Source organism: Streptomyces capparidis (assembly GCF_054782095.1).
In genome coordinates, this window is sequence record NZ_BAAGTD010000004.1 from 1 (window position 1) to 57,348 (window position 57,348).

A 57,348-nucleotide genomic window follows, 5' to 3' on the forward strand; every position below is an offset into this window, starting at 1 on the left:
GACCCCGCCGGACGGCGGCGCGCCGCGGCCCGCCGCGGGGCTCGGCGCCGCCCGGGCCCCCGGGAGCGGGGCTCCCGGGGGTCCCGGCCGCCCGGTCCCGGGCGCCGCCGGTGAGCCCGGCCGCGAACTCGGCCACGGTGGGGCGGGCGAACACCTCCACCAGGCGGACCGGCCGGCCCAGACGCCGGGTCAGCTCCAGTTGGAGCCGCGCGGCGAGCAGCGAGTCGCCGCCCGCCTCGAAGAAGTTGGTGTGCCGGCCGACGGGCCGGCCGCCCAGCAGATGCCGCCAGGCGTCGGCGACGATCTGCTCCACGCCCTCGCGCGGCGCGGCGTCGACCGGCGCCCCGGGCACCGGCAGGCGGGCCCGGTCCCGCTTGTTGGTGCGGGTGCGGGGCAGCGCGTCCAGCAGCACCACCGTGTCCGGCACCGCCGGCGCGGGCAGGTGCCGGGCCAGGTGGGCGCGCAGCTCGGCGCCGGTCACCGCGCCGTCCGCGACCGCGTAGCCGACCAGCCGCAGGGCCGTGCCGGTCCCGTGCGCCGCCGCTGCCGCCTCACGGACCCGCGGATGGGCCTCGAGCAGCGCCTCGATGCCCTCCAGCTCCACCCGGTTGCCGCGGATCTTCACCTGGCCGCCGGTCCGCCCGAGGAACGCCAGCTCGCCGTCGGGACGCCAGTACCCCAGGTCGCCGGTGCGGTACAGCCGCCCGCCGGGCCGCCACGGGTCGGGCACGTACGCCGCGGCCGTCTCCGCGGGCCGCCGGTGGTAGCCGTCGGCCAGGAAGTCGCTGCGCAGATGGATCTCGCCGGTCACGCCGACCGGGCACGGCCGCCCCCGGTGGTCGAGCACCAGCGCCTGACGGCCCGGGATGGGCGCCCCGATCGGAACGGACCCGGGGAACCGCTCGCCGGGGGCCAGCTCCCGGTGGGTGGCGAGCACGCACTCGGTGGGCCCGTACAGGTTGTGCAGGCGGGGCCGGTCGGGGCGGTCCGCCCACGCCTCGGCCAGCGCCACCGGCAGCACCTCCCCGGCGAGCAGCACGTGCTCCAGGTCGGGCAGGGACCGGCCGGCCGCGTCCAGGGCCTCGGTGACGAGCTGGAAGAATGCGGGCACGGTCTGGATCTGGGTGACCCGCTCGGCGCCCAGCCACTCGGCCAGCGCCACGGGGTCGCCGCGCACCTCGTCCCGCGGCACGCACAGCCGCGCGCCCGAGCACAGCGCGGCGAACACCTCCGTGTAGGCGGCGTCGTAGGTGAACGGCGCCCACTGGGCGATCCGGCTGTCCGGCCGGATCGCGAACCGCTCGCGCTGCCAGTGGGCGAACTGGGCGAGCGTCGCGTGGGACAGGACGATGCCCTTGGGCGCGCCCGTGGAGCCGGAGGTGTGCACCAGGCACAGCGGGTCGTCGCCGCGCACGGCCACCTCGGGCGGCGCCGCGGGCAGCGGCCGCTCCGGGGGCCGGGTGCCGAGCGCCACCACCGGCACCCCGTCCAGGCGCTCCCCGGCCGGGTCGCACAGCCCGCCACGCGCCGCCAGGGGCGCCTCCGCCGCGAGCACGCACACCGGGTCGGCGTCGCGCAGCACGGCCCGCAGCCGCTGGTCGGGGTCGGCCGGGTCCAGGACGGCGAAGGCCGCGCCGGCCTTGGCCACCCCCAGCACGGCCGCGGCCTGTGCCGGGCCGGTGGGCGCCAGCACCGCGACGAAGCGCCCGGGGGCGGCCCCGGCGTCGCGCAGCCGTGCGGCGAGCAGGTCGCTCCAGGCGTCCAGTCGCCGGTAGCCGACGTCGGCCCCGGCGTGGCTGACCGCGACCGCGTCGGGGGTAGCGGCGGCCCGGCGGCGGAACAGCTCGTGGACCGGCACCGCGTGCCGCCCGCGCGCCGCCCCGGGCTCCTCGGCCGGCTCCGGCGCGGGCACGGGGCGGTCGGCCAGCGACACGGCGTCCAGCGGGGCGCCGGGGTCCGCGAGCGCGGCCCGCAGCAGCGTCAGCAGGTGCCCGGCGACGCGCTCGGCGAAGGCGGGGCCGAACCGGGTGCCGGCGTACTCCAGGTGCCCGTCGAACCGGTCGGCGTGCTCGTCCAGGGCGAGGGTGAGGGCGTACTTGGCGGTTCCGGTCGGCACCGGCGTCAGCCGGCCGCCGACGTCGCCGAGCCGCAGATGCCGGGGCGGCGCCTCCTGGACCACCAGGGCGGCCTGCACCAGCGCGGGCCGGTCGGGGTCCCGGGCCAGGCCGAGCGCGGACACCAGCCGGTCGAACGGCACCAGGGGCCGGTCCAGGTCGGCGGCCAGCGTCCGCCCGGTGCGCGCGGCCAGCTCGGCGAAGGCCGGCGTGCCGGACAGGTCCACGCGCACGGGCAGGGTGTTCACCAGCGACCCGACCACCGTGTCCAGCTCGGGCCGCTCCCGGTTGGCGGTCGGCACGCCCACCACCACGTCGTCGCTGCCGGCGTAGCGGCCGAGCAGCGCGGCGAAGACGGTGAGCAGCACCGTGAACGGTGTCGTGCGCAGGTGCGCGGCCGTGCGCCGCAGCAGCGCGGTGAGGTCGGGCGGCAGCGCGACGGGCACGGTGCCGCCCGCGTCGCGGCGCGCGGCCGGCAGCCCGGGCTCCGCGGGCAGGTCGAGCACACCGGGGTGGCCGCGCAGGCGCTCGGTCCAGTGGGCGAGCTGCTCCGCGGCGGCGGCCTCGGCCGCGGGGCCGGTGCGGGCCGCGGCGTACGCGGCGAAGCCGGTCCCGGGCGCGGGCGGCGGGTCGGCCGCGCCGGTCCTGGCCGCGTACAGCGCGGCCAGGTCGCGCACCACGACGCCGATGGACCAGCCGTCCACGGCGAGGTGGTGGGCGGTCACCAGCAGGGTGGGCGCCGCATCGGGCGCGCGGACCAGGGTGGCGCGCAGCAGCGGCCCGGTGGCGAGGTCGAACGGGCGCGTGGCCTCGGCCGTGGCCAGGGCGTCGAGCCGCGGGCCGCCCGCCGCTTCCGCCGCGTCCACCACCGCCAGCCGCACCGGCGCCGCGGGGCGCAGCACGAGGACGGGCGTGCCGTCCCTGAGCTCGCAGCGGGCGCCCAGGGTCTCGTGCCGGGCCGCCAGGTCGGTGACGGCCAGGTCCAGGGCGCGGACGTCCACCGGGCCGTCGAGCCGGACGGCCGCGGCGAGGTGGTAGGCGGCCGAGTCGGGGTCGAGCCGGTGCGCCAGCCACAGTTGCCGCTGCTGGTCGGTGAGCGGTACCGCGTCGGCGGGGGCCGCCGCCAAGGGCGGCGCGGGCGCGTCCGCGGCGTGTTCGGCGGCGGCGCGGGCGAGGCCGGCCACGGTGGGGTCGGTGTAGAACCGGGCGAGGGAGGGGGCCCCGCCGAGCACCGCGCGGACCCGGGTGAGCAGCCGGGTGGCGGCGATCGAGTTGCCGCCCGCGGCGAGGAAGTCGTCGGTCCTGCCGACCCGTTCCGCGGTGCCGCCCAGGGCCTCGGCCCACAGCGGGGCCAGCGCCCGCTCGGCCGCGGTGGCCAGGGGCACCCGTTCCCGGTCCGCGGGCAGCTCGCGGGCCATGCGGGCCACGGCGGGCCGGTCCACCTTGCCGCTGGTGTTCAGCGGCAGCTCGGGGACCGCGGTGAGGGTGACGGGCGCTCCCGCGGGCAGCCGCCGGCGCAGCAGGCCCAGCAGCTCCGGCACCGGGTCCCGGTCGGCCGCGCCGTCCCGGAGCGCGGCGAAGGCGGCCAGCCGGGGCCCGCCGGGCTGCTCGCGGGACAGCACGACGGCGGCGGCCCGCACCTCGGGGTGGGCGCCGAGCACCGCCTCCAGCTCGCCCAGCTCCAGGCGGTGGCCGAGCAGTTTGACCTGCTGGTCGGCCCGGCCGAGGACCACGAGCCGCCCGTCGGGCAGGTGCCGGGCCAGGTCGCCGGTCAGGTACACCACGCCGCCCTCGGGGTCCACCGGGTCGTCGACGAACGAGGCCGCGGTCAGCTCCGCGCGCCGCCAGTACCCCGCGCTGACCCCGGCGCCGCCGATGACGAGCTGCCCGACGGCGCCGGGCGGCACCGGGCGGTGGTGCCGGTCGAGGACGTAGGCCGTGGTGCGGGCCACCGGCCGGCCGACGGTGACCGGCTCGCCGCGCCTGACCCGGCCGGCCGTGGACCAGATCGTGGTCTCGGTCGGGCCGTAGAGGTTCCACAGCTCGTCGCACCGGTCGAGCAGGCGCGCGGCCAGGTCCGGGTCGAGCGCCTCGCCGCCGCTGAACGCCCGCAGCCCGCGCCGCCCCGGCCAGTGGCCGTCCAGCAGGCCCCGCCACAGCGAGGGCGTGGCCTGGAGCACGGTGGCGCCGCTGTCCTCCAGCAGCGCGCCCAGCGCCGCGGCGTCCCGCACGGTCTCGCGCTCCGCCACCACCACCCGCCCGCCCGCGACCAGGGGGGCGAACAGCTCAAGCACGGAGATGTCGAACGTGGGGGAGGTGACCGCGACCAGGACGTCCGCGGGGCCGAGGCCGGGCTCGCGGACCACGCTGTGCAGCAGGTTGGCGACGCAGCCGTGGGGCACCGCCACGCCCTTGGACACCCCGGTGGAGCCGGAGGTGTACATCAGGTAGGCCAGCTCGCGCGGCCCGGGCCCGTCCGGGAAGGGGACGGGGCCGGCCGGGCCCGCGGCCAGCAGCCCGGCCGGGTCCGCCACGGGCAGGCCGGCCGGCCAGGACAGGTCGGCGGCGGCCCGCGGCCGGTCGGTGACCAGCAGCCGGGCGCCGCTGTCCCGCACCGCGTGCGCGGCGCGCTCGGGGGGCAGGGCCTCGTCCGACGGCACCAGGACCGCCCCGGCCCGCCACAGCCCGAGGATCAGCGGGACCAGTGCGGCGCCGCGCGCCACGTCCAGGACCACCCGGTCGCCGGGGGCCGTGCGGTGCACCGCCGCGAGCCTGGCGGCGACCCGGTCCGCCGCGGCGTCCACCTCGGCCCGGCTGAGCGTCCGGCCGGAGCAGGTCACGGCGGGCGCGGCGGCGTCCTCGCGGGCCAGGGCCCGCAGCACCGCGGGGACGGCGGGCGGCGGCGCGGTGTCCGCGGCGGCCCCCGCGGTGGCGAACCGGGTGACGACCCGCCGGTGCTCGGCGGCGCTCATCACCGGCAGCTCGGCCAGCGGCCGGTCCGGGTCCGCCACCGCCGCCCCCAGCAGGCACAGCAGGGCGTCCGCGAAGCCGGACACCGTGCGGGCGGACAGCGACGCGGTGCGGTACTCCACGGTGGCGTCCAGCTCGCCGCCCGGCCTCGGCCGCAGGAACAGCGACAGTTGGTACTTGGCCGTGCCGCTGTGCGACGGCTCCGGCACCGCCCGCACGCCCGGCAGGCGCGGGGTGGTGGCCGGGCCGTTGTGGAAGGCGTACATCAGCCGGAACAGGGGGGTGCCGTCGGCGCCCGCCGCGGCCCCCAGGTCCTCCACGATCAGGTCGAACGGCGTGTCCCGGTGCCGCAGGTCGGCCTTGAGCGCCCGCCGTGTCCTGGCCAGCGCCTCACGGAACGTCGGCTGACCGGTGAGGTCGGCGCGGTACGGCATGACGTTCAGCAGCGGGCCCATCATCCCGGTGAGGGCGGACCCGCCCCTGGTGGCCACGGGCATGCCGACGACCAGGTCGTCCTGGCCGGTGTAGCGCTGCACCACGGCGCAGAACGCGGTGAGCACCACGGCCGGCAGGCTGGCCACCTCGGCGCGGGCGAACGCGCTCAGGCGGCCGGTGAGCCCGGCGGGCACGGTGAAGTGGTGCAGGGCGCCGGCGACCGGTGCCGGCTCGTCGGCGCCGGGGGCGGGCACGGGCCGCGGCTCGGCGGCCAGCTCCGCGGCGGCCGGCTCGCCGTGCAGGCGGGTGCGCCAGTAGTCGAGATGGCGGCCGGGGTCGGGGTCGGAGCGCTGCCAGGCCGCGTAGTCGCCGAAGTCCACCCGCGGGGCGCCGGACGGCCGGTCCCCGGCGGCGGGCGCGGGTTCGGCGCCGCCGGTCAGCGCCGCGTACGCCCGCCCCATCGCCTCGAGGAACACCCCGAGCGTCCACGCGTCCGCGACCAGGTGGTGGGCGGTGAGCAGCAGCACGTGCCGCTGGTCGCCGAGCCGGAACAGGTGCGCGCGCATCAGCGGCGCCCGGGCCAGGTCGAAGGGGGTGGCGGCGACCTCGGCGAGCAGCTCGGCGAGGCGGGCCTCCCGCGCGTGCTCCGGCAGCGCGGACAGGTCGGCCCGCTCCAGGGGCGGGCGCAGACCCTCGGAGAACACCTGGCACGGCTCGCCGTCGGGCCGGTCGGCCACGGCGCAGCGCAGCACCTCGTGCCGGGCCACGACCTGAGCCACGGCCCGCTCCAGGGCGGCGGCGTCCACGGGGCCGGTCAGCCGGAACGCCGCGGTCTCGGTGTGCAGCGCGGTGCCCGGGGTGACCTGCTCGGCGCGCCAGATGGCGCGCTGGGCGTAGGACAGGGGAGCCCGGGCGCGGTTGCGCCGCGGGGAGGGGTTGCCGCTCACCGGTCACCGCCTTCCGCGCCGGCGGCCGTCGCGGTGCGCGCCGCGACGGCCGCCGCGAGCCCGGCGACGGTGGGCTCCGCCGCGAAGACGCGGACGGGCACGTCCACGCCGAACCGCACCCGCAGCCGGTCCAGCAGCCGCGCCACGGCCAGCGAGTCGCCGCCGAGCAGCGAGAAGTCGTCCCTGCGGCCCACGGCGGGCAGTCGCAGCAGTTCGCTCCACACGGCCGCGATCTCCGTCTCCAGACCCTCCCCGGGGGCCTCCCGGCCGGCCGAGGCGGCGGCGGACGGCGCGGGCAGGGCCCGCCGGTCCACCTTGCCGCTGAGCGTGCGCGGCACGGCGACGAGCCGCACGTACACGGCGGGGCGCGCGCCCGGGGCGAGGTGGGCCTCGGCGTGCGCGCGCAGCGCGTCGTCCGGCACCTCGTCGGCCACCACGTAGGCGCACAGCACCGGGTCGCCCTCGCCTTCGGCGACCGCCGCCGCGCAGGCGTCCGTCACGCCGGGGTGGCGGCGCAGCACGTCCTCCACCTCCGCCGGCTCCACGCGCACGCCGTTGACCTTCACCTGCCGGTCGCGGCGGCCCAGCACCTCCAGGGCGCCGTCGGGGCGCAGCCGGCCCAGGTCCCCGGTCCGGTACCGGTGGGTGCCGGTGAAGCCGCCGGTGCGGCCGTCGAGGTAGCCGGCCAGCGGGAACGGCGTCTCGATCTCGATCTCCCCGATCGCGTCGTCCTCGGCGGGGCGCCCGGCGACCAGGACCCGCACCGCGACGCCGGGCATGGGCCGGCCCGCGGGCACCGTCCCGGTCCCGGCGTCGGCGGCGGTGGTCCGGTGGAACACCTTGGTCATGGTGGTCTCCGACGGCCCGTAGAGGTTGACCAGCTCGATGCCGTCGCCGAACAGGCCGCGCCACCAGGCGACGTCGGCGGACCTGAGGGGTTCGCCGGCCAGGAGCACCGCCCGCAGGTCGGGCAGGGAACCGGCGGTCAGCCCGGCGGTGCGCAGGGTGCGGAAGACCGTGGGCACGCTGTGCAGCACCTCGACGCGCTCCTCGCGCAGCCAGCGGGCCAGGCCCGCTCCGACGGGGACGGCTCCCGCGTCCGCGGCCCGGCCCGGCGCGTGCATGGTGCCGCCGGCGCACAGCGGGACCAGCGCGTCCCGCAGGAAGGCGTCGAAGCCGGGGGAGGTGAGCTGGGAGACCCGGGTGCCCGGACGGATGCCGAACTCGGCGATCTCCCAGTCCACGAAGTGGGCGACGGCGGCCATGCTGCCCCTGATGCCCTTGGGGCGGCCCGTGGTGCCGGAGGTGAAGTAGACGTAGCCGCCGTCGGGGGCGGCCCCGTCCCGCCACTCCCGCGGCTGCCAGGGGCGGGGCCGCACCGACTCGGCCCCGACGACGGGGACGGCTCCCGCGGGTCCGGCGCCGGCGAGGGCGGCGCGTCCGGCCCGGTCGGCCAGGACCGCGGCGGGGCGCAGGTCCTCCAGCAGCTCCGTCCACCGCGGCGCGGGCTGGCGGACGTCCGCGCAGGCGACGGTGCGGCCGGTGGCGGCGCAGGCCAGGAGGGCCGCGGCCACGGGCACCGGCTCGGCGCAGGCGACCAGGACGGGGCCGCGGTCGCCGCCCGGGAGGCGGGCCCGCAGTCCCGCGGTCCACTCCGCCAGTTCCAGATGGCTCCACCGGCGGTCCGGGGTGACGGCGGCGGGCGCGTCCGGCCGCCGTTCGACCTGGTCCGCCCAGCGGCCGATGATGCCCGGGTGGCTCACGGTACCTCCTGGTTCGCTCGGTGGGTGCGGGGGCGCGGGGAAGGCCCGCGCGGGCGCGGCGGGCCCGCGCGGTGGGGGCGCGGGTGCGCTCACAGCTCTCCGTTCCTGATCCGCCGGGCGACCACGGTCAGCGGGTCCACGGACGGGAACGCGTCCGCCAGCCCCGCGTCCTCGATCGCCCGGACGACGAGGTGCAGCTCGGTGCAGGCCGCGACGAACGAGCGGACGCCGTAGCGCGGCAGGAGGTCGCGGAGGAAGCCGATGGTGCCCGCGGGGTCGCCGCCGCTCTTGACGCGGTAGATCTCCCGGTGGAACGCCTCCTGGTCGTCCGCGGCGAGCCGGACCAGGCGCCCGTGCGGATCGGGCCCGGCGGGGCCGGGGTCGAGGATGCCGGCCCTGGCGGTGCCGGTGGTGCACAGCAGCAGGTGCCGCTCGTCGCCGCCCGCCAGTTCGGCGCGGATCACCTCGATCAGCGAGACGCACCGGCGCGCCAGGTCGGGCGGGAGGTCGCCGAGCACCAGGTGCGCGGTCACGCAGGCGATCACCACCCGCTCGGCCCCGGCCGCCGCCAGGCCGCCGACGGAGCGTTCCAGCGCGCTCCGCAGCGGTCCGAGGTCCCGGTCGTCGATGGCCGCGGTGCGGTCCACCACGGCCGGGTCCGACCACAGCAGGACCCGCGGCGTGTGCTGCTCGACCGCCCACCCCCCGGGGTGGTAGACCGAGCGCAGCAGCTCGGTGGAGGCCAGCGGCCCCATGCCGCCGACGATGCCGACCAGCGGGTGGCGGCGCGGTGCGGGAGCGTCCGGCCGGGGCGTGGCCGCGGCCCGCTGGGTCAGCCGAGGCACGGCAGCTCGAACTCCTCGACGAACAGGGCGAAGGTCGCCACCAGCATCAGGTGGTCGGTGTCCAGGTGGGCGTGCACCTGCGGCCCGCCCTCGCGCTGCCGGCGCGCCAGCTCGGACACCGCGTCCGCGTCGAAGTAGCCCTGCCGGCGCACCACGGCCGGGGAGAGCAGTTCCTCGAACCAGTCGGCCCCGGCCCGCAGCAGATGGCTGCTGGTCTGCCCGCGGAAGCCGAACTTGGGGCGGGCCAGCACCTCGCCGGGCACCGTGTCCCGCGCGGCCCTGCGCAGCACGGCCTTCTCCTCGCCGCGGGCGACCATCAGCTCGGGCGGCATCCGGACCGCCAGTGCGACGACGTCCCGGCCCAGGAAGGGGAACCGCGGCTCGACCCCGTTGGCCAGGGCCATCCGGTCGCCGTGGTCGCCGAGCAGGTGGTCGGCCAGACGCAGGTGGAAGTCCAGGTAGGACCGCTGGTGCAGCGGGTGCCGCCCGGCCACGCGGGCGGGATCGACCAGTTGCCCGCCGGTGACGGAGAAGCCGTCGAGCGCGTCGGCGAGGTCGGCCGCGTACAGCTCGCGGCGGAACTCCAGGGCGGGCAGTTGGTCCTGCTCGTAGGGCAGGTCGGTGCCCCACATGCGGCGCCGGATCTCGTCCTCCAGGCGGGCGTCGGGTCCGTGCAGGCGCCGGCCGCCCAGACCGGCGGCGTCCAGCCGGTAGCCCGGGTAGCCGCCGAACAGCTCGTCGGCGCCCTCGCCGCTGAGCACCGCGGCGACCCCGCGGGCCCGCACGGCCTCGGAGAGCCTGAGCGAGCAGACGTTGTAGGACTCGCGGACCGGCGCCTCCGCGTGGCGCACCATCGCGCCCATGCGGTCGGCGAGGTCGCCGTCGTCCACGGCGACCTCCCGGTGGTCGGTGCCCAACTTGGCGGCGACCAGCCGCTGGTGCGCGCTCTCGTCGAAGTCCCGGCCGGGGAAGGCGACGGAGAAGCTGGGCCAGGCGAGGCCGGGCCGGGCCGCCGCCATCAGCCCGCCGATGAGGCTGGAGTCGAGGCCGCCGCTGAGGTACATCCCCACGGGCACGTCGGCGACGATCCGGTCGGCCACGGCGCCGCGCAGCGCGTCGAGCACCTCCCCGGCCCACCGGTCCAGCTCCCGCTCGACGGCGTGCGGCGGGATCGGGTCGAGGTCGTCGGCCCGCGGGAAGTCGAGGTCCCAGTACCGTTCGGTGCGCACGCCGTCCCGGTCGGCGATCAGCCGCTCGCCGGGCCGCAGGGCGCTGATGCCCGCGAACATGGTCCGCGGGCTGACCAGGCCGGGCAGGGTCAGGGCCTGGTCCAGCCCGGCGAGGTCCACCCGCCGCTCCACCCGCGGGTGCCGCAGGATCGCCTTCACCTCGGAGGCGAACACCAGTTGCCCGTCCGCGACGGTGTAGAACAGCGGGGATATCCCGGCCGGGTCGCGCAGCAGCACGATCCGCCGGGCCCGCGCGTCGTACACGGCGGCGGCGAACTGACCGTCGAGCTCCTCGGCGAGGTCCGCGCCGCGCTCCCGGTAGAGGTGCACGAGCACCTCCGTGTCGCTCGCGCCGCGGAACCGGTGGCCGCGGCGCAGCAGGTCCGCCCGGAGCGCGCGGTGGTTGTAGACCTCCCCGTTGCAGACCGCCACGACGTCGCCGAGCGGGCCGGCCGCGACATGCGGCTGGTTGCCCCGCTCCAGGTCGTTGAGGGCCAGTCTGCGAAAGGCGAGGCCCACGCCTTCACCCAGATATTCGCCCGCGTCGTCGGGCCCGCGATGGGAAAGCCGCGCCCCCATCCGCCGTACCGTTTCGGGCTCCACGAAACGCCCGTGGATGTCGAACACCCCGGCTATGCCGCACACACCTTGCCCCCGTTTAAGCGATTCTTCTCGCTGTCCGGACCGTCGACGGTTCTCAGGTGAAATCACGTCGGAGCCGGCGCCGCGGCCCAGTAGAACACCCGATCGGATGTCCCACAAGGCGGAATCCTTGAATCCACCTGGAGCCGCAGCCGACCGATTCTCGCGAAAACAATTATCGGCAATGCGGTGGCGGAGAATCCAGGGGCAGCCGTCCGAAACGCGGAACGGCGCACGGCGCAGGAACCGGAGGAGAACGATGCCCGAATCCGACACCGCCCGCCCGGGGGGCGGCCGGTGGACGCCCTGGCACGGGTCGCCGCGGCCGTCCGGCGGCGGCACCCGCGTCTACTGCCTGCCGCACGCGGGCGGCGCGGCGAGCTCCTACCTGCCCTGGGCCGAGGCGGCCGGGGAGACGGGCCTCGAGTTCGTCCCGGTGGAGCTGCCCGGCCGGGGGACCCGCTGGTCCGAGGAGCCCTGCACCCGCATGGACGACCTGGTGGACGGCTTCCTGGCGGTCCTGGCGGACGCCCCGCCGGGCGCCCCGTTCATCCTGTTCGGCCACAGCATGGGCGCCCTGGTGGGCTACGAGGCGGCCCGCCGCCTGGCCGGCGCGGGGGCGCCGACGCCGCTGGGCCTGGTCGTCTCGGGACGGCGCCCGCCGCGCGCCCCCGAGGCGGTGCCGATGCACGGCCTGCCGGACGACGACCTGCTGGCGACCCTCGCCGAGCTGGGCGGCACCCCGCCCGAGGTGCTGCGGCACGAGGGGCTGATGCGCATGGCGCTGCCCGCCCTGCGCGCCGACCTGACCCTGCTGGCCGAGCACAACGCGCGGGTGCCGATCACCGCGCTGCCCTGCCCGGTGCTCGCGCTCACCGGCACCGACGACGTGTTCTGCGACCCGCGGTGGGCGGCCGGCTGGCGGGCCGCGACCGGCTCTGACTTCCGCCGGCTCACCTTCCCCGGCGGACACTTCTTCCTGCACGAGCACCGCGCCGCCATCGCGGCCGAGATCGGCCGGATGGCCGGGGCGGCGGCGCGGCGGTCCCGGGGCTGAGCCGCCGGGGCTCGACTGCCGACGACGGGGACCGCGCCGTCCTGACAGCCGGACACGAGATCACTTCTCGCCCGTGGGGCGTGCGTCCTTCATGCGGGGAGGGGCGGCCGGGCTTCCCCATGGGCCACCCTTGTCGCGCCTTGCGTGCGGGGTGGGCGGCCGAGCTCTGCTCATGCCCCGCCGCGCCGACGCGAGGCGCGGCCACGCGCCGGGCCGCCGCCTCCGGCTCTGCCTCGCCGACGCGAGGCCGGGGCCGGGGCCGGGGCGGTTCGGCCGGCGGCGTGCCCCGCCGCCGGTGAAGCCGGTGCGGGCGTACCGCCGGGGTCACCCGCCCGAGGCGGTCGGACCCGATCCCCGAGCGGGACCGGCCGGGTCCGCGAACGGCTCAAGCGTGGCAGTCGCGGCGGCCGGGCCCCAGTCCCCGTCCCCGGACACCCCGGACACCCCGGATTCCCAGCCGGCGCCTCCAGGGCCGCCGCCGTTCACCCTCCGGCTCCACCGGCGCGCCCGGCAGCGCCGAGAGGACTCCCGCCTTCGCGTGCCAATCACGGAACACGCCACCGAGCAGCGGGTGGATCTCGTGCCGGAGAGGGCTCTTCGAGGGGATCACGGCTTCTCCTCACTGGTCCCGTTACCGTTAACGTGACCGCTAACGAGATTGTTGCCCGGGTGGCCGGATTCCGTCAACGCCGGGGCCGGGCGGTCCCCGGCCGACGGCGCCGTGCGGCGCGGACCTCGGTCGCGGAGCGGCGCCGGACGTGCGACCGGAGGCGGGGGCGCGGCGGCGCCTGTGCACCTGGTTGACTGGGGGCGCAGGGCGGCACGAGGGCGGGAGTGAGTGGGCGGCGTGGCCGGACAGCGGGAATCAGGGGAGCAGCGGGGACGGGACTCCCTGGGGGCGCGGACCGTCAAGCGCGTCACGCTGCGCGACGTCGCCCAGGCGGCGGGAGTGTCCCATCAGACCGTCTCCCGGGCGATCAACGGCAAGGGGGAGATCGACCCGGAGACCCAGCGCCGTGTGCTGGATGTCGCCCGGCAGTTGCGGTACCGGCCCAGCCGGTTCGGCCGGGGACTGGTCCGCCCGGACGTCGTGACCGTCGGGCTCATCGTCCCCGACGTGGTCAACCCCTTCTTCCCGGAGTTCGTCGCAGGGGTGATCTCGGCCGCGGACGAGCGGGACTGGCAGGTGCTGGTGGCCAGCACGGAGAACGACCGCTCGCGAGAGCTGTCACTGCTGCGCTCGCTGGGTCGGCAGGTCGACGCGCTCGTCGGCTACCTCGACCATCCCGATCCGCAGCTAGAGCCGTACGTGGGCTCCGTGCCGCTGGTCATCGTCGATCGCGGGCTGGACTCGTCGGACCACGCGCTGGTCCACATCGACATCGCGGCCGGTGTCCGGGCCGGGCTGCGGCACCTCGTCGACCGGGGGCACCGCCGGATCGGCATGCTCGACTGCGAGTGCGTGTGCAACCCGGAGGTCCGGCGCCGCACCTTCCTGGAAGTCGTGGGCGAGCACGGGCTGCCGGTCGACGACGGCTGGATCGTCATGGGCGAGCAGTCCCCGGCCGGGGGCGCCGCCGCGTTCGAGGCGCTGCACGCCAGGCACCCGGGCGTCACCGCCGTCTTCGCCTACAACGACCTGGTCGCGATGGGCGCCCTCCGGGCCGCGCGCCGGCTCGGTGTCCGGGTGCCGGACGACTGCGCGCTGGTCGGCTTCGACGGGCTGAGCATCACCGATCTGCTCGATCCGCCGCTGACCACCCTCCATCTCGACAAGCGGCGGCTGGGCGAACTGGCCGTCCACCAGGTCGAGCGACTCCTCGCCGGGGAACTGCCGCCCCCCGCGGTTCTGACGCCGCAACTGCTCGTCCGCGGCACGGCGTGACCCGCCCCTCGCGTCGCCGGGCCGTCGGCGTTTCCGCAGGTCAGGACGGGTGCGGCCACTGGTAGGCGAGGTCCGGCTCGTTCTCCTCGTTGCCGCTGCCGTCGTCGGCGTCCACCGCCCGGAAGCCGTGCCGCTCGTAGAAGGCGCGGGCCCGGGTGTTGCGCTGGAACACCCGGAGCGCGAGCCGCTCCCACCCGGCGTCCCGCACCGCGCCCAGCAGCGCCGACCCCACGCCCCGCCCCTGGACGTCGGGGCGCACGTACAGGTGGTTGAGCATCTCGCCCTCGACCGCGGCGAAGCCGAGCACGTCACCCGCCCCGGGGCCGACCGCCACCCACACGCGCTGCCCCGGCAGCACCACGTGCCGGAACCAGGCCAGGGTCTCCTCGTCGGTGTGCAGCCGCGGCAGATAGGGCATGGCCTCGGCCCGCGCCGCCAGGAACACCTCGCACACGGCCTCCGCGTCCGCGGCGGCGCCCGCCCTGACCACCGGCCTACCGTCCGCCCGGTCCGCCGACGTCCCACGTCCCCGCATCACGACCCCCGCTCCCGAGTTCCCCGCGCCGGCGCTCCCCGGCCCGCCGCCCGAGCGCCCGAGCGTACCGGCCGGAGGGCTGGAGGGCGCGCACGGACCCCGCCGGGCGCCGCCACGGGGTGAAACGGGGTGAAGAGGATCCGCGGGGGACGCGCCGCCGCACGGGCGCGGTCCCGCGGCCGCCGTTCCGAGCCCCGCCGGAGACAGGAATTCCGCCGGCGTGCCCCACCCCCCCGCCGCCCCCTGCGGATTCTCCCGCGCAGGCCGCGAGGCACACGGTATATCCCCGTTATAGGCCCGGCATGCGCCGGCCGGTGAACCCTGGTGCGCGCTCCCGCGCCGGGATATCGTGCGAATTCATGCGGTGACCCGGGGCCCTTCCACGGCCCCGCGGTGTCCCGCCCGTGGCGACCGGCGCCCGAATTCCCGCCGACCACGGATGCCGAACTGCGCCCGCGGAGGCAAGCGATGACTGGCCCGAAAACCGGCGACGACATATCGGTGCCGGAAGACGTGACGCCTCTGGCGCCGAGCCAGGAAACCCTGTGGGACTTCATGAAGTATTTCGCGCCAAAGGATCCGGGCCGGATGCAGTACAACGTCGCGACGATCCGGAGCATCGAGGGGCCGCTCCGGTCGTCCGCCTTCCACTGCGCGCTGGAGGACGTGACCGCCCGGCACGACGCCCTGCGCGTCGTCTTCGCCGACACGACCCACGACCCGCTGATCCGATTCCTTCCGCACATCGCTCCGCCGGTCTCCCACAGCGACCTCTCGGAGCTGCCCGCCGAGGACCGGGAGAAGCGGGCCAGGGATGTCATCGGCGCCGAGCGCAGCCGCGCCTTCGACCTGCTGCGGGGGCCCCTGTGGCACGTCCACCTGCTGAGGCTGGCCGAGGACCACCACGTCCTCGCGGTGTTCTTCTCCCACATCATCGCCGACGACTGGTCGGTGGACGTCTTCGTCGACGACCTGCTCGCCGCCTACCGGGCACACGCCGAGGGCACCCCCGCCCCGCCGCCCCCCGCCACGACGTTCCGCGAGGTCGCGGCGGCGCGGCCGGAGGCGGGCGCGGCGCAACGGGAGTACTGGCGCGACCACCTGACGCCCCTGTCCCCCGGCGTGCTGTTCCCGGTGCGCCCCGACACGGGGGAGGACCGGAACGCGGCGGCCTGGCATCCGTTCTCCTTCGGTGAGTCCGTCGCCGGGAACCTGACGCGACTGGCGTGGCAGTTGCGCACGACTCCGTTCGTCGTGCTGCTCACGGCCTTCCACGTGCTGCTGGCCCACCGCTCGGGACTGTCCCGCGTGGTGATCGGCACCACGACCCACGGCCGGGAGACCGGCGAGGCCAGGCGGCTCGTCGGCCAGTTCACCACCAACGTCTACGTGGCGACCGCGACCGCGCCGGGCGAGTCGTTCCGGGAGACGGTGGCGCGCACGGACGCCGGGCTGCGCTCGGCCATCGAGCACCGCGGGTCGTTCAAGCAGATGGCCCGCGCGGTCGACCCGGACTTCGCGGGGCGGCGCCCCTGGCCCTTCCTGCGGCTCTACCACGCCTGGTTCCAGTCCGTCCGGCCGCAGCACCCGCCCGCGCAGGAGGCCGCCGGCCTCGTGGTGCGCGACGCGTCGTCGCTGCTGTGGGAGGTTCCCGCCGCGGAGCCGGCACCGCAGGACTCGGGGTCACCGGAGATGTGGATCAAGCGGGGGGCGCCGTCCATCGTGGTGGGCCAGGACCGCAGGCACGGCTGGATGACCTACAACCCGAGCTTCTTCCACCCCGACATGGTGGCGGAGTTCGTCGACTGCTACACGCGCCTGGTGGAACGCGCGGTCGGCCGTCCCGAGCAGGCGGTCGGGGACATCGCCGGAAGGGCCGCCGGAACGCGGCCGGAGTGATCCCCGCGACCGGGGACCGCGCCCCCCGCGAGCCGCCGCGCGCCCCGGCGGCGGGACACCCCTGGCGCTTACGCGGGGCCCGCCGCGCCCACGCGGGGGCCCTCGAACCGAACTTCTGGAGGTATCGATGACATCGGTCGTCGTCACGGGCGGTGCGGGATTCATCGGGTCCCATGTCTGCGAGTTCCTGCTCGGCGCGGGGCACGAGGTCCTCTGCGTGGACAACTTCCTCACGGGTGCCGTGGAGAACATCGAGCACCTCCAGGAACACGAGGGGTTCCGGCTGCTGAACGCCGACGTGTGCGCGGGGCTGACGGTTCCCGGGCCCGTGGGGGCCGTGCTCCACCTCGCGTCCCCCGCGTCGCCCGCGGACTACCTGCGCTTCCCCGTGGAGACCCTCAAGGCGGGCTCGCTGGGCACGCTGCACGCCCTCGACCTGGCCCGCGCCAAGGGCGCCCGCTTCCTGCTGGCCTCCACCTCCGAGGTGTACGGCGACCCGGAGGTGCACCCCCAGCCCGAGCACTACTGGGGGAACGTCAACCCCGTCGGCCCGCGGAGCGTCTACGACGAGGCCAAGCGGTTCGCCGAGGCGGCGACCACCGCCTACCGCGCCCGCCACGGCCTCGACACGGCCATCGTCCGCCTGTTCAACGCCTACGGGCCCCGGATGCGGCGGGACGACGGGCGCGCCGTGCCGACCTTCATCGACCAGGCGCTGCGGGGCGCCCCACTGACGGTGACCGGCGACGGCACCCAGACCAGGTCCGTCTGCTACATCGACGACACCGTCGCGGGCATCGCCCGCCTGCTCGGCAGCGACCACCCCGGCCCGGTGAACGTGGGGCACCCGCAGGAGCTGCCGCTGCTGCGGATCGCCGAGCTGGTCCGCGAGCTCACCGGGTCCTCGTCCCCGATCACCTTCATCCCGCTGCCCCAGGACGATCCCCGGCGCCGCCGCCCCGACATCTCGCTGGCGCGGCGCGTGCTGGACTGGAGCCCCGCGGTCCCGGCGCAGGAGGGCCTCCGGCGCACCATCGAGTGGTACCGGCACGCGGCGGCGCTGGCATGACCGGCGCCGGCACGACCGGCACCGGCCACCGGGCGGCGGACCGGACGACGCCCGTGGGCCCCCTCGCGGAGCTGCCGCTGCGCCCCGGGGCGGCCAAGCGGGCGGCCGAGCTCGCGCTCCGCGCCGCCGCGCCCGACGCGGACACCTCGTCGGGGGTGCTGACGTGGGTGCGCCGCACGGCGGCCGCCCACCCCGACCGGGTGGCGGTCCTCGACGGCGGCACCGTGCTCGGCTACGCCGCGCTCGCGGCGGAGGCGGACCGCATCCGCCGCGTCCTGGCGGCCGGCGACTGCCGGCGCGGCGACGTCGTCGCCACGGTGGGGCCGCGCAGCGCCCGGACCGTCGCGGTGTACCTCGCCCTGGAGGGCGCCGGCGCCGTCTGCCTGCCGCTGGACGCGTCCTGGCCCGCCGCCCGGATCGCCGAGGTGCTGGCGGCCGGCGGCGCGCGGGCCGTGCTCGCCTCCTGCGACCACGCCGACCACGCCGACCACGCCGGCCCCGCCGGCCCCGCCGGCCCCGGCGCCGCGGGCTGCGGCTGCGGCACCGCCGTGCGCGAGGCCGCGGGCCTGGGCCTGCCCGTGCTGCGGGTGCCCGCCGCGGGGGAGCCGTCCTCGGCGCGGCCGCCCGCCCCGCCCGAGGCCGAGCCCCGCGACCAGTCGCGCGAGGCCCGCTACTGCCTGTTCACCTCGGGCAGCACCGGGCGCCCCAAGGGGGTCCTGGTCGAGCACCGGGGCATGATGAACCACCTGTGGGCGAAGGCGCGGGTGCTGTCGCTCACCGCGCGGGACCGCGTGGCGTTCACCGCCCCGCCCGGGTTCGTCGTCTCCATCTGGCAGATGCTGGCCCCCCTGCTGGTGGGCGGCAGCGTGGCGGTCGTCCGCGAGGGCGACTGCCTGGTGCCGCGCCGGCTCCTGGACCGCCTCGAGCGCACCGGCGCGACGGTCACCCAGCACGTGCCCACGGTGCTCAGGTGGCTGACGGACGAGGCGGAGCGCTCCGGCCGGCCCCGCCTCACCGGGGCGCGGTGGCTGATCTCGACCGGGCAGGAGCTGCCGTCCGCGCTGGCCGGGCGGGTCCGCACCGCGTTCCCGCGGGCGCGGCTGCTGAACGCCTACGGCTCCACCGAGTGCTCGGACGACGTGGCGCACCACGAGGTCACCTCGGCGGACCGCGACGGCGAGCGCGTCCCCCTCGGCCGGCCGATCGGCGGCGCGCCCCTGTACGTCCTGGTCGCGGACGCAGACGCAGACGCAGACGCGGAGGCGGGCGCGTGGCGCGCGGCGGAACCGGGCGAGGTCGGCGAGCTGTTCGTCGGAGGCGCGGCGGTGGGCCTCGGCTACGTCCTGGCGGCCGACCCGGGCCGCGCCACCCCGGCGTTCTTCCGGGACCCCCTGGACCCGGCGTCGCCGACCGGGCGGCTCTACCGCACCGGGGACCTGGTGCGCGTCACCCCGGAGGGCGTCCGCTACACGGGCCGGGCGGACCGGCAGGTGAAGGTCGCGGGCGTGCGGATGGAGCTGGAGGACATCGAGGCCGCGGTCCGGCGCCACCCCCTGGTCCTGGAATCCGCCGTCCTGGTGCGGGACGCCGATCCGCCCGGCCTGCTCGCCCTTTTCACCGCCCGCCGGCCGATGGCGCCGCAGGAGGTGCGGGAGCTGCGGACCATGCTGGCCGAGCACCTGCCCGCCGCCATGGTGCCGCGCGAGCTGGTGCAGGTGGCGGCGTTCCCGCTGAACGGCAACGGAAAGATCGACCACGCGGCGCTGCGCGGTTCGGCGCGGGAGCCGCGCCGCGGAGCGGGCGCCGGACACCACACCACTGGAGGTCCCCATGCACGATGAGTCCGGCGCCCGCGGCGTCTCGGTGGTCGTTCCCGTCAAGGGGCGCGTCCTGGAGCTGCGCGACCTCCTGGAGAGCGTGAGCGTCGCCGCCCGGCGGTGCCCCGAGCCCGTGGAGACGATCGTGGTGGACGACTCCCCGGCCCCCGAGGCGGCGCAGCACCAGGTCAACTGCCGCCAGTACGGCGCCCGCTACGTGCGCGGCCCGCGGCACGTCGGGGCGAAGCGCAACGTCGGGATCCGCCTGGCCGCGCACGACCTGGTGTTCTTCACGGACTCCGACTGCCGGCCGGAGCCCGACACCATCGGGCGCCACGTCCGGACGCTGCGCGGCGCGCCGGCGACGACCGCGGGGGTGGCCGGCCCGACCCTGGTCGATGCCAGCGGCACCCTGCTGTTCCGCATCATGAGCAGGTCCGGGCGCCTCAACGGGGACCAGGAGAAGCCGCTGCGGAACCGCCGGCTCACGTTCGCCACCACCAGCAACCTGATGGTGCGCAGGAGCGCGCTGGAGGAGGTGGGCGGGTTCGTGGAGGAGTCCCTCACCGTGGTCGCCGGCGAGGACGTGGACCTGGGGCTGCGCCTGACCGGCCGCGGGTTCGTCATCACCTGCGACCCGGAGGCGAGGATCACCCACAACCGCAGGAGCACCGACTCGCTGTCCACCGTCACCCGCAGGCTGTTCCACTACGGCAGGTCGGAGCAGTGGCTGTGCACCGTGCACCCCGAGTTGCGCAGGGTGCGGCTCAACCCGGTGACCGTGCTGGGCGCCGCCGCGGTGGCCGCGCTCGCCGCCCCGCCCCGGTGGCGCGGGCGCACGCGTGCCTTGGTGCCCGCGGTGGGCGGCCTGCTCGTCGGCCGGGAGGTCGCGCGGCAGCGCAAGCCGGGCGACACGCCGCGGACCACCGCGGAGTCCGTCGTGCGGGTGCTGGTGGACTTCTCGTTCGACCTGGGGGCGGCCGTCGCCGCGGTGCAACTGCGCCGGCCCGCGCTCCTGCTCGGCGGGATGCGGAAGCTGGACGACGCGCCGATGACGCCGGAGGCGCCGGACGGGTCCGCGCCCCGGCCGTGACCGCCGCGGCGACGGCCGGGACGGCACCCCGGGGCCGGCCGGACGCGCCGGCCGGTGCGCCCCGCCGCTCCCCCCGAATCCCGCACCTCTTCCCTGGACTTCCCTGGACTTCCTGGACCGCTGGAGAACACATGCACGACGTGGAATGGCCGGCCGAGTTCGAGACGATCGTCCGCGCCCATCTGCCGCACCTGTCCGGCGGTGAACCGCTCCTGCCGGACGCGTCCCTCGTCGACCTCGGCCTGGACTCGCTGGCCACGGTCACCCTGATCGGCAGACTGGAGGCGGGCTTCGAGGTGACCATCCCGATCGAGGACCTGGTCGCGGAGTCCTTCGCGCGGCCCGGCACGCTGTGGTCGGCCGTCCGGCGCGCCCGGGAGGCCGCCGCCGGGGGCGCGGGCTGACCCCCGGCAGTCGCCCCCGGCGGGAGACCTCAGCGGGCGGGGGTCAGCCGGGTGGTCGGCAGGGTGGTGTGCGCGGGCGCCGCGTGGTGCCTGGCCAGGTGCACCCCCCACTCGCCGATGCGCCACATCATGCCCAGCGGGGAGGTCGTGGGCGGCCATCGCGCGCCGTCCAGCACCCCCCACCGCGCCATGCTGGCCAGCAGCAGCGGGTCCGCGGGCAGCCAGCGCCCGTCCACCTCGAACTCCACCCAGTGGTGCGTCGCGGAGAACGGCACCGTGACGATCAGGCCGAACGCCCGCCGCACCGGCACCCCCGCGGCCTGCGCCTCCCGGTGCAGGTAGTGCGCGGCCAGGCGGCAGTCGGCCAGGCCGGTGCCGCGCAGGAACCCCAGGTCGGTGACGAGCGCGTCCGGCAGCAGGTGCCACTCCAGCGGGTCCGCCAGCCGCAGCACGTCGGCGACGGGCGGGGCGAAGGCGGGGGGCCGCCCCGGCAGCCGCACGACCGCGCGGAGGTCCACCCGCGCGGCCGCGGCCTCGGCCGGGTCGTCGGTGGCGTGGGCGGCGCGCAGCAGCTCCGGCGCGAGGACCACGGGGCAGCCGCCGCCCGCGCCGGCGCACTCGGCGCACCGCGAGCGGACGCCGACCCGGTAGCCGACCTCGTCGTTCTCCCTGCTGGTCGTCAGGGACGACGCCCACCAGCGCATCGACGCGAACCACGGTGTGTTCAGCCGCAGCGACAGCGCCACGTTCTGGAGGTCCAGGGCGTCGAAGCGGGCCTCCGCGCCCGCGCCCCGGCTGGGCAGCCCGGCGTCCCGCAGCGCGGTGAGCAGGGCCTCGTCCACCGGGTAGCCGGCCCGGGCGTCCTCGGCGGACACCTCGAACACGCGGTACCGGTCGGGGACGCGGAGCAGTTTCGCCACCGCGTGCGCCACGTCGGCCTCCGTGCGGGCCTCAGGGACGGTGGGCATCGCGCTCCTCCTTCCGGCCCCGGCTACGCACGGGGCCCGCTCGCCGCGGGCTCCGCGCCGTCGGCCAGGATCGCCCGGTGCAGCACCCGCAGCCGCTGGGTGGGCTCGATGCCCAGGTCGTCCACCATGGCGTGGTACGCCTCCAGATATGTCGCCAGCGCCTTGGGGCGCTGCCCGGACCGCCACAGCGCCAGCATGAGATGGCCGCGCAGCCGCTCCTCGTGCGGGTGCAGCCGCACCAGCCGCACCAGGTCGGGGATGGCCTCGGCGTACCGGCCGACGTCGAGCTGCGCCTGGTGGTAGTCGCCGAGCAGCGCGAGGCGGAGCTGTTCGAGCCGCGCGGCCTCGGCCCGCATGACCGGGGTCTGGTCCAGCCCGCTCAGCGGCCGGCCGCGCCAGAGCTCGACCGCCTCGCGGAAACGCCGGGCGGCCTGCTCGGGGTCGCCCCGCCGCATGCTCTCCCGGCCGCGCTCCCACAGCACCTGGCACCTGGCCAGGTCCACGGTCTCGGGCGGGGTGGAGAGCACATAGCCGTCGCCGACCGTGGTCAGGCGGCTCACCGCGCGCCCCGTGGCGAGCAGTCTGCGCAGGCGGCTCACATAGAGCTGGACGTTCTTCCGCGAGCTCGGCGGCGGTGCCCCGCCCCACAGCGCGTCGATCAGGCCGGTGACGGAGACGTGCCGGTTCGCGTGGAGGCACAAAAAGGCCAGGAGCGTCTGCTGCTTGACTCCGCCCACGGCGATGACGGTGGCTGACTCGCGGATTTCGAGTGGTCCGAGAATGCGGTATTCCATTGCTGAAGACATGGTATTTGTGAGTTCCTCACGCATGGCTCGGTCCGGCCCGGACGATGGGGCGCAGGAGTCGTCGACGATGTGACCGGAACCGGAATCCGCTCCTGTCTGGGCGCTCCCGGACACAGCCGTGGAGCACGGGGCCGCCGCACGTCGTCCCGAGGCGGGGGCGAGGAGCCGGAAAACAGCGAACAATTCCAATAAGTCGAACAGGTGATCAACCTGCCACAGCCCGGAAGACGGTGTCAACGTGCGCTCCTCGCGGCGTGCCGGTCGGCGGCTCGGGCCTGCGTCGAAAGCGCCGTGAGCCTGTGTGGAAAACCGCTTCATCCCAGCTCAGCAAGGCCGTCCCACTGGTCTGTGACCGGGTGGCGAGTGCGGTGCGGAACGGGGTGCGCGGGCGCCCGCGCCCGTGGCCGGATTCCGGTCCGTCCCCGTCGCGCGGGGCCGAAATACGCCGCGGGAAACGGAGGCGGCACCTCCTCATGCGACTCCCGGAAACGGCCTTCGAAACATTTCGAAAGTCTTGCCCCGAAAGGAGCGCCGCTGGTTTACTTGCCCCGGCGGGACCTCCTTTCCCGGGGAGGGCGCATGCGCGAAAACGCCGGGAAAAAAGAAGGGAGTGCCGAGCCGGTTGCGCGTTTCCGCACCGGTGTCCGGCGCACCCGGTCGGCGCCCGCCTCGGCGCCGGGGCGGGGAATGGGCGGCACGCGGGGAATGGATCCGGCGGGGCGGAGCCGGCCGCACCGGAAGGCGGCGGCGCGGTTCGCCCGTGTGCGCCGGTACCGGCACCGTGTCCGGCCCGGCCGACCTCGCCCGCGCCGCGCCGCCGCCCCGGCGCAGGCGAAGCCCTGCCCCAGTCCGAGGAGACACGCAGTGAACGACGACGTCGAGGACATCTACCCCCTCTCGCCCGTCCAGGAGGGCATGCTCTTCCACACCATGGCGGCGCCGGGACAGGGCCTGTACACCGAGGTGACCACCTTCCGCGTCGCCGGCCGGCTCGACGTCGCCGCCCTGACCGCCGCCTGGCAGGCCGCGATCGCCCGCCACCCCGCGCTGCGCACCGCGTTCGTCCACCAGCGGATCAGCTCCCCCCACCAGGTGGTGCTGACCGCGGCGGAGCTCCCGGTGCGGGTCCGCGACCTCACCGCCGAGGCCGGCCCCGCCCGGGACACGGCCGTGGCCGCGGAGCTCGACGCCTGCCGCGGCCGGCCGTTCGACCTGACCCGGCCGCCGCTGATGCGCCTGCTCGTGCTGCGCCTGCCCGGCGAGGACCTGGTGGTGTGGAGCTACCACCACATGGTGCTCGACGGCTGGTCCGCCGCCCTGGTGCTGGCCGAGGTCACCGCGGACGCGACCGGCGCCGGACACGACCGGCCCGCACCGCCCCCCTTCCGCGAGTATGTGACCTGGCTGCGGCGCCAGGACCCGGAGCGCGACCGGGCGTTCTGGTCCGCCTACCTGGCCGGCTACCGGGAACCCGCCCTGCTGACCTTCCCCGGCGTCCGCCCCGGCGCCCTGCCCTCGGGCACCTTCCGCACCGTGGCGGCGAGCCTGCCCGCCCCCGTCCACACCGCGCTGCGCGAACTCGCCGCCGCCCACTCCACCACGCTCGGCAGCCTGGTCGAGGCCGCCTGGGGCGGCACGGTCGCCCGCTGCTCGGGACGCCAGGACGTGGTGGTCGGCGTCACCGTCTCCGGACGGCCCCCCGGGCTGCCCGGCGCCGAGCGGATCGTCGGCACCCTCATCAACACCGTCCCGGTGCGCGTGCGGACCGACCCGGAACAGACCGCCCACGACTGGCTCGCCCGGTACGCCGCCGCCCGCCACCCCGTCCTGGACCACCAGCACACCGCGCTCACCGACATCCACCGCTGGGCCGGGACCGACCCCATGGTCCCGCTGTTCGACACGGTCGTGGTGTTCGAGAACTACCCGGACCCCACGCGGGCCGCACCGGCCCCGGGCTCGCCGCGGATCAGCGACGTGCGCTACGAGACGAGGACCAACTACGCCGTGACCCTCGTCGTCCGCCCCGGCGAGGAACTGCGCCTCCAGGCGGTGGTGGACGCCGCCCGGTTCACCGCCGAGGAGGCCGAGGCGCTGCTCGACCAGGTCACGACCGTGCTCACCCGCCTCACCCGGCGGCCGGACGCCCCCCTGCGCGACGTCCTCGCCGTGCCGGAGGCCACCCGGACCCGGCTGCTGCGGGAGTGGAACGGCACGGCCGTGGACCGCACACCGCCCCGGGCCCTGCTGCCCGAGCTGATCGACACCGCCGTCGCCGAGCGCCCCGACCACCCGGCCGTCGTCGCCGGACCCGTGGTGCTCAGCTACCGCAGGCTGGACCGCCTGGCCACCGACCTGGCCCGCCGCCTGGCCGCCTCCGGGGTGCGCCCGGGCGACCGGGTCGGCGTCTGCCTCGGCCGGTCCGCGCACCTGGTGACGGCGCTGCTGGGCGTGGCCCGCGCGGGCGCCGCCTTCGTCCCCCTCGACCCCGCCCACCCCGTTGGGCGCACCAGCCGCGTGCTGGCCGACGCCGAGCCGGCCCTCGTGCTGACCGACGCCACCGGCGCGCCCGCGCTCCAGGCGTGGCAGGGCCCCCTGCTCGACGTCTCCGTGCTCGACGTCTCCGTGCTCGACGCCCCCCTGCTCGATGGGGCCGCGGCCTCCGCGTCGGTGGCCGACCGCGCCGCGCTGCCCGGGGCGACGCCCGACGGTCTCGCCTACGTGATCTTCACCTCCGGGTCCACGGGACGGCCCAAGGGCGTCGCCGTCGGTCACCGCGCCCTGGCCAACCTCGTGGACAGCCTGGCGCTGCGCTTCCCGGGGCTCGGCCCCGACGACCGGTTCCTCGCCCTGACCACGCTGACCTTCGACACCTCGCTCGCCGAGCTGCTGGCGCCGCTCGCCGTCGGCGCCACCGTGCACGTCGGCGGGCAGTCCCTCGGGCTGAGCGGAGCCGAGGTGGACCGCTACGTCACCCGGCACGGCATCACCGCCCTCCAGGCGACGCCCTCCCGCTACCGGGCCCTGCTCGGCACCGGCTGGCAGGGCGCCGGCCGGCCCCGGCTCTACAGTTGCGGCGAGGCGTTCCCGCCGGATCTGGCCGCGCCGCTGGCCGAACGCGGGGCGGCCGTGTGGAACATGTACGGGCCGACGGAGACCACCGTCTACTCCAGCGTCGAGCGGATCCACGCCGGAACCCGGCGCGTGTCCGTCGGGCGCCCCGTGTCCAACACCGTCATGCACGTCCTCGGCCCCGACGGCGGCCTGCTGCCCGTCGGCTGCGTCGGCGAGCTGTGCATCGGCGGCGACGGCGTCGCCGAAGGCTACTGGCGCCAACCCGAGCTGAGCGCCGAACGCTTCGTCACCGACCCCTTCGCGGGGCCGCCCGCCCGGATGTACCGGACCGGTGACCGCGCCCGGCACCTGCCCGACGGCCGCATCGAGGTGCTCGGCCGGATGGACCGACAGCTCAAGCTGCACGGCTACCGGATCGAACCGGGCGAGATCGAGGCGGCGCTGCTGGACCTGGCCGAGGTACGGGCCGCCGCGGTGGCCGAGCGCGCGGGACGGCTCGTCGCCTGGGTGGTGCCGGACGCCTCGGCGGGGCAGGCCGGGCCCGACCCGCTGCGCGCCGCGCTGCGCCGGGTGCTCCCCGCCTACATGGTTCCCGAGGCCGTCGTCACGCTCGACGCGCTGCCGCTGAACCCGGCGGGCAAGACCGACCTGGCCGCCCTGCCCGACCCCGCCGACCCGACCGACCTGCCCCCGTCCGACCGGCCCCCGGCCGCGCCGGAACCCGCCGACGCCGGGGAGTTCGCGCCCGAGGCGGCGCTGGCCAAGATCTTCCAGGACGTCCTCGGGGTACCGGAGGCCGGCCCCGACGCCGACTTCTTCGCCCTGGGCGGCGACTCCCTGCGGGCCATGCGCCTGGCCTCCCGGATCCAGGCCGAGTTCGGGGTGGAGCTGGACTTCGACATGCTCTTCGAACAGCCGACCGTCCGCACCCTGGCCGCGGGCCTCACCGCGGCCCGGCGGACCCCCGAGGGGCAGGACCCCGCGGAAGACAGCCCCACCCCGCCGACGCCGGACGGCGACACCTGAGCCCGGCGGCCGCACCCGCGCCGGGGCGGGTGTGGCCGGGACCCGTCATCCCCGCGGGGGACCCGGGTCGACTGCGCGGGTGATTACCCGTCCTCGCGGAACGAGGAGGGTGGGGGCATGCCGATCAAGCTCGTCCACGCAGCCCCTTCCGTCAGCGACACCCGGCGGCCCGCCCCCCGCTGGGCGCTGCGGACCGCCCACCTGACCCCGCTGCTTCTCCTGCCTTCGTGCCTGTGGCGGCTGCCGTTCGCCTTCCACTTCGAGATGGGCCAGATCCCCGACGCGACCCCGCCACCCCTGTGGATCAGCGTCCCGTACGTCTTCGGCCTCAGCGTGCTCACGGAGGTGGCGGCTCTGCTGTGCGTCGGCCTGGTACGCGGATGGGGCGAGGTCGTCCCCGCCTGGGTCCCCGCCGTCGGCGGCAGGCGCATCCGTCCGGCGGCGGTGATCGTCCCGGCGGCGGCCGGCGGGCTCCTCCTGACCACCGTCTCGGTGATGATGGCGCTCACCTGGGTCGGCGTCATCGACGGCACCGGCTACCGGAACGTTTGGTGGGAGACGCTGGCGAAGCTGTGCATCGGCCCGGTCGCCCTGTGGGGCCCGATGACGCTGGCCCTGACCTGCGCCTACTACGTCCGCCGCTGCCGCCCCTGGTGATCGAGGCGCCCGACCCCGAGCCGGTCGGCGGCCGGGAGGGGTCCCGGCCGCGGCGCGGTTCAATGGCGGCCATGATGCGCAGAACGTCACCCACCGTCACCGCCGTCGTGGCCGCCGTCGTCCTCGCCGCTCTCACGTCGTGTTCCTCGGATTCCTCGGACGGCTCCTCCGACGAGGCCCGGCCCGGCGGGTCCGGCTCCCACGCGTCGGCGTCGGACCCCGCGCGGACTCCCGGGGAGAGCACCACGCCGTCGCCCTCCCCGACCGGGCCCTGCGCCGACGGGACGTGTGAGCTGAAGGTCGCCGTGGGGGACACCGTCGCGGTGCCGGAGAAGTACGGCCTCGGGCCGATCGAGGTGACGGCGATCACCGGCGACGAGGTCGAGATGGTCGCGCCCCTGACGGGGTCCGGCTACAGCGTCACCGGCTGTTCCGGTGGCGGCGGCGTGTCCTCCGACGGCAGCGGCGGCGTCGGGCTCCGCTGCGCCGAGGGACCCGCCGCGACCATCAACGACACCATGAGCCTGAAGGTCGTCGACGTCCTCGGCAAGACCGCCGTCCTGCGCATCCAACCCGCCGGGTGACGTCCGCCCCGGCCCGGGTCACAGCACCGTCCGCCGCAGCGTCAGCCGGATGTCGCCGTTCTCGTCCTGCTCCTCGGTGAGGATGTCGTAGCCGTGCTCCTCGGCGAAGGAGCGCGCGCTCTCGTGGCCGTAGGTCTGGGTGAGGCGCCGCAACCAGTCGGCGTCGTAGCGGTTGCGGTCGTAGTCGCTGATGACGGCCTGGAAGGTGCCGTCGGCGGCGCGGGCGAAGCCGATGTCGTTGCTGAGCCGGCCGATGTGGGCGCGGCGGATGATGACCTCGGCGGCCTGGGGGCGGCGGTCCCCCTGGTAGCCGTAGAGGTGCTGCGGCTCGTCGTGGGCCTCCACCTCCCGGAAGCCGAGCCGGTGCAGGGCGCGGACGAGGATGTCGCGGTCGCGCAGGGCGGTGCGGACCCGGGTGTAGTGGGACATGGTCGAGCTCCTCTCAGGCGAGCCGGACGATGGGCTGGCGGTCCAGGACCCAGATGCCGCGTTCCAGGTCGTAGGCGGAGACGGTCAGGCGTTTGTGGGTGTCGACGCGGAAGTCCACGCGGAAGCGGTCCACGCCCGCCCTGGCCGGGGGAGTGGCCTCGAGGAAGGTCGGGTTGTCCTCGTTGAGCCACACCTGGGAGCGCTCCTGGCGGTGCTGGGGGGTGACCGCGACGGCGCGGGCGCCGCCGCCGGCGTCGAAGACGAGTTCCAGGTCGGCGCCGGCGTCCCGGTAGGTGGCGTGGGCGAGCTCGTAGATGGCCAGGCCGAGGTTGCGCTGCCCGTCGCGGACGGCTTTGACGGTGAGGGTGCGGACCGGCTCCGGGGTCGGGTAGGTGCTGCCCGCGCGGACCAGCGTCTCGAACTCGTAGGCGCCGGTGTCCCGGTTGACGTGCCGGATGGCGTAGTCGTGCTGGATGTGGTCGTGGAGCTCGTGGCCCCCCGCGATCCCGGCGGCGCCCGCGGCCACGGCCTCCAGCGGGCGGTCCAGGCGCAGCACGTCCGGCGGGAACTGCCAGCGCAGCAGGTCCTGCACGGCGGGGATCAGGCTGCTGCCGCCGACCAGGAACACCTGGGCGATCTCGTCGGCGGGGAAGCCGGCCGCCGACGCGGTGTCCAGGGTCCTGCGCAGCACCCTGCCCACCCGGCCGAGCACGTCCTTGTCCCGCAGCAGCGCCTCGAACCCGGCGCGGGTGACCTCCGCGCGGTAACTCTCCCCCGTCACCGGGTCGCCGGCCGCCACCACCGCCGACGTGCCGTGCGTGAGCGCGGTCTTGGCCGCCTCCGCGGAGTCGAGCAGCCGCCGGAAGACGCGGTTGTACAGGGCGGTGTCGCCCAGCGGCACGCCCGCCCGCTCGGCGGCGTGCTCGGCCAGCAGGGCGTCGATGTGGTTGCCGCCCAGGTCGGCGCCCGCCTTGGCGATCACCCGCACCCCGGCGCCGCCGTCCGCCCCGGACGGCTCGCGGACGCGCACCACGGAGACGTCCAGCGTGCCGGCGCCGAAGTCGAAGACGAGGAAGGTGTCGCCGGGGCCGAGCCGGGCGCTGTAGCCGACGGCGGCCGCCGTGGCCTCGTCCACCACCCGCAGCCGGGACACGCCCGCGCTCTCGCCGACCTCGCGGACCAGCCAGTCCCGGTAGGTGTCGAACGCCTCCACGGGCGCGGTCGCCACGACTTCCAGGTCGTCGGTGCCCACGGCGAGCGCGGCCGCGGCCATCACGTCGCCGAGGAACCGCGTCGCCGCCTCCCGGTTGCTGACGCGGCGGGCGCCCACCGCGCGGGGGATGTCCACGGACTGCCCGGTGACGCTGCTCTTGGTGGACCGGAACACCTCCACGTCCGGGTCGGCGAACAGCTCGGAGTCGCGCGCGACGGCGGCTCCGGTCCAGCGGCGGTCACCCGTGGCGCCGAACGCGATCAGCGAGGGTATGACGCGCTGCCGCACCCCGGGGGCGCCCTCGCGGAGCAGGTCGAGGCCGTCGAGGGGGACCGGCTCGCCCCGGTCCAGGGCGTGGTCCCAGCGGGCGACCACGGTGTTGGCGGTGCCGAAGTCGATGCCGATGCGGGTCGTCATGGGGGTGGTCACTCCTCGTCACAGGCTGATGTCGTACTCGCCCGCGGACAGCGTGGCGGCGTCGACGGTCCCGAGCTCGATGTCGAAGCGGAAGCGGTGCGCCAGCACGTCGTGCAGCAGGCCGAGCAGGGACCGCGCCGCCGGGGGGAACGCCCCCGCCGCGCGCATCCCGGCGACCACGTGCAGGTCCGCGGGGACGCAGTTCACCAGCGGCCTGGCGGCGAGCCCCGGCACCGCCCACACCCGCAGGTCGTACAGGTCGGTGAACCCCTTGGCGTAGCCGATCGCCAGGTACTCCCCGCCCGGGGAGAGGTGGGCGCTGGTGGCACCGCGGACGGCGGTGTCGGACGACAGCACCGGCTCGAGGGTGCCCGCGTCGAGGACGGCGATCCGCCCGGCGCGGTCCACCAGCACGACCTCCCTCCGGTCGGGCAGCGCCTCGAGCCCGCACACGTCGCCCGCGCTGACCGGCCCGGGCAGCAGCGCGTCCCCGTCGCGGCGCAGCACCTGCACCGTGCCGCGCTTGCTCGCCACGACCAGCGTGTCGGGGCCGGTGAACACGGCGCGGCCGACCACCATCCCGGCGTCGCCGCGCGCCAGCACCGCACCTGCGGCGCCCGTGACGGTCAGACCGCGGCCCAGCACCGCCAGGCGCCCCGACCCCAGGTGCGCGGTCACCGCCCTGGGCCAGTCCTGCCGCGGGTCGAGGCCGAGCTCGGCCACCGGGACGGTGCGCACCGTGCCGTCCGGCGCGCCGAGCAGCACACGGCCGGCGCGGGTGCCACCGGCGAAGCGGCCGTCCGCCCCGGCCAGGGCGAGTGAGGTGACGGGTCCCGGCTCCCGGTGCAGCTCGGTGGCCGCGCCGTCGGAGCAGCGCAGCAGCCGGCAGGCGGTGTCCCCGTTGTTGCTGCGCTCCGCGGCCACGAAGGCGCCGCCGCCGGTGTGCACCACGTACCCCACCGAGGCGTGGAACCGCTCGTACCGCTCCACCAGCCGCCCCTGCGCCAGATCGACGACGCCCGCGACCCGGTTGGTGCCCGCGACCGCGAGCAGGGGCGCGTCCGGCGCGAACGACACGGAGTTGACCCGGCCGTGGAACATGATGCGGGCCTGCCGGGGGAAACCGGGCCGGTGCAGGCTCAGCTCGTCCACGCCCGCGCGCACCGCCGCCGGGTCGGTCGCGCGCATCCGCTCGAAGACCCGGCGGTCGTCCTCGCCGGCGGGCACCCAGGCCCCGAACAGGTCCATCAGGCCCAGCCCCATGGACAGGGGCAGGTCCTGCACCACGCGCCACAGCTCCGCCCACTCCCCGCGCTCGGCGAGGTGCCGGGCCAGCCAGGCGGCCTCGTCGCCGCTCAGCTCCGAGATCCGATCCCGCCGGTTCCGGCTCACCAGCACCCGCAGCAGGTCCGCGGCGCCGCCGGAGCGCATCGCCGTCTGGAGCCGGGTCCGGGTCGCGGAGTCCGCCGTGGAGTAGGCCAGCTCCAGCATCCGGCCGTCCGGGTCCAGGCCCCGGTAGTGGTGGAGCTGGCCGGTCAGCAGGAAGAACGTCACCCGCCGCACCGGGTCCCTCGGCGCCAGGCGGTGCTCGGCGCAGAACGGGACGAGCGCCGGCTCGTCGATGGCGGCCGCGCAGACCGCCTCGGTCAGCTCGGCGTCGCGTGCGGCCAGGATCGCGCGGCGCGCCGCGGCCCCGACGGGGTGGTTCCGCCGGGCGGCCGCCGCCAGCAGCGGCCGGCGCAGGGCCGGGGCGGCGAGCTCGGCGGGGCCGGGCTCCAGCGCGACGAGGGCGTAGCCGCGCTCCGGCTCCCGCGGGGGCGGGACGCGCCACGCGGTCAGGGCCGCCCAGAGCCGCTCGTCCGGCGAGCGCAGCCACGACGACCACAGGACCTGGAGGGCCTGGGCGGGCGGCGGCGCGGGGTTGCGCAGCAGCAGGCCGGGCACGCCGGGGCCGTGCCCGGCCGGTGCCGCGATCCCGGCGAGGAAGCGCCCCCACAGCGCGTCGAGCAGCGGCCCCGCGGCGGTCAGGCAGGTGTGCTCGGCGGCCGCCCTGACCGCCGGGTCGGTGTCCGCGAGCAGGTCGCCCGCCGCGATGGCCTGCCCGGGGGGCAAGTGCTCGGCGAGCCGCCCGTGCAGCGCGGCGGTGAGCAGCCGGGCCCTCCCGTGCGGCGCCAGCGCCCCCGTCTCCAGGACGACCTCGCGCAGTTCGGTGTCGCGGGACGCCGCCCAGACCTCGGCGAGCAGCGTCCTCGCGCCGTCCCGCAGCGTGTGGTCGGCGTCCCGCGCCACCTCCGCCAGCAGGGCCAGCACCACCCGGTCGCCGTGCCCCGCGGCCTCGCGCAGCCGCTCCCAGGCCTTCGCCGCCCGGCGGCGGCGCCACCGCCCGCCCGTCCCGCCCGCCGCCCGCGCCCACCGGGCGGCCTTGCGCTCGTCGATCATCCGCACTGCCCCCCGCGCGCCCGAAGCTACGTCAGTTCCAGCCGCACCTGGGCGTGCACGGCGCGTTCGGCCTCCGCGAACGACGCGGACCGGGCCCGCCCGTCCCGCAGCCAGGTGCGCAGGTGCTCCACGGTCTCCCGCTGGGAGCGGCTGAGCGGGACGAGACGGCCGATCGCCTCCGCGACGTCGGCGGTGGTGATGTCCCGCTCCTCGGCGAACGCCCGGTACATCGCGTCCACCACGGCCTGCTCCAGTTCGGCGCCCACATACCCGTCGGCCAGCCGGGCCAGCTCGGCCACGTCGAACCGCGCCGGGTCGCGGCGGCGCTTGCGCAGGTGCACCACGAGGATCTCCCGCCGCTCCGCCTCCGTCGGCAGGTCCAGGAAGAACACCTCGTCGAACCGGCCGCGCCGCAGCATCTCCGGCGGCAGCGCGGTGACGTCGTTGGCCGTGGCGACGACGAAGACCGGCTTGGTCTTCTCCTGCATCCAGGTCAGCAGCGTGCCCAGGACGCGCTGGGCCGTGCCGCCGTCACCGCCGCCGCCGACCGCGAACGACTTCTCCAGCTCGTCGATCCACAGCACGCACGGCGCCACCGTGTCGGCTAGGGCCAGCGCTTGGCGCACCCGCTCCTCCGACTCGCCGACCAGCGACCCGAACAGCGCGCCCACGTCCAGGCGGAGCAGCGGCAGCCGCCACATGCCGCCGATCATCTTCGCGGTGAGGCTCTTGCCCGTGCCGGGGATGCCGATGAGCGCCATGCCCTTGGGCGCGGGCAGCCCGTACTTCGCCGCCTCCTCGCCGAAGGCGCGCTCGCGCAGGGTGAGCCAGCGCTTGAGCGCCTCCAGCCCGCCCACGTGGTCGGGGGTCTCCTCGGCGGAGACGAAGTCCAGGGCGCGCGAGGCCCGGATGACCGCCTTCTTCTCGGCCAGCACCGCGCCGATGCCCCGGTCGTCGAGCACCTGGTCCCGCACGATCGCCTTGGCGAACGCGCGCCGCGCCTGGGTGGACGTCAGCCCGAGCGCCGCCTGGGCGAGGCGGGCCCGCCCGTGGACCGTCAGCTCGCTGCGCACCCCGCTGTTCTGGCCGATCAGCGACTCCAGCTCGGCGCGCAGCGCGTCCGCGTCCGGCAGCGGCAGCTCCAGCACCACCGCGTCGTCGCCGAGCTCGCGCGGCACCTCCCGGGTGGGCGCGGTCACCACCAGGGACGCGCCGGTGTACAGCAGGTCGTGGGCGAGGTTGCGCACCTTGCGCCGCACGACCGGGCTCTTGGACCAGAACTCGTGGAAGTCCTTGAGCACATACAGGTCGCGGCGGCCCGGCCTCGCCTTCACCAGCTCCGCGATCTTCTCCAGGGCCCGCTCGGGAGTGGGCGCCTGCGGCAGCGACGCGCCGGACGCGGAATGGAAGCCGTCGGCGACGTCCCAGCTCACCAGGTCCGCGGAGGCGTCCCGCTCCCGGCGCACCGCGTCGAGCACCGCGAGCGCCCGCTGCTCCTCCACGGTGACCAGCACCAGCAGCGGCACCCTGGCCCGCAGATAGAGCCCGATCTCCCGCTCGATCGTCACGGTGTGCCGTCCTCCTCCGTCTCCCATGCCCGCATGCCCGTCCGCACGATCGAGCCGTCCGCGCCCACGACCAGTTCCGCCTCCGGCACCTCGCCCACCTCCGCGGCGGAGTACCGGCCGGTCAGCGCCCAGTACCGCTTGTTGGACGAGCCGCGCAGCCCCGACCCCAGCCGCAGCGCCGCGTTGAACCGGCCGGCGACGACCAGGTCGGCGTCGGCCACCGCCGCGGCGCGGCGCGGATCGGCCCGCACCTCGTCCTCGGTGAACCCGGTCAGCACGATGATCCCGAGGTCCGACCGCCGCCGCAGCGCCGCGCAGAACCCGGCCACGGACTCCGGCTGCTCCAGCGGCTCACCGCCGGTGAGGGTCACCCCCTCGATGCCGTCCGTGGCGAGAACCTCCCGCACCACCTCGCCGACGGACGCCACCCGGGGCGCCACCGCGGTGTGCGTCAACGGGTTGAAACACCCCGCGCAACCCAGCGAGCACCCCTGACTCCACACCACGAACCGCACCCCGGGACCGTTGGCCCTGCTGCGCGGCAGCGTCGCGTGCAGCCGCCACGAGCGAGCGCCTAGTGCCACAGCCGGTCCTGCTGCTCCTCGCCGGTCTCCGTGTACGCATCGGCGGTGAGCTCCTGCTCCTCGACATCGCCGCCGAGCCGCTCGACCAGGTCCCGCGTCAGGTCCAGACAGCCCGTGCCCTCGACCCCTTGGACGTGCACCTCGACCCGCCCGTCGGGCCGGACCGTCACCTCGACGATCTCCTCACCCACCCGCGCCCCCCGCTCCGGCAACCGATGACCGCTCCGGCCACTGTAGGGTCCCCACCCTGCCACGTCAGCGGCCGCGGGCAGGCGGGATCCGCTCGATCGGGCCGCTCCCCCCGCACGCCTCCTGCCGCCTCACGCCCGCGGCGCGTCGGCCCGCCCGCCCGCTCACGGGACGCCTGACCGTCCGTGACCACCGACCGTCCATGACGGCCCGTCACGGGAACCGGGCGCCGTTGTCAACGGCGCGGCCCGGGGGCCGGGTCCCGGCGGCCGCGCGCGGCGACGACCGCCGGCACGGTGGCCAGCGCCAGGACGCCGCCGCCGACGGCCAGGAGCGGATAGCCGGCGGTCGCGACGACCAGGCCGGAGGCCATACCGCCCGCGGCGCCCGCGACGGCGATGGAGACATCCACCAGACCCTGGGTCCTGGCCCGGGTGGCCAGGGGCAGGGCGTCGGTGACGATCGCGGTGCCGCTGACCAGGCCGAGACTCCAGCCCGCGCCCAGCAGCGCGAGAGCCACCGCGAAAGCGGCGGCGGAACCACCGTCGGCGCCGGCGGCGACGATCCCGGCCGCCAGCAGGACCGGCGCGGAGGCGGCGGCGACGGCGAGCGGGCCGTACCGGTCGACGAGCCGGCCGGACAGCGGCGCGGTCAGGTACATCGCCCCGACATGGATCGCGATGACGAGACCGGAGGCGGCGGATCCGTGGCCGTGGTCCTGCATGTGCACCGGCGTCATCGTCATGATCGCGACCATCACGAGCTGGGTGAGCACCATGACCAGCGCTCCCGCCGCCACACCGGGGCGGCGCCGTCCGGCCGCCGGCCGCGCCCGCCCGTCGGCGTCGCCCGGGCGCCCCGGCGCCGCGGCGGCCCGCTCGGCCTCCAGGGCGCGGGCCAGCAGCAGCGGGTCGGGACGCAGCCAGACGGCCAGGATCAGCGCGGCCGTCGCGTAGGCGGCACCGGAGACGAGGAACAGCCCGGCCGGCCGGGGGATGCCCAGGGCGTGGGCGAGGTCGCCCGCGGGCGCGGCGAGATTGGGGCCGGCCACGCCGCCGAGGGTGGTGGCGACCAGCACGGTGGACAGGGCGCGGGCGCGGTGCTCGGGAGCCGCCAGGTCGGCACCGGCGTAGCGGGCCTGGAGGTTCGTGGCCGAACCGGCGCCGTAGACGAACATCGCGGCGAACAGGAGCACGGAGCTGCCGGTGGCGGCTGCGGCGATGACACCCGCGCTGCCGACGGCACCGGCCAGGTACCCGGCGGCGAGACCGGGGCGACGGCCGCGCGCCTGGGAGACGCGGCCGACCGCGACGGCCGCCAGCGCGGAGCCCGCGGTGGACAGGGCGCTGAGCGCTCCGGCGAGGCCGGTGGAGCCGAGCATGTCCAGCGCGAGCAGGGCCCCGACGGTCACCCCCGCCGCCAGCCCCGCGCCGCTGAGGACCTGAGCGGCCATCAGCACGGTCAGGACGCGGCGCTGGGCCGCCCGGGACCGCGGCGGATCCTGGAGCCGAGCGGGCACGGCGGTCGTCACGGGAGGGCTCCTTCGCCGGGCGCGGCCCGGCCGGACGGCGCCGGCGGTCGTCCGGCGCGGTCAGTCCCGGTCACAGAAGTCCAGACGGTCCAGCAGCCCGGCGTCGGTGAACGCGGCGACCAGGGCGTCACGGCCCTCGGTGAAGTGCGCCCAGCCCTCGTAGTGGACGGGGACGACCCGGCGGGCGCCGAGGATCCGGGCGGCGTCGGCGGCCTGCGCGCTGTCCAGCACGATCGGCGCGCCGTCGAACAGGACGGAGAAGCGGGGAGCCCCGGCGAACAGGATGGCGGTGTCCACCGGGCCGAACCGCGCGGCGATCTCCTGGACCGCGTCGAGCGAGGCGTTGTCGCCGCTGACGTGGACGGTGGGCAGTCCCTCCCCGGTCAGGACGAACCCGACGACCTGGCCGGTGGCCGCTTCGACGTCCTCCCGCGCGCCGGGCCCGTGCAGGGCGGGCACCCCCGTGACGGTGATCGTGCCGCCGCCGGGGCGGTCCAGTTCGATCGACTCCCAGTCGGCCAGCCCCCTGGCCCCCGCCCCCAGGCGTCGTCCGCCGCCGGGCGTGGTCAGGGTCAGCGGGACGTCGGCGAGCAGCGCCCGGCCGGACTCGTCCAGGTTGTCGGGGTGCTCGTCGTGGGAGAGCAGCACCACGTCGATCCGGCCGAGGTCGGACGGCGCGGCGCAGGGCGACGCCGTCTTGGTCAGCCGGCCGCCCGGCACCTCGTAGTCGCGGGGCTGGTCGAAGGTGGGATCGGTCAGGAACCGCAGGCCGCCGTACTCGAAGAGGGCGGTCGGGCCGCCGAGGACGCGGATGGGGATCCGCCGGGTGGTCGTGCCGGTGTCAGTCATCAAAACCTCACGGATGGGGGTCGCTTTATCCGTGAAGGACGCTAACGTTCATCACGGATGAGCGCAAGCCGTACCATGAGAGTCATGAGCGAGACCCCGACCGCCGCATCCGTGCCTCCGCCCGCGCCGGGGGCGGAGGACCACCTCGCCCTCGACTTCGTCAACACCGCGATCGCGCTGCCCGGAGGTCACTTCGTCGACCTCCTCGGCACCCCCGGGGCCGCGAACCGGTGGCTCACGGAACACGGCCTCGCGCCGGCCGGCGCCGGGGTGCAGGAGATGTGCGCGGCGCAACTGCGCTCCATGCGCGAGCACGTCAGAGCCCTGTTCGCCGCCCGCGTCGCCGCCCTGCCCGCGCTGCCCGCCGCGCTGTCCGCCGTCAACGACGCCCTGGGCAGAGCCCCCACGGCCCCCCTGCTGTACTGGGACGAGAAGAACGGCCCCTACCGCGCCGCGCCGTGCCCCACCAACGAGATCCTCGACCGCGCGCTCGCGACCCTCGCCGCCGACGCGGCCGACCTCCTCACCGGCCCCGACGCCGACCGCCTCACCGCCTGCGACTCCACCCCCTGCAACCGCTACCTGCTGCGCCGCGGGCGCCGCCACTGGTGCTCCACCCGCTGCGGCGACCGCGCCCGCGCCGCCCGCGCCTACGCCCGCCGCACCCAGCCCAAACCGAACTGACGCCCGCGCGCCCCCGCGCCGCCCGCCCGCACCCGTGTAGCGGACCGTACGACTCGCTACACTCCCGGGCGTGAGGCAGATCAAAGTCCGGGTGGACGGGCGCCACCGGTTCCCGGCCGCCGGGGCGCACTTCACCGACGCCTTCGGCCCGGCGTTCGCGGAACAGTCCGGCTCCGCTCCCGACACGGCCCGTCCCGGAAGCCGCCGCGGGCGGGCGGCGTGATCGTCCGCATCGACCGTGCGTGGCTGCTGGACCTCGCGCACGCGCACATCCCCGGCGACCCCGATGTGACCGACTTCGGCACCCTCGCGGCCGCTGTGGCACGCCACGCCGACACGGTGCTGGAGGTGCCGGTCTACGCCGAGGCGCACCACCGGGCCGCGGCCCTGATGCACCAGCTCGTGCGCGTACCGGCGCTGGAGTGGGCCAACGAGTTGTTCGCCGCCGTCGTCGCGGCCTCCTACCTGACCGTGAGCGGCGCGACCGTCACCGTCCCGCCGAAGCGGGCCGCGGCCCTCGCCGACCGGATCGACCGGGAGAACCTGAGCGTGCGCCAGATCGCCGACGAGCTCAGAGGCTGGACCGCCACCTGACGCCACACGCGGCGGGGATGCCGAACCGCGGCCGAGCACGCGGCCGTTCGCCCGTCCGGCCAGGGCCAGCGCGGTGGGGGAGGAGGTGACGGCAGGTGGTGCGGGCGGGCAGCGCGGAGGCGGTCGCGTCGGCGGAGCGCGGTGCGATGAGCGAGGCGGACCTGGAGGCGGTGTTCGACGCTGACTACGCGTACTCCATGCGCGCCGACCACACCCCGCACGCCGCCACCACCACACCGCACCACCGCCTGCGTCCGCTGAGCGCGCGGCCCGCCGGGAACCGTGGCCCTGGGCCGGTCGGCGCCGCCTCGGCGCGCAGGGCCGCCGCCGGCCGAGCGGGTGCCCCCTACGGCGACGCCGACTCGCCGCTGATCTCCGGGGCGGCGCGGCGCAGTTCGGCCAGGACGCCGCGCACGGCGCGGCGGGCCGTGGCCTCGGGCCGGCACAGGACGTCGATGTGGCGGCGCGCGTGCACGCCCCGCAGAGGACGCAGCACGACCTCGGGGTGGCGCCGGGCGGTCCAGCGGGGCAGCAGGGCCAGCCCGCCGCCTGCGGCGACGACCTCTGCGGCGACCGAGAACTCGTTGATGCGGTGCACGATCCCGAGGCGGCGGTTCGCGGCGGCGGCGATCGCCTCGACGGTCGCCATCAGCGGAAAGCCGTCGTGCACGGTGATCCACGGCTCGGCGGCCACGTCCGCCGGGGTGAGCGACGGCCGGGCGGCCAGCGGGTGACCGGCGGGCAGGGCCACGTCGAGCGGCTCGTGCAGCAGCGAGGTGACGGCGACCGTGCGCGGCCACGGCGGCGCGTGGTCCAGGCGGTGGGCGAGCACCAGGTCGTAATCCCGGGTGAGGCGGGGGAAGTGCTCCTGGGCGACGTCCTCGTCCGCCAGGCTCAGGCGCGGTCCTGGCGGCCCGTCGGGCCGGGCGGACAGCGCCCGTTGCAGGTGCGGGAAGAACACCGACGCGGCGCTGTGGAACGCCGCCACCGCCACCTCGCCGTCACCCCGGTCGGTGAACTCCTCCACCGCGTGCCGGGCGCGGGCCAGGGCGGTCTCCACCTCGATCGCCGCGTCGGCCAGCGCCCGTCCGGCGGGCGTGAGAACCAGGCGGCGCCCCTGGCGTTCGGTCAGCGGCACCGGGATGGCGCGTTGCAGGAGCCGCAGTTGCTGGGAGATCGCCGACGGGGTGACCAGCAGCGCCTCCGCGACCGCGGTGACGCTGCCCAGTTCGCCCAGTTCCCGCAGGATGCGCAGTTGTCGCTCGTCCACGGAACCACACGATACCCCGACGGTGTAGCGTCACTGAAAGATCCTTTCAGGAACTCGTTCTGGGCTTTATCTTCCAGGTGGGGCACCGTGAGGGACGTGTCAACCCGCCGAACCGACGTGGTGCTGCTGCTGGTCGCCCTCGTGTGGGGTTCCAGCTACCTCGCCGCCAAGTCAGCCACCACCGCCCTGCCCGTCCTCGTGGTGCTCTTCTGGCGCTACGCCCTGTCCGTGCCGGCCTGCCTGGCGCTCGCCGCCGCGACCCGGCGGAGCCCCGGCGCCGCCCCGTGGTCCGGGGGGAACCTGCGGGCGGGCACCCTGCTGGGGCTCACCCAGGCGGCGGTACTGGTGCTGGAGACGTACGGTGTCGCGCACACCTCCGCCGCCAATGCCGGACTGATCATCAGCCTGACGATCGTCCTGACGCCGCTGCTGGACCGGTCGGGTCACCGGTCCGGCCTGCCGCCGCGCTTCTACGCCGCCACCGCGCTGTGCGTGCTCGCGGTGGGCCTGCTGATGTCCGGGGACCACCTGGCCGCGCCCCGCGGCGGCGACCTGCTGATGCTGGCCGCGGCGGTGGTGCGGGCGGGGCACGTGATCCTGGTCGGGCGGCTGGCGAAGGGCTGTGACCCGCTACGGGTGACAGCCGTCCAGACGGCGGTGGGCACGGCGCTGTTCGCGGTGCCGGCCGCCGCCGCCGGCGGCCTGCCGGCGCTCGCGGCCACGGACGCGCACACCTGGGCCGTGCTGGCGTACCTCGCGTTGGGATGCAGCGTCTTCGCGTTCGTGGCGCAGACGTGGGCCGTGCAGCGCACTTCGCCGAGCCGGGCCAGCCTGCTGCTGGGCACCGAGCCGGTGTGGGCCGTCGTGACGGGTGTCGCCCTGGGCGGCGAACACCTCACCGCGCTGACCGCCGCCGGCGCGGGCCTGATGATCACCGCCACCTACTGGGGGCAGGCCGTCGAACAGACCCACAGGACAGGAACCGTCGCGGACTCGGCGACACCTCCTGACCACCACCTGACCCGGCCACCACCTGACCGGGCCACCACCTGACCCGGTCACTACCTCTGCCCGCTGTTCACGCCCGACGCAGCGCGGAGCGGCCCGCGAAGCGCGCCGAGTCGCCCAGTTCCTCTTCGATCCGGATCAGTTGGTTGTACTTCGCCGTGCGGTCGGAGCGGGAGAGCGAGCCGGTCTTGATCTGGCCGCAGCCGGTCGCCACCGCCAGGTCCGCGATGGTGGTGTCCTCGGTCTCGCCCGAGCGGTGCGACATGACGGCCGTCCAGCCCGCCCGGTGGGCCGTGGCCACCGCGGTCAGCGCCTCGGTCAGGGTCCCGATCTGATTGACCTTGACCAGGATCGAGTTGCCGACGCCGGTGCGGATGCCCTCGCGCAGCAGCGTCTCGTTGGTGCAGAACACGTCGTCGCCGGTGAGCTGGCAGCGGTCGCCGACGCGGGCGGTCAGCTCGCGCCAGCCGTCCAGGTCGTTCTCCGCCATCGGGTCCTCGATGGAGACGACCGGGTAGGCGTCGATGAGCTTGGCCAGGTGGTCGGCGTGCTCGGAGGGGGTGCGGCGCACCCCCTCGCCCGCGTAGTCGTACATCCCGTCGCGGAAGAACTCCGACGACGCCGGGTCCATGACCAGGCCGATGTCCGTGCCGGGGCGGTAGCCGGTGCGCTCGATGGCGGCCATCACGAAGTCGAGCGCCTCCTCGGCGGTGCGCAGCGCGGGCGCGAAGCCGCCCTCGTCGCCGACGCCCGTGGAGTGCCCGGCGGCCAGCAGATCGCGGCGCAGGGTGTGGAAGACCTCGCTGCCCATGCGGACGGCTTCGGCGAAGGTGTCCGCGCCCACGGGCGCGATCATGAACTCCTGGAAGTCCAGCGGATTGTCGGCGTGGGCGCCGCCGTTGACGATGTTCATCATCGGCAGCGGCAGGAGGTGGGCGTCGGCGCCGCCGAGGTGGCGGTAGAGGGGCTGGCGGTGGGCCGCCGCGGCGGCCTTGGCCGCGGCCAGGGAGACGCCGAGGATCGCGTTGGCGCCGAGCCGGGACTTCGTGGCGGTGCCGTCGAGGGCGACCAGCGCGGCGTCGAGACCCGCCTGGTCCGCCGCGTCCCGGCCGCGCACGGCCGCCGCGATCTCCCCGTTGACGTGGGCCACCGCGCGGTCGACGCCCTTGCCGTGCCAGCGCGCGGGGTCTCCGTCGCGCAGTTCCACGGCCTCCCGGGCACCGGTGGAGGCCCCGGAGGGGACAGCCGCGCGCCCCAGGGAGCCGTCCGCCAGGACGACGTCGACCTCGACCGTGGGATTGCCCCGGCTGTCGATGATCCGGCGGGCGGTGACGGTCTCGATGGCGGCGTCGCCGGTTCCGACTGCCTTCGCGGACATGGGGGGTCCTTCCGTTGTCGTGTGCCGTGGCCCCGACTGCGACAACGCTGGCGCTGAGCCCGACGAGACCAAACCCTACAGCAATGCTGCTCAGTTTACCTGAGCAGTTTGACTGAGCAGTTTGTCTGCTCAGTTTTGCTGAACAGGGACACTGAACAGCATCACTGCACAGCGTCGCTGCACAGGTCGGGTGCACAGCCTTGCTGGTCAGCGGGGTAAAGTGCCCTATGCCCACCTCGGAAGCCGCCGCCATCGCCGCCGAACTGCGCACCGCGATGGGCAAGCTCACCCGACGCGTCAAGCACGAGGACCGCATCCCGCTGGGCCAGGTCGCCGTGCTCGGCGCACTCGACCGCAACGGCCCCATGACCACCAGCGACCTCGCCGCCGATCAGCGCGTACGCCCCCAGTCGATGGCCCGGACGGTGGGGCTGCTCATGGAACAGAACCTGATCACGCGCCGGGCCCACCCCACGGACGGCCGCAAGTCGCTGGTCGAGCTGACGGACGCGGGCCGGGCCGCGCTCGAGGCGGAACGCGGCCGCAGGGCCGGTTGGCTCGCGCAGGCCATCGAGGCCGAACTCACCGCCGAGGAACGGGCGCTGCTGGCCCGCAGCGCCGCCCTGCTGGAACGGCTCGCCACACGCCACTAGGGTCTGTCCGGAACGCTGATCCGGCTCGTGGGGCGATCTCGGTGTCGTGGGGGCAGGGAGGGGCCGTGAGCGGGGACGATCCGCACATCCATGTGGAGTCGAAGGTGGTGCGCGGCGATGCCGCCGTCCGCAATGTGATGGCGTCCACGTTCGGTCTGGTCGGAGACCTGCCGAGCCGGGTCGTCACTGGATGCGGGCTGCGGGTGCCGTACGCGATGACCTCCCCGCGTCCGGATCGCGTCACCTGCCTCGCCTGCCGTGAGCACGCGCGGCGCGAGCACCTGCGCTTCGCGGAGGAGGTCGAACGCCTGAGCCGCATGCCCGGATCGACCATCGGCCCCGCCCAGGGAAAGCAGGCCGCGGACAGGCATCGCGACCTCGCGCGGAGGTTCTCCGGCGCGGAGGACTGAGTCCGTCCGTACCCGGGGCGGCCGGGGCGGCACCGGCGCGCAACCGCGCGCAGGACGTCCCTCAGGCCAGCCACGCCCGAAGGCGCTCGCCGAGCACGACGTCGTGCGGCAGCCGCTCCAGTTCCTGCGGGTCCACGTCCACGCCCTGCTGCCGGAGGGCGCGGGCCAGGGAGCCCCAGTGGCCGGCGGCCATCTGCTCGTGCGTCAAACCGTCGATCGGCTCGTCCGGCCCGACCACCGTCCGGGCTGTCTCCTCGACGTCCTCGGCCGAGATCCGCCCCCGGATGTCCGTTCCGCCCCAGGAGCTCCAGCCGCGGTCGTCCAGCAGCACCACACCGCGGCCGTCCGCGAGTTGCGCCTCGAGCCGTGCCGACACCGACATCCGCCGGGCGTCCGTGGCGGCGTCGTCCAGATCGACGTCAGTGACCAAGCGGGTCACAACCGTCATGCCGTCCCCCTCGTCCCGCCGGCGCCCGGCGTCGCGCCGGACGGCCACGATATCGAGGCCGTCGCCCCGGCCCGGCGTCGGGTCACGGCACGTTGAAAGACCCCCCGGGAGGGAGTCAGCGCCCGCCCCCGTCGCGCTGTTCCAGTTGGCGGCGCATGTCGAGCAGGTGGTGGCGCAGCTCGTGCAGGGTGTGCACGGCGACCCAGCGCAGTGAGCGCTCCCTGCGCTCGGGATAGGTGTACACCAGTGTGCGTTCCCAGTCGGCGGGAGTCAGCCGGTCGAGGGCGCCGGTGAACAACAGGGCGGCGTCCTGGAGTTGGCGGGCGACATCGGCGGGCTGCTGCCGGGCGTATCCGTCGTGCTCCACCCGTTCGTCGCGCCCCATGGACTCGGCGACCGGCGTGTCACGGCGCCGTGCGGCCAGCACCCGCTCCCGCTGGACGAGCAGCACGTCGCGCATGTGGCAGGCGTATTCGAGAGGCGACCACGTCCGCGGGTCGGAGCGCCGCCGCAGCAGCGACGGTCCGGCGCGCAGCAGGTCGGCGTATTCGCGCGCGTGGCCCTGGGCGAGCAGCGGGACGCCGGGGGCCAGGGCGAGGTCGTACTCGAAGCCGCATTCCGCGCAGACCGTCATGCGCGCACATTAACAACCGTCCCGGCGAGTACGGCCCGCCCGCGCCGGGGCGGCGGCGCCGCCGGTGACGATGTGGGTTCCTCGGGGGCGAGGCGAGGCGTGGCGGACGCGGCAGGGGTTCGATCGTCGGGGCTTCGTCGCCCTGGTGGACGTGACGAGGACCTTGCCGATGTGCCGGCCCGTCGGCGGGCGCTGCCTCCCTCCCGCCCGGCGCCCGTCTCCGCCGCCCGGCGCCCCGTTCCGAACGGGTGGCCGAATTCTGTTGTGGGGACGGGGGAGTCCCTGGACGGCGCGTGGGGTGGCTGCGGATGCTGTGGGGCGGCGTGCGCCGTGCGGGCGTCCGGGACCGGCCGAGGGGGTTGCGGGGATGCGTGTCCAGGTGCTCGGCCCCCTCGGGGTGTGGCACGGCGGGAGGGGGATCGAGCTCGGCACGCCCCAGCAGCGGGCCGTGCTCGGGCTGCTCGTGCTGGCCGACGGCTGCCCGCTGTCCCGCGCGGAGCTCGGCGACGCCCTGTGGGACGGCACCCCGCCCCGCAGCGCCGCCAACCTGATCCAGACCTACGTCAAGCGGCTGCGCCGACTGCTGGAGCCCCACCGCCCGCCCCGCACCCCCAGCGCCGTCCTGCCCAGGGTGGGGGAGGGCTACGCGCTGCGGCTGCCCGAGGACGGCGTGGACCTGCCGTGCTTCCGGCGCCTGACCGGGCAGGCCGAGGCCGCGCACCGGGACGGCGACGCCCGCCGGGCCGCCGCGCTGCTCGGCGAGGCGCTGCGGCTGTGGCAGGGCCCGCCCCTGGCCGACCTGCCGCTCCTGGCCGGCCACCCCGCGCTGGTGGCGCTGGCGGGGGAGCGGCGGGCCGCGGTCGCCAGGTACGGGGAGACGATGATCGCGGCGGGCGCTGCGGCCGAGGCCCTCCCGGCGCTGGCCAGGGCCGCCGCGGAGGCGCCGCTGGACGAGGGCGTGCAGGCCCGCCTGGTCCGCGCCTACGACGCGGTCGGGCAGCGCGACTCGGCCTGCGCGGTCTACCTGGACACCCGGCGCAGGCTGGCCGACGAACTGGGCGTGGACCCCGGCCCCGAACTCACGTCCGCCTACACGGCGCTGCTGCGCTCCGCCCCGGCGGTCCCGACGGCCCCGGCGGCCCCGCCCGCCCCGCGGGCCGCGTCGGCCGAGCCGGTCCCCGCCCCGCCGCTCCCGCACCCGGTGCCCGCCCAGCTCCCCGCCGACGTGTACGGCTTCTGCGGCCGCACCGCGGAACTGCGCGCGCTCGACGACCTGGCCGCGGCCGGCCGGCCCCGGGCGGGCGTCCCGGACCCGCCGGCCGTCGCGGTGGTCTCCGGCACGGCGGGCGCCGGCAAGACCGCGCTCGCCGTGCACTGGGCGCACCGGGTGCGCGAACGGTTCCCCGACGGTCAGCTCTACGTCAACCTGCGCGGCTACGACCCGGACCGGCCCGTGCCGTGGGCCGACGCCCTCACCCGGTTCCTGCGCGCCCTCGGGCTGACCGGCGCCCACATCCCCCTGGACCCGGAGGAGCGGGCGGCCCGGTACCGCACCGAGACGGCGGGCCTCCGCATGCTCGTCGTCCTGGACAACGCCCTGTCCGTGGAGCAGGTCCGCCCGCTGCTGCCCGGCTCCCCGACCTGCGCCGTCCTGGTGACCAGCAGGGACAGCCTGGCCGGCCTCGTGGCCCTGCACGGCGCGGGCAGGCTCGCCCTGGGCCCGCTGCCGCCGGGCGAGGCCACCGGGCTGCTCGACCTGCTCGTCGGGGAGCGGGCCCGCGCCGACCCGGCGTCGTGCGCCGTCCTCGCCGAGCGGTGCGCGCGGCTGCCGCTGGCGCTGCGCGTCGCCGCGGAGCTGGCCGCGTCCCGCCCGGAGACGCCCCTGCCCGCGCTGGTGGCGGAGCTCGCCGACCAGCGGCGGCGGCTGGACCTGCTGGACGCGGGCGGGGACGAGCGGGCCGCCATGCGGTCGGTGTTCTCCTGGTCCTACCGGCACCTGCCGCCCGCCGCCGCCCGCACCTTCCGGCTGCTGTCGCTGCACCCCGGACCGGACGTCGGCGTGCCCGCGACCGCGGCCCTGACCGGGGAGAGCGAGGAGCACACGGCCCGGTCGCTCGGCACGCTCACCCGCGCCCACCTGGTGCAGTCCACCCGCCCCGGCCGCCACACCATGCACGACCTGCTGCGCGCCTACGCCGACGGCCTGTGCCGCGAACTGGACGGCGCCCGCGGCCGCGAGCAGGCCCGCACCCGCCTGTTCGACCACTGCCTGGCGGGCGCCGCCGCCGCGATGGACGCCCTGTACCCGGCCGAGCGGCACCACCGGCCCAGCGAGCCCGGCACCGCCGCCGGGCACCGGCCGCGGGACGCCGCGGCGGCGCGGGCGTGGCTGGACGCCGAACTGCCCGCCCTCGGCTCGCTGTGCGCCGCCGCGGCGGAGGGGCCGCTGCCGGGGCACGCGGTGCGCCTGGCCGCGGTCCTCTTCCGCCACCTCGACGGCGGCCGGCACACCGAGGCGCTGTCGTTCCACACACACGCGCTGCGCGCCGCCGAGCGCACCGGGGACGCGGCGGGCCAAGCGCACGCCCTGACCAGCCTGGGCGCCGTCCACTGGCGGCTCGGCGAGCACCGGTCGGCCGAGGGCCACCTGCGGCGGGCCCTGGCCCTGCACGAGCGCACCGGGGACGTGGCGGGCCGGGCCCGCGCCCTGTCCAACCTGGGCAACGTCCACTGGCGGCTCGGCGACCTGCCCCGCGCCGCCGACTGCCACCGGTGGGCGCTGAAGCTGTACGAGGCGGCAGGCGACCTGGTCGGGCAGGCCCGCACCCTGACCAACCTCGGCAACGTCAGCCTGCGGCAGGGCGAACCCGACCGGGCCGCCGAGCACCAGACCCGGGCCCTGGCGCTCCAGGACGCCACCGGGGACCGCGTCGGCCGCGCCCGCACCCTGTCCAACCTGGGCAACGTCCGCCTGCGGCAGGACCGCGCCGAGGCGGCGGCGGCCCACCACCGCCAGGCCCTGGAGCTGTTCCGGGAGCTCGGGCACACCGGCGGCGAGGCGTACGCCCTGACCGGGCTCGGCGAGGCGTGCCTGCGGCAGGGCCGGCCCGGACCGGCCGCCGACCACCTGCGACGGGCGCTGCGGCTGTTCAGCGCGACCGGCGAGCGCTACGGCGAGGCGGCCGCGCTGAACGGGCTCGCCGAGGCGCTGTGCCACGCCGGGCGGCCCGCGGAGGCGCTCGTCCACCACGTGCGGGCCAGGGCCGTCGCCGCCGTCACCGGCGAGCGCGAGGAGCGGGCGCGCGCCCACGCCGGCGCCGAACTGGCCCACCGGCTGGCGTACGGAGGCCCGGGGCCGGCGGGGTCCGCGGGCGCTCACACCAGCAGTTGACGCTCGGCCAGCTCCCGGTACAGCGGCGAGGCGTCCACCAGCTCCCGGTGGGTGCCGCCGGCGACGACCCGGCCGCCGTCCAGCACCACGATCAGGTCGGCGCCGGCCACCGTGGCGAGCCGGTGCGCCACCACCAGCACGGTGCGGTCCGCGCCGGCCGCGTCGATCGCGTCGGACAGCGCCGCCTCGCTGCGGGCGTCCAGGCTGGCCGTCGGCTCGTCCAGCAGCAGCACCGGCGGCGCCGCCAGCAGCACCCTGGCCAGGGCCAGCCGCTGCCGCTCCCCGCCGGAGAGCAGCACCCCGCCGTCCCCGACCTGCGCCCCGAGGCCGTCCGGCGCGCGGCGGGCCAGCCCGGCCAGCCCCACCGCGTCCAGCACCCGCAGCAGCGCGGCGTCGTCGGCGCCGGGCGCGCCCAGCAGCAGGTTGTCGCGCAGGCTCCCGGCGAGCGCGGGCGCGTCCTGCTCCACATAGCCCAACTGCCCGCGCAGCACCGGCAGCGGCAGCTCGCGGACGTCCACCCCGTGCAGGCGCACCGCGCCGGCCGTCGGCTCGTAGAACCGCTCGGCCAGCGCGAGCAGGGTGCTCTTGCCCGCGCCGGAGGGCCCCACCAGGGCCACCCGCTCGCCCCGCCGCACCGCGAAGCTGACCTGCCGCAGCACCGCGGTGCCGTCCGGGTAGTCGAAGTCCACCCCCTCGAAGGACAGCACGCACCCGTCCCCCGGCGGCGCGGGCAGCCTCTCGCGCACCGCGCCCGGCCGGGCCCGCCGCTCCACCGGCAGCGTGCACACCTCCTCGATCCGCGCCAGCGCCCCCAGACCCGTCTGCAACGTGGTGTACGCCTGCAACGCCTGCGCCAGCGGCTGCACGAACAGGAACAGGTACAGCACGAACGCCACGAGATCGCCGACCTCCAGCGCCCCCGACGCCACCCGGGCGCCCCCCACGCCCAGCACCGCCAGCAGCGACGCCTGCACCGCCACCCCCGCCAGCGGCGCCACCACCGCCTCCAGGCGGGCGACGCCGAGACCGGCCCGGTAGGCGGCCTCCGCGTCCCGGCGCACCCGCTCCGACTCCCGCTCCTCCGCCCCCGCCGCCCGGATGGTGCGCACGGCACCCAGCGCCCGCTCCACGGACGCCGTCATCGCGCCCACGGCCCGCTGCGCCCGCCCGCTCAGCTCCCTGATGCCGCGGGACACCGCCCACACCGCCACGCCCCCGGCGGACACCGACAGCACGGCCACCCCCAGCAGCACCACGTCGACGATCCCCATCAGCACCAGGGCGCCGCACGCCACCACCGCCCCGGAACCCAGCTCGACCAGCCCGCCGGTGACCACCGACCGCAGCAGGGTGGTGTCCGCGCCCACCCGCGAGATCAGATCCCCGGTGCGCCGCCGGTCGAACTCCGCCACCGGCAGCCGCAGCAGCGTCTCCACCAGGCTGCGCCGCGCGGTGAGCACCACCCGCTCCGCGGTGCGCTGGAGCAGGAAGCGCTGCACCCCTTCCACGGCGGCGACCGCCACCATCACCGCGACCAGCACCGCCACCGCCGCCCCCGCGCCCGTGCCCGCCTCCACCGCGCCGAGCACCCGCTGCACCAGCAGCGGCTGGGCCAGCGCCCCCGCCGCGGTCAGCAGGGACAGCCCGCCCACCGCGAGCAGCGACCCCCGGTGCGGCAGCAGATGGGGGGCGAGCCGGGGCGCGGGCGGCCGTCCGCGGCCCCTCACCGAGAGCGCTCCCGGCTCCCGGCGCGGGCGGGGGCGGCACCGGTCCGCTGGAGCACCCGGTAGCCGACCGTGATGTCCTGGTTGTCGCCGAGCACGGTGCCGTCCAGCTCCGTCCAGGCGTGGAAGCCGTCCCGCTCCCGGGTGCCGGCCAGCGCCCTGCCCACGCACACCTCGGCGGGCAGCCCCAGCGTCCGCAGGCACACCGCCAGCGCCAGCGCCCGCGGCAGGCACTCCCCGCCCGGCAACAGCACCCGCACCAGCAGCCGGGTCCAGAACACCTGACGCCGCGCCAGCAGCACCCGCGCCCGCTCCCCGGCCCGGTGCCCGGCGCGCGCCCCGGGTCCCGGCCGCGCCCCCTCCAGCACCTCGCGCGCCGCGCCCCACCCGCGGCGGCGGTACACCAGCACCGCGCGGGAGGCGGCCGCCAGCGCCCACACCCGGGTCCGCAGCGGCAGGCGCGGCACCGCGTCCGGCGGCACCGGGGCGGCCAGGAACACCTCCCACTCGGCCAGCGGCCGGGTCAGCGGCCTCACGACCCCTCCCGCGCGGGCGGCGCGAGCAGGCCGTGCCGGTCGAGCTGCCCGGTGAGCGCGCCGATCCCGGCCCGCAGCGCGGCGGGCGGGGCGTCGATCAGCTCGCCGAGGTGGTCGACCACCTCCTGCACGCTGCCCAGCCGCAGCGCCGCGGAGAGCATCACGGTCGCGGTCGCGTTCAGCGTCAGATACACGTCCTGGCGGGTGTCCAGGATGATCCCGGCCTCGTCGGTCGGGTCGAACACGGCGTGCCCGGCCAGCCGCAGCAGCGGCGGCGGCGCCTGCTCCGGGCCGGGGCCGGGCGCGGGGGTGCCTGTCCTGGGGGTGCCTGTCACGGGGTCCTCCCGGGGTAGTGGCGCAGGAAGATCTCGGTCATGGCGGCGTGCACCAGCGTCTCGGCGTTGCGGCGCCTGCGGTGCGGGTCCGCGAGGACCTCCCCCAGCCGCCCGGGGTCCACCACGCCCATGCGCACCAGCCGGGACTGCGCGCTGCCGAGCAGGTCGCGGAAGTCCGCGGTGCCCGCCAGGGCGCGGTGCCGGTGCGCGGAGTTCATCCACAGCCGGCCGTGCCGCCGCCACACCGCCTCCGGCAGCCGGCGGGACAGCAGCAGCCGCAGCACCGGCTTGGAGATCAACTGCCCCTGGTAGGGCAGCAGCCGGTAGGCGGCGGGCAGCCGCGCGGCCAGGCGCTGGATGCCCCTGGCGCCCAGCGGGTTGCACATCAGCACCCCGCGGGGCCGCCACGACACCAGGTCGGCGCAGGCGTCCTTCACCGAGTACTCCTCCGCCGCGGGGACGCCCTCGCCCGGGTCCTCGGGGACGCCGGGCAGCGGCCGCAGGAAGTCCGTCGCCCACCCCCCGCCGTCCGCGCCCGCCTCGTCGAACAGGGAGCGCCGCGGCAGGGCGCTGCGCAGGATCCACCGGGAGCCCCACGGGGAGCTGACCAGGCCCGCGCACAGCGCCGCCTTCTCCCGCACCGGCACGTCCCCGGTGAGCACGTCGTTCAGCCCGAAGCGCAGCGGCCCGAACCGCAGGTCCCCGTCCCTGCCCCACACCAGCAGCCGCACACCGTCGCCCGCGACCCGCTCGGCGATCCCCTCCAGCCAGGGGAACCCGACGTTGAGGAACGGATGCGGGAAGGCGCGGCCGCTCGGCGGGAACCCGGCGCCGTAACCGGCGGGCAGCAGCCGCAGCGGAACGCCCAGCCCGTCGCAGACCGCGCGGGCGTACGGCGACTCGTCGGCGAGCGGATCGTCCAGCACGTGGTGGTAGGCCACCACGTCGGCACCGGCCTCGACCAGCGCGCACAGCACCGCCGCCGAGTCCAGGCCGCCGCTGACCATCACCCCCACCCGGCCGGCCCCCCGGTAGTGGCCCGCCTCCCGCAGCAGCAGCTCCCAGGCCGCCTCCGCGTAGCCGGCCAGCGGGGTGCGGCGCGGCAGGTCCAGCGGCGCCACCGCCTCGAACCGCTCCCGCCGCACACCCGCCCGGTCCGCGACGACCACCTCGCCCGGGCGGACGGCCGCCAGTTGCCGGTAGATGAACACCTCGTCCCCGCGGCAGCACCGCCAGATCGCCTCCCGCCCGAACTCCTCGCGATCGGCGTCGACCAGGTCCACCGGATCGGTCGACCACCGCACCACCGCGCCGTCCGCGCGGTACAGCAGCCCCTCGGTGCTCGCCAGGTTCCGGAAGAGCACCACCCTGCTGGCGCTGACCAGGCAGCCGCACAGCTCTCCCGGCACCCGCGCCAGCTCCCCGTACCGCTCCTGCCGCACCGCGGCGGCGATCCGCCGCTCCCACCCCTCCCGCGCGGGCCGGTCCACCGGCCCCGACAGCAGCAGGTACTCACCCGGCGCCGTCCGCGCCGCCCCCCGCGCCGCTCCCGCGGCCAGCGACTGCACCGCGTGGTTGCCCGCCGCCCGCTCCGCCCGCTCCCCGAGGGCCGCCTGAGCGAACGACACCCGCTCCGGGTGCCCGAAGTCCACCCGCCCGCGCATTCCGAGGAAGTCCCCGACCAGCACTGCTCCCCTCCGTCCTCCGGGTCCGCCTGCCTCACCTCACCGACCTGCCGCTCCCGCCCCGAGGCCGGGGCGGGAGCGGGCGACAGGCCGGTGCTAGGAGAGCCGGCGGTGCGAGGTGATGATGTTGTCGAAGACCCTCCCGAAGCCCCACCCGGTGAGCTCCTCGACCCTGCCGAGCACGGTGACGACCGGTTCGGTGCAGGCGAGCTTGCGCTTCATGGCGTCCTCCTGGTGTGTCGCGTCCTGGGTCCCGCGGCCCCCGATGTGCCTCCGGGGCGGCCCGGTGCGTCCGGCGCTGCCGCTCCCGCCCCGAAGCCGGGGCGGGAGCGGACGACGGTGCGGGCTCAGTTCACCCGGCGGTGCGAGGTGAAGTTGTTGTCGAAGGTCCGCCCGATGGGCCCCCACCCGGTGAGCCTCTCCACCTTGCCCAGCACGGTGACGACCGGCTCGGTGTAGGCGAGCTTCTGCTTCATGGTGTCCTCCTGGTGTCGTGTCCTGACGCGTACCTGCGATGCGCCTCGGGCCGCCCCGGCACGTCCGACCCCTCCGTCCGCGACCACCGCCGCGGACGGCGCGGCCCCACGACCCCGAAACCGGAGCCACCGGGAACCGCGACCCGTTGCCCCACCACCCTGGGCGGACCCTCTGGACACGCCGTGGACGGCGATTGGACACCCGTCCAGTCCCGGGAACCGGCCCCGCCCGAGCACGCGGGGCACGGCGAGGTGGGAGGCCCACGGACCGCCGCCCGGTCGTCCACGCCCTCGACGGCACGTCCCGCACGCGTCCACAGGGGTGCACTCCCGGTACACCCATCGACGGTGACTCGTCACGCGCCCCGGAAGCGGGTTACCTGGACGACGTGGTGCTCCCCGACCGGCCCCGAACCCGGCCGGCAGCCCCACCCGACCCGCACTCGGCGACGGCCGGCACATCCCGTGCCGCCCGCCCCGGCACGCGAAGGAAACCCCGCCCCTTGCCTCCACGCCCCGCACACCGAGCGCGCCGGGTTCCGGCACCACGCCGCACCCATGCCCGCATGACATGACGGACCACGCCATGCCCTCCCTCACCCGACGGACCCTGCTCCGCGCCGCCCCCGCCGCCGCGCTGCCGCCGGCCCTGGTCGCCTGCTCCCACGACGCGGCCGACACCCCCTCACCGTCCGGCCGCTCCTCGTCGGCGGGGCAGCGGGAGACCCCGGCGCCCAGCACCCCGTCCACCTCCGGCAGGAGCACCCCCATGGACATTCGAGTCACCCTGGACGGCCAACCCGTCGAGGCGACCTTGAACGACAGCCCCGCCGCCCGCGACCTGGCCACCCTCCTCCCGCTCACCTTGGAGCTGAAGGACTTCCACGGGACGGAGCGGATCGGCTACCCGCCGCGCGGACTCACCACCGACGGCGCCCCCGAACCGTCCGCGGCCAGAGCCGGCGACATCGCCTACTACGCGCCCTGGGGCAACCTCGCCCTCTTCCACCGGGACGGCCCCGCCGCCTCCGCCGACCTGCTGATCCTCGGCCACATCGACACCGACACCGACCGGCTGGCCAGAGCCGGGCGGATCACCATCGGAGCCGCCCCCTGACCACCGGCGCCGCCCTCCCCGTCGACGGCCGCCCCCCTCACACCAGGCCCCGCCACAGCCGGGTCCAGAGCCTCAGGCACGACAGATCGACCGCGGCGGCCATCGCTCCCGCCCCTCGTCGTTGAGGTGCACCAGCTCCTCGGCACCGTTCAGGGCGGAGGCCGCGGTCAGGTCGGCGGGGGCGACGAAGCCGGTCTCCGAAGCGATCAGGGAGAAGGTCGCGAGCCCGGTGTCGTGCGGGAAGCAGAGGCTGAGGGCGAACTCGTCCCCGGCGGACACCCCGCCGACCACCGGGTCGCTCACTCCCTCCTCGCCGGCCGCGAGAGCGAACGCGTCCTCCCCGCCGAAGGTGAGCGGGACGGTCCGGATCTTGATCCGACCGGAGCCGCCCCGGTCCCGGCGCTGAAACGCCACACCAGGCGGCGCCGGTCCGCGGCGGTGTCCCCCGGTGTGGCGGCGGGCCGGTCAGGGCTCGGCGTCCCGGATCGGGTCAGGTCAGGTCAGGTCAGCGCGACGGTGTCCCCGAGCCGCACACGTCCGGGCTCTGCGACCGTGGCCAGCGCGTCCAGCCGCATGTCGTGTGCCTGCGCGACGGCTCGCAGGATCAGCGGGGAGTGCGGCAGGTCCTGCTGGGCCTCGTTGGTCATTACGCACCGCTCGCTGGAGCGCTCGAACCTCACGCGCACGGTGGCGCCGATGCGGGCGGTGCTGCCGAACCACTCGTCCTCCACGAACGGAGGTGTGCCCGGCGGTGTCCGCACCAGCAGGTTGGGCCGGAACCGGCGCTCGTCGACGGGCACGCCGGGAACCGCCGCGCGCACCCAGTCGAGGGTGGCGGTGGTCAGGAGGCTGAGGGGGAGCTGGTCGAAGTGCGAGACCGTGCCCTCGCGGGCCACTTCCACGTCGTCACGGCCCAGGTAGCGCCGCACGTAGGCGGAGGGGTCGGGTGCCGGCACGCCGTCCGGGTCCAGCAGCTCGGGTGGCTTCGCGACGGATCCCCCGGGGTACCGGGACCGCAGGTGCAGCAGCCCCGGCATGCGTCGGAACCTGCGCGTGTTCTTGCCCGAGCCGAACTTCCCCTCGGCGTCCCGCACCGCGTAGAGCCGGTCGCCGACCAGGCCCCGGGCGTCGACGGCGACCTCCGCAAGCGGCTCACCGCCGGTGGACTTGATCGGATACCGCCAGATCCGTTCGATCGTGCCGAGCACCGTGCCCATCGTGGTCCGTCCCTCCTGCGACGTGGTTCAGCGGGCTTCCGCGGCGACCCGCGCCCCGAAGCCGACGAGCACCACGCCCGTCACCCGGTCCAGCAGGCGCCGGACACGGGGCCGTTCGAAGACCGAGCGAGCCCTGGAGAGCAGGTGGACGTATCCGCTGAGCCAGCTCAGGGTCAGTGCCGCGTGCAGCAGGACCAGCAGTCCCATGCCGACCGCCGTGGGCAGCGCGTCCGGGGCCAGGGTCGGCAGCAGACCGGTGTAGAACACGGCGATCTTCGGATTGAGGACGTTGGTGGTCACACCCGTCAGGTACGCGCGCCCGGATCCGGTGGCCGTCGGCTCGGCGGTCCTCGGCGCGGAGCGGCGGCTGCGCCACAGGGCCTGCACGCCGAGGAAAGCCAGGTACGCGGCACCGAGGATCTTGAGGACGAAGTAGGCCTCCGCCGAGGCCGCGAGGACCGCCGCGAGCCCGACGACGGTGAACACCCCCCACACCAGCAGCCCCGTGGTGATACCGGCGGCGGTACGCAGGGCCTGCGCCCTGCCGGAGGCGAGCGCGCGCTTGGTGACCACGGCCATGTCCGGCCCCGGCACCACGGTCAACACGGCGAGCACTCCGGCCGCCGCGGCTGTCTGCGTCCACATGGAGGACAGTCTGCTGCGGAACGATCACATCCCGGGTGTGACAACGATCACGACCGACCACCCTCCTCCCCGGCGACTCCAGGCCGGCCACGAGCAGCTCGCCCGCACCGGGCCGCCGCCGGGGTGTCCACCGGCAGGCCGCCCCGGCGGGGTCGGCGATGCGGCGCCCCGGTCCGCGTCGCCGCCGTCATCGCCCGCGGTCGCCGACCCGCCCCACCTCCGGGGCCGGTCCGCGGTCCGCGGCGCCGGAGGGGCCGCGGGCTTCGATGAGGAAGCGCTGGGAGTGGGCCACGAAGGGGCCGTGCCGCTCCATGAAGTCGTGCAGCTCCGCCAGCCGGTCGCGGTAGGCGTCCACCGTGAAGCCCGGCACGATCCAGATCACCTTGCGCAGGAAGTGGACCACGGCGGCGATGTCGTGGAACTCCATCCGCAGCGCTTCCTGGCGCACGTCGACGACCTCGAGGCCGGCCGCTTCCGCGGTGGCCGCGGCCGTCACCGGGCTGACCCCGGCGGTGATCGCGAACGGCCCAGGGGAGGAGTGGGCGGACGCCGGCCGCGGCCCCATCAGGTACTCGGTCAGCTCGCGCACCGAGCCGGAGCCCACGTGCTGGGCGAGGTAGGTGCCGCCCGGCCGCAGCACCCGGCGGACCTCGTCCCAGCGCGTGACCACGGGGTGCCGGCTGACCACCAGGTCGAAGTGACCGGACGGGAAGGGCAGGTCGGCCCGGTCGTCGACCTCGACGACGGTGGCGCCGAACTTCGCCAGGTTGCGCCGGGCGATCGCCGCGTTCGGCGGCCACGACTCCGTCACGGCCAGCACGGGCGGAGCGGCCGGGACGGAGGCCAGCACCTCCCCGCCACCGGTCTGGATGTCGAGCGCCGCCGCGGCCGCGGCCATCCGGCGGGCCAGCAGCCCCGCGTACCCCCAGGAGGGACGCTGCTCGGTGGCGCGGCCGGCGAACCACGAGAAGTCCCAGCCCTCGGTGGGCACGGCCGCACCCTCGGCGAGCAGTTCCTCGAACCTGGACATGCCCAGGAGGATGCCAGACACCCCTGGCACCCGCACCGGATTATGGGCCACCTGCCGCGCCGCGCGCGGGCGCGCACCTTCGTACCGTGCGGTGCGGTGAGCTCCGCCACCTGGAAGCCGCGGGTCGAAGGGCAGCCGTGACTGGTCCCCGGGGCGCTCACGACGGTCGTGCGCGGCGGCCCGCGGAGGAGCTCGCCCGGAGCCGGGGGCGGTGCGCAGGACGGGGCGGTACCGGCGACAGGCCCTAGGCTGGTCATTCGTTCGAACGGTGAGGGGAAGCATGATCGACGTCGACGGATATCTGGCCGTGCTGGGGGTGGCCCGGCCGGCGGCCCCGACCGCCGAGGCGCTGTGGGCACTGCACCGGGCGCAGGTGGAACGGGTCGCCTACGAGACCCTCGACAACCAACTGGGACGGCCGACGGGCATCGGCGCCGAGGAATCCGTGGCCCGGATCCTGCGCGGGCGCGGCGGCTACTGCTTCCACCTCAACGGGGCCTTCGCCGCCCTGCTGACGGCCCTCGGCTACGACGTGACCCTGCACCGGGCCGGGGTGCAGGACGAGGTCGAGGACCCCGACGGCCCGGGCGGCGACCATCTCGCGCTCACCGTGGGGCTCGACGGCGAGCGGTGGCTGGTCGACACCGGGCTCGCCGGCGGAATGCACGAGCCGCTGCCGCTGCGCGAAGGCACCTACACCCAGGGGCCGTTCACCTACGCGATGGCCCCGTCGGCGGTGGTGCCCGGCGGCTGGCGGTTCACCCATGACCCCCGCGGCGCCTTCACGGCGATGGTCTTCGCGCCGGAGCCCGTGGAGCTGTCCTCCTTCGCCGCGGAGCACCACCGGCTGTCCACTTCCCCCGACTCCGGATTCGTCCGGGTCCTCCAAGCCCAGCTCCGCGACGCCGAGGGCGTGGACATGCTGCGCGGCTGTGTGCTGCGCCGGATCGACGCCGCAGGCACGCACGAGCGGACCATCGACTCGGCCGGCGACTGGTACGACGTGCTGGCCGACGTGTTCCACCTGAACCTGACCGACGTCGACGCCCCCGCGCGTGCGGCCCTGTGGCACCG

General features: G+C 76.3%; 48 protein-coding genes (1 of these 48 only partly in view). 19 read left to right on the plus strand and 29 right to left on the minus strand.

The annotated features are described in order from the left end of the window. From ACYVO2_RS04770 to asnB, 4 genes are all read right to left on the minus strand, one after another. The coding region (locus tag ACYVO2_RS04770; RefSeq protein WP_461006305.1) for an amino acid adenylation domain-containing protein at positions 1–6,466 on the minus strand (6,466 nt) is incomplete at its 3' end. After that, a complete protein-coding gene (locus ACYVO2_RS04775) occupies positions 6,463–8,229 on the minus strand; it encodes a non-ribosomal peptide synthetase (RefSeq protein WP_461006306.1) in 1,767 nt (588 codons plus the stop codon). The genes ACYVO2_RS04775 and ACYVO2_RS04770, both read right to left, overlap by 4 nt. A gap of 89 nt (positions 8,230–8,318) precedes the next feature. Beyond that, a complete protein-coding gene (locus ACYVO2_RS04780) occupies positions 8,319–9,074 on the minus strand; it encodes an aspartate/glutamate racemase family protein (protein ID WP_461006307.1) in 756 nt (251 codons plus the stop codon). Then, a complete protein-coding gene (gene asnB, locus ACYVO2_RS04785) occupies positions 9,062–10,948 on the minus strand; it encodes an asparagine synthase (glutamine-hydrolyzing) (protein WP_461006308.1) in 1,887 nt (628 codons plus the stop codon). The genes ACYVO2_RS04780 and asnB overlap by 13 nt, the downstream gene beginning before the upstream one ends. Before the next feature lie 256 nt (positions 10,949–11,204). On the opposite strand from asnB, the gene ACYVO2_RS04790 reads away from it, so the two are divergent. Beyond that, positions 11,205–12,002: a thioesterase II family protein gene (locus ACYVO2_RS04790; RefSeq protein ID WP_461006309.1), complete on the plus strand. Its 798-nt coding sequence runs from the start codon at positions 11,205–11,207 to the stop codon at positions 12,000–12,002. An 847-nt stretch (positions 12,003–12,849) separates the two neighbouring features. Continuing rightward, entirely contained in the window at positions 12,850–13,887 is a 1,038-nt protein-coding gene (locus ACYVO2_RS04795; protein WP_461006310.1) for a LacI family DNA-binding transcriptional regulator, read from the plus strand. A 40-nt stretch (positions 13,888–13,927) separates the two neighbouring features. On the opposite strand, the gene ACYVO2_RS04800 is transcribed toward ACYVO2_RS04795, so the two are convergent. After that, a complete protein-coding gene (locus ACYVO2_RS04800; RefSeq protein WP_461006311.1) occupies positions 13,928–14,422 on the minus strand; it encodes a GNAT family N-acetyltransferase in 495 nt (164 codons plus the stop codon). A gap of 468 nt (positions 14,423–14,890) precedes the next feature. Between ACYVO2_RS04800 and ACYVO2_RS04805 the strand changes: the two genes are divergently transcribed. The 5 genes from ACYVO2_RS04805 to ACYVO2_RS04825 all read left to right on the plus strand — a co-directional run bounded on the left by ACYVO2_RS04805 (position 14,891) and on the right by ACYVO2_RS04825 (position 20,704). After that, positions 14,891–16,321 (plus strand): condensation domain-containing protein, encoded by a 1,431-nt coding sequence (locus ACYVO2_RS04805; RefSeq protein ID WP_461006312.1) that lies wholly within the window; start codon positions 14,891–14,893, stop codon positions 16,319–16,321. Between the two features lie 127 nt (positions 16,322–16,448). Beyond that, positions 16,449–17,390 (plus strand): UDP-glucuronic acid decarboxylase family protein, encoded by a 942-nt coding sequence (locus ACYVO2_RS04810; RefSeq protein ID WP_461006313.1) that lies wholly within the window; start codon positions 16,449–16,451, stop codon positions 17,388–17,390. After that, entirely contained in the window at positions 17,387–19,231 is a 1,845-nt protein-coding gene (locus tag ACYVO2_RS04815) for an amino acid adenylation domain-containing protein (protein WP_461006314.1), read from the plus strand. Before ACYVO2_RS04810 ends, ACYVO2_RS04815 begins: the two co-directional genes overlap by 4 nt. Next, the gene (locus ACYVO2_RS04820) at positions 19,221–20,300 is read left to right on the plus strand and encodes a glycosyltransferase family 2 protein (protein WP_461006315.1); all 1,080 of its coding nucleotides are present in this window, start codon (positions 19,221–19,223) and stop codon (positions 20,298–20,300) included. Before ACYVO2_RS04815 ends, ACYVO2_RS04820 begins: the two co-directional genes overlap by 11 nt. A 131-nt stretch (positions 20,301–20,431) precedes the next feature. Continuing rightward, entirely contained in the window at positions 20,432–20,704 is a 273-nt protein-coding gene (locus ACYVO2_RS04825) for an acyl carrier protein (protein ID WP_461006316.1), read from the plus strand. A gap of 29 nt (positions 20,705–20,733) precedes the next feature. Here the strand turns inward: ACYVO2_RS04825 and ACYVO2_RS04830 are convergent, their stop codons facing one another. Beyond that, positions 20,734–21,672 (minus strand): transglutaminase domain-containing protein, encoded by a 939-nt coding sequence (locus ACYVO2_RS04830; RefSeq protein ID WP_461006317.1) that lies wholly within the window; start codon positions 21,670–21,672, stop codon positions 20,734–20,736. Between the two features lie 23 nt (positions 21,673–21,695). Then, positions 21,696–22,466 carry an AfsR/SARP family transcriptional regulator gene (locus ACYVO2_RS04835; RefSeq protein WP_461006318.1) on the minus strand — a complete coding sequence of 257 codons (771 nt, stop codon included), beginning with the start codon at positions 22,464–22,466 and terminating at the stop codon, positions 21,696–21,698. A gap of 876 nt (positions 22,467–23,342) precedes the next feature. Between ACYVO2_RS04835 and ACYVO2_RS04840 the strand changes: the two genes are divergently transcribed. From ACYVO2_RS04840 to ACYVO2_RS04850, 3 genes are all read left to right on the plus strand, one after another. After that, on the plus strand, positions 23,343–26,579 hold the full coding sequence (locus ACYVO2_RS04840) for a non-ribosomal peptide synthetase (protein WP_461006319.1): 3,237 nt from the start codon (positions 23,343–23,345) through the stop codon (positions 26,577–26,579). Positions 26,580–26,696: 117 nt separating this feature from the next. Further along, complete coding sequence (locus tag ACYVO2_RS04845; RefSeq protein WP_461006320.1) at positions 26,697–27,236, plus strand: hypothetical protein; 540 nt, start codon at positions 26,697–26,699, stop codon at positions 27,234–27,236. A 71-nt stretch (positions 27,237–27,307) separates the two neighbouring features. After that, positions 27,308–27,820, plus strand: a complete 513-nt coding sequence (locus ACYVO2_RS04850) for a hypothetical protein (protein ID WP_461006321.1) — start codon at positions 27,308–27,310, stop codon at positions 27,818–27,820. Between the two features lie 18 nt (positions 27,821–27,838). Here ACYVO2_RS04850 and ACYVO2_RS04855 read toward each other — a convergent pair whose 3' ends face one another. The 8 genes from ACYVO2_RS04855 to ACYVO2_RS04890 all read right to left on the minus strand — a co-directional run bounded on the left by ACYVO2_RS04855 (position 27,839) and on the right by ACYVO2_RS04890 (position 37,039). Beyond that, the gene (locus ACYVO2_RS04855) at positions 27,839–28,249 is read right to left on the minus strand and encodes a DUF1257 domain-containing protein (protein ID WP_461006322.1); all 411 of its coding nucleotides are present in this window, start codon (positions 28,247–28,249) and stop codon (positions 27,839–27,841) included. A 13-nt stretch (positions 28,250–28,262) separates the two neighbouring features. Continuing rightward, entirely contained in the window at positions 28,263–29,879 is a 1,617-nt protein-coding gene (locus tag ACYVO2_RS04860; RefSeq protein WP_461006323.1) for an Hsp70 family protein, read from the minus strand. A gap of 18 nt (positions 29,880–29,897) precedes the next feature. After that, on the minus strand, positions 29,898–32,318 hold the full coding sequence (locus ACYVO2_RS04865; protein WP_461006324.1) for a WD40 repeat domain-containing protein: 2,421 nt from the start codon (positions 32,316–32,318) through the stop codon (positions 29,898–29,900). 26 nt (positions 32,319–32,344) lie between these two features. Further along, on the minus strand, positions 32,345–33,886 hold the full coding sequence (locus ACYVO2_RS04870) for an AAA family ATPase (protein ID WP_461006325.1): 1,542 nt from the start codon (positions 33,884–33,886) through the stop codon (positions 32,345–32,347). Then, positions 33,883–34,470 (minus strand): 4Fe-4S cluster-binding domain-containing protein, encoded by a 588-nt coding sequence (locus ACYVO2_RS04875; RefSeq protein ID WP_461006326.1) that lies wholly within the window; start codon positions 34,468–34,470, stop codon positions 33,883–33,885. Before ACYVO2_RS04875 ends, ACYVO2_RS04870 begins: the two co-directional genes overlap by 4 nt. Continuing rightward, positions 34,461–34,661, minus strand: coding sequence for a DUF2997 domain-containing protein (locus ACYVO2_RS04880; protein WP_461006327.1), 201 nt, complete (start codon positions 34,659–34,661; stop codon positions 34,461–34,463). Before ACYVO2_RS04880 ends, ACYVO2_RS04875 begins: the two co-directional genes overlap by 10 nt. Positions 34,662–34,894: 233 nt before the next feature. Beyond that, complete coding sequence (locus ACYVO2_RS04885) at positions 34,895–36,112, minus strand: MFS transporter (RefSeq protein ID WP_461006521.1); 1,218 nt, start codon at positions 36,110–36,112, stop codon at positions 34,895–34,897. 138 nt (positions 36,113–36,250) lie between these two features. Then, entirely contained in the window at positions 36,251–37,039 is a 789-nt protein-coding gene (locus ACYVO2_RS04890; protein WP_461006328.1) for an MBL fold metallo-hydrolase, read from the minus strand. Positions 37,040–37,123: 84 nt separating this feature from the next. Here ACYVO2_RS04890 and ACYVO2_RS04895 point away from each other — a divergent pair, with 84 nt between their 5' ends. The 3 genes from ACYVO2_RS04895 (at position 37,124) to ACYVO2_RS04905 (ending at position 38,317) form a co-directional block, all read left to right on the plus strand. Beyond that, complete coding sequence (locus tag ACYVO2_RS04895; RefSeq protein ID WP_461006329.1) at positions 37,124–37,723, plus strand: CGNR zinc finger domain-containing protein; 600 nt, start codon at positions 37,124–37,126, stop codon at positions 37,721–37,723. A gap of 70 nt (positions 37,724–37,793) precedes the next feature. Next, entirely contained in the window at positions 37,794–37,946 is a 153-nt protein-coding gene (locus ACYVO2_RS04900) for a hypothetical protein (RefSeq protein WP_461006330.1), read from the plus strand. After that, the gene (locus ACYVO2_RS04905; RefSeq protein ID WP_461006331.1) at positions 37,943–38,317 is read left to right on the plus strand and encodes a fic family toxin-antitoxin system, toxin component; all 375 of its coding nucleotides are present in this window, start codon (positions 37,943–37,945) and stop codon (positions 38,315–38,317) included. Before ACYVO2_RS04900 ends, ACYVO2_RS04905 begins: the two co-directional genes overlap by 4 nt. Before the next feature lie 346 nt (positions 38,318–38,663). Here the strand turns inward: ACYVO2_RS04905 and ACYVO2_RS04910 are convergent, their stop codons facing one another. After that, positions 38,664–39,587, minus strand: coding sequence for a LysR family transcriptional regulator (locus tag ACYVO2_RS04910; RefSeq protein WP_461006332.1), 924 nt, complete (start codon positions 39,585–39,587; stop codon positions 38,664–38,666). Positions 39,588–39,674: 87 nt separating this feature from the next. On the opposite strand from ACYVO2_RS04910, the gene ACYVO2_RS04915 reads away from it, so the two are divergent. Then, positions 39,675–40,640, plus strand: a complete 966-nt coding sequence (locus ACYVO2_RS04915; RefSeq protein ID WP_461006333.1) for a DMT family transporter — start codon at positions 39,675–39,677, stop codon at positions 40,638–40,640. 25 nt (positions 40,641–40,665) lie between these two features. Here ACYVO2_RS04915 and eno read toward each other — a convergent pair whose 3' ends face one another. Further along, on the minus strand, positions 40,666–41,973 hold the full coding sequence (gene eno, locus ACYVO2_RS04920; RefSeq protein WP_461006334.1) for a phosphopyruvate hydratase: 1,308 nt from the start codon (positions 41,971–41,973) through the stop codon (positions 40,666–40,668). 227 nt (positions 41,974–42,200) lie between these two features. Between eno and ACYVO2_RS04925 the strand changes: the two genes are divergently transcribed. Continuing rightward, positions 42,201–42,626 carry a MarR family winged helix-turn-helix transcriptional regulator gene (locus tag ACYVO2_RS04925; protein ID WP_461006335.1) on the plus strand — a complete coding sequence of 142 codons (426 nt, stop codon included), beginning with the start codon at positions 42,201–42,203 and terminating at the stop codon, positions 42,624–42,626. A 65-nt stretch (positions 42,627–42,691) separates the two neighbouring features. Beyond that, positions 42,692–43,036, plus strand: coding sequence for a hypothetical protein (locus ACYVO2_RS04930; RefSeq protein ID WP_461006336.1), 345 nt, complete (start codon positions 42,692–42,694; stop codon positions 43,034–43,036). A gap of 61 nt (positions 43,037–43,097) precedes the next feature. On the opposite strand, the gene ACYVO2_RS04935 is transcribed toward ACYVO2_RS04930, so the two are convergent. Together ACYVO2_RS04935 and ACYVO2_RS04940 are read right to left on the minus strand one after the other, a co-directional pair. After that, a complete protein-coding gene (locus tag ACYVO2_RS04935; protein ID WP_461006337.1) occupies positions 43,098–43,484 on the minus strand; it encodes a hypothetical protein in 387 nt (128 codons plus the stop codon). Between the two features lie 115 nt (positions 43,485–43,599). After that, the gene (locus ACYVO2_RS04940) at positions 43,600–44,118 is read right to left on the minus strand and encodes a DinB family protein (protein ID WP_461006338.1); all 519 of its coding nucleotides are present in this window, start codon (positions 44,116–44,118) and stop codon (positions 43,600–43,602) included. Positions 44,119–44,485: 367 nt separating this feature from the next. On the opposite strand from ACYVO2_RS04940, the gene ACYVO2_RS04945 reads away from it, so the two are divergent. Continuing rightward, positions 44,486–47,509 (plus strand): AfsR/SARP family transcriptional regulator, encoded by a 3,024-nt coding sequence (locus ACYVO2_RS04945; RefSeq protein WP_461006339.1) that lies wholly within the window; start codon positions 44,486–44,488, stop codon positions 47,507–47,509. Here the strand turns inward: ACYVO2_RS04945 and ACYVO2_RS04950 are convergent. The 6 genes from ACYVO2_RS04950 to ACYVO2_RS04975 form a co-directional block, all read right to left on the minus strand. Next, positions 47,494–49,236 carry an ABC transporter ATP-binding protein gene (locus ACYVO2_RS04950; RefSeq protein ID WP_461006340.1) on the minus strand — a complete coding sequence of 581 codons (1,743 nt, stop codon included), beginning with the start codon at positions 49,234–49,236 and terminating at the stop codon, positions 47,494–47,496. The genes ACYVO2_RS04945 and ACYVO2_RS04950 overlap by 16 nt on opposite strands. After that, a complete protein-coding gene (locus ACYVO2_RS04955) occupies positions 49,233–49,769 on the minus strand; it encodes a lasso peptide biosynthesis B2 protein (protein ID WP_461006341.1) in 537 nt (178 codons plus the stop codon). The genes ACYVO2_RS04950 and ACYVO2_RS04955 overlap by 4 nt, the downstream gene beginning before the upstream one ends. Continuing rightward, positions 49,766–50,104 (minus strand): PqqD family protein, encoded by a 339-nt coding sequence (locus ACYVO2_RS04960; RefSeq protein ID WP_461006342.1) that lies wholly within the window; start codon positions 50,102–50,104, stop codon positions 49,766–49,768. Before ACYVO2_RS04960 ends, ACYVO2_RS04955 begins: the two co-directional genes overlap by 4 nt. Further along, a complete protein-coding gene (locus ACYVO2_RS04965) occupies positions 50,101–51,792 on the minus strand; it encodes an asparagine synthase-related protein (RefSeq protein WP_461006343.1) in 1,692 nt (563 codons plus the stop codon). The genes ACYVO2_RS04960 and ACYVO2_RS04965 overlap by 4 nt, the downstream gene beginning before the upstream one ends. A gap of 93 nt (positions 51,793–51,885) precedes the next feature. Continuing rightward, positions 51,886–52,011 carry a hypothetical protein gene (locus tag ACYVO2_RS04970; RefSeq protein ID WP_461006344.1) on the minus strand — a complete coding sequence of 42 codons (126 nt, stop codon included), beginning with the start codon at positions 52,009–52,011 and terminating at the stop codon, positions 51,886–51,888. 125 nt (positions 52,012–52,136) lie between these two features. Next, complete coding sequence (locus ACYVO2_RS04975; protein ID WP_461006345.1) at positions 52,137–52,265, minus strand: hypothetical protein; 129 nt, start codon at positions 52,263–52,265, stop codon at positions 52,137–52,139. A gap of 571 nt (positions 52,266–52,836) precedes the next feature. Here ACYVO2_RS04975 and ACYVO2_RS04980 point away from each other — a divergent pair. Further along, positions 52,837–53,382: a cyclophilin-like fold protein gene (locus tag ACYVO2_RS04980; RefSeq protein ID WP_461006346.1), complete on the plus strand. Its 546-nt coding sequence runs from the start codon at positions 52,837–52,839 to the stop codon at positions 53,380–53,382. A gap of 72 nt (positions 53,383–53,454) precedes the next feature. Here ACYVO2_RS04980 and ACYVO2_RS04985 read toward each other — a convergent pair whose 3' ends face one another. The 4 genes from ACYVO2_RS04985 to ACYVO2_RS05000 all read right to left on the minus strand — a co-directional run bounded on the left by ACYVO2_RS04985 (position 53,455) and on the right by ACYVO2_RS05000 (position 56,274). Then, positions 53,455–53,796, minus strand: coding sequence for a hypothetical protein (locus tag ACYVO2_RS04985; protein WP_461006347.1), 342 nt, complete (start codon positions 53,794–53,796; stop codon positions 53,455–53,457). Positions 53,797–53,882: 86 nt separating this feature from the next. Then, entirely contained in the window at positions 53,883–54,599 is a 717-nt protein-coding gene (locus tag ACYVO2_RS04990; protein WP_461006348.1) for an MOSC domain-containing protein, read from the minus strand. Between the two features lie 27 nt (positions 54,600–54,626). Beyond that, positions 54,627–55,244: a LysE family translocator gene (locus ACYVO2_RS04995; RefSeq protein ID WP_461006349.1), complete on the minus strand. Its 618-nt coding sequence runs from the start codon at positions 55,242–55,244 to the stop codon at positions 54,627–54,629. A gap of 187 nt (positions 55,245–55,431) precedes the next feature. Next, positions 55,432–56,274: a methyltransferase domain-containing protein gene (locus ACYVO2_RS05000; protein ID WP_461006350.1), complete on the minus strand. Its 843-nt coding sequence runs from the start codon at positions 56,272–56,274 to the stop codon at positions 55,432–55,434. A 280-nt stretch (positions 56,275–56,554) separates the two neighbouring features. Here ACYVO2_RS05000 and ACYVO2_RS05005 point away from each other — a divergent pair, with 280 nt between their 5' ends. After that, on the plus strand, positions 56,555–57,348 hold the 5' portion of the coding sequence (locus ACYVO2_RS05005; RefSeq protein ID WP_461006351.1) for an arylamine N-acetyltransferase family protein. Its footprint extends 124 nt past the window's final position; 794 of the gene's 918 nt are visible here — the first part of the coding sequence; its start codon is at positions 56,555–56,557; the stop codon falls past the right edge of the window.

Excerpts from the sequence above, each read along its gene's own strand:
- ACYVO2_RS04885 (WP_461006521.1), bottom strand. The coding sequence starts at position 36,112 with ATGGCCGCTCAGGTCCTCAGCGGCGCGGGGCTGGCGGCGGGGGTGACC.
- ACYVO2_RS04865 (WP_461006324.1), bottom strand. The coding sequence starts at position 32,318 with ATGATCGACGAGCGCAAGGCCGCCCGGTGGGCGCGGGCGGCGGGCGGG.
- ACYVO2_RS04895 (WP_461006329.1), top strand. The coding sequence starts at position 37,124 with ATGAGCGAGACCCCGACCGCCGCATCCGTGCCTCCGCCCGCGCCGGGG.
- ACYVO2_RS04820 (WP_461006315.1), top strand. The coding sequence starts at position 19,221 with ATGCACGATGAGTCCGGCGCCCGCGGCGTCTCGGTGGTCGTTCCCGTC.
- ACYVO2_RS04970 (WP_461006344.1), bottom strand. The coding sequence starts at position 52,011 with ATGAAGCGCAAGCTCGCCTGCACCGAACCGGTCGTCACCGTGCTCGGC.
- ACYVO2_RS04945 (WP_461006339.1), top strand. The coding sequence starts at position 44,486 with ATGCGTGTCCAGGTGCTCGGCCCCCTCGGGGTGTGGCACGGCGGGAGG.
- ACYVO2_RS04855 (WP_461006322.1), bottom strand. The coding sequence starts at position 28,249 with ATGTCCCACTACACCCGGGTCCGCACCGCCCTGCGCGACCGCGACATC.
- ACYVO2_RS04845 (WP_461006320.1), top strand. The coding sequence starts at position 26,697 with ATGCCGATCAAGCTCGTCCACGCAGCCCCTTCCGTCAGCGACACCCGG.
- ACYVO2_RS04935 (WP_461006337.1), bottom strand. The coding sequence starts at position 43,484 with ATGACGGTTGTGACCCGCTTGGTCACTGACGTCGATCTGGACGACGCC.
- ACYVO2_RS04860 (WP_461006323.1), bottom strand. The coding sequence starts at position 29,879 with ATGACGACCCGCATCGGCATCGACTTCGGCACCGCCAACACCGTGGTC.
- ACYVO2_RS05000 (WP_461006350.1), bottom strand. The coding sequence starts at position 56,274 with ATGTCCAGGTTCGAGGAACTGCTCGCCGAGGGTGCGGCCGTGCCCACC.
- ACYVO2_RS04810 (WP_461006313.1), top strand. The coding sequence starts at position 16,449 with ATGACATCGGTCGTCGTCACGGGCGGTGCGGGATTCATCGGGTCCCAT.
- ACYVO2_RS04995 (WP_461006349.1), bottom strand. The coding sequence starts at position 55,244 with ATGTGGACGCAGACAGCCGCGGCGGCCGGAGTGCTCGCCGTGTTGACC.
- ACYVO2_RS04830 (WP_461006317.1), bottom strand. The coding sequence starts at position 21,672 with ATGCCCACCGTCCCTGAGGCCCGCACGGAGGCCGACGTGGCGCACGCG.
- ACYVO2_RS04890 (WP_461006328.1), bottom strand. The coding sequence starts at position 37,039 with ATGACTGACACCGGCACGACCACCCGGCGGATCCCCATCCGCGTCCTC.
- ACYVO2_RS04815 (WP_461006314.1), top strand. The coding sequence starts at position 17,387 with ATGACCGGCGCCGGCACGACCGGCACCGGCCACCGGGCGGCGGACCGG.
- ACYVO2_RS04940 (WP_461006338.1), bottom strand. The coding sequence starts at position 44,118 with ATGACGGTCTGCGCGGAATGCGGCTTCGAGTACGACCTCGCCCTGGCC.
- ACYVO2_RS04990 (WP_461006348.1), bottom strand. The coding sequence starts at position 54,599 with ATGGGCACGGTGCTCGGCACGATCGAACGGATCTGGCGGTATCCGATC.
- ACYVO2_RS04925 (WP_461006335.1), top strand. The coding sequence starts at position 42,201 with ATGCCCACCTCGGAAGCCGCCGCCATCGCCGCCGAACTGCGCACCGCG.
- ACYVO2_RS04790 (WP_461006309.1), top strand. The coding sequence starts at position 11,205 with ATGCCCGAATCCGACACCGCCCGCCCGGGGGGCGGCCGGTGGACGCCC.
- ACYVO2_RS04850 (WP_461006321.1), top strand. The coding sequence starts at position 27,308 with ATGATGCGCAGAACGTCACCCACCGTCACCGCCGTCGTGGCCGCCGTC.
- ACYVO2_RS04975 (WP_461006345.1), bottom strand. The coding sequence starts at position 52,265 with ATGAAGCAGAAGCTCGCCTACACCGAGCCGGTCGTCACCGTGCTGGGC.
- ACYVO2_RS04800 (WP_461006311.1), bottom strand. The coding sequence starts at position 14,422 with ATGCGGGGACGTGGGACGTCGGCGGACCGGGCGGACGGTAGGCCGGTG.
- eno (WP_461006334.1), bottom strand. The coding sequence starts at position 41,973 with ATGTCCGCGAAGGCAGTCGGAACCGGCGACGCCGCCATCGAGACCGTC.
- ACYVO2_RS04805 (WP_461006312.1), top strand. The coding sequence starts at position 14,891 with ATGACTGGCCCGAAAACCGGCGACGACATATCGGTGCCGGAAGACGTG.
- ACYVO2_RS04825 (WP_461006316.1), top strand. The coding sequence starts at position 20,432 with ATGCACGACGTGGAATGGCCGGCCGAGTTCGAGACGATCGTCCGCGCC.
- ACYVO2_RS04980 (WP_461006346.1), top strand. The coding sequence starts at position 52,837 with ATGACGGACCACGCCATGCCCTCCCTCACCCGACGGACCCTGCTCCGC.
- ACYVO2_RS04835 (WP_461006318.1), bottom strand. The coding sequence starts at position 22,466 with ATGGAATACCGCATTCTCGGACCACTCGAAATCCGCGAGTCAGCCACC.